Origin of the sequence: Streptacidiphilus monticola (assembly GCF_042658505.1) — a bacterium.
GTDB classification, from domain to species: Bacteria; Actinomycetota; Actinomycetes; order Streptomycetales; family Streptomycetaceae; genus Streptacidiphilus; species Streptacidiphilus monticola.
The window spans coordinates 1-56,029 of the sequence record NZ_JBHSQJ010000031.1 but is presented as its reverse complement, the minus strand read 5'-3'; the positions used below and the strand labels follow the sequence as shown (position 1 = coordinate 56,029).

Genomic DNA, 56,029 nt, shown 5'->3' with positions numbered 1-56,029 from the left:
TCGGCACGCGTCAGGTCAGCCATGGGGATCATTGTGCACGCCCCGCCGGGGGCGGGGCGTGCGGCCTGGCGGACCCGCGTCAGCGCAGCTCGGCGGGGAGCAGGTGCGGCGGGACGGTCTGGAAGGTGACCGGGCGGAGCCAGCGGTCGATCGCGGAGCCGCCGACCGACGTGGTCGCGGAGGTGGCGGAGGGGTAGGGGCCACCGTGGGTCATGGCGGGGGCGACGGCGACACCGGTGGACCAGCCGCCGAAGAGGACGCGGCCCGCGAAGCGGGCCAGGCGGGACAGCCAGGCGGCGGCCTCGGGCTCGTCGGGCTCGGCGTGCAGGGTGGCCGTGAGGTTGCCGCCGAGGCGCGCCAGGACCGCTTCGACGTCGCCCGTGTCGCGGTAGCGGATCAGGACGGAGACCGGGCCGAAGCACTCCTCGGGCAGCTCGCCGTCGAAGTCGGCGGCGTCCACCTCCAGCAGTCCGGGCCGGACGGCCTGCGGCGCGTCCTCGGTGGGCGCGGCAGCCGCCGGGACCAGGGTGCGCACCCCGCTCTGCGCGGCGCGGGCCGCGAAGCCGGACAGGAAGTGCTCGCGCATCCGGGCGTCGAGCAGCGTGCCGGGGGCGACGGCTGACGCTGCGTCGGCCGCCGCCTGCACCAGCTTGTCCCCGTCCGCCGTGGCCGGGACCAGGACCAGGCCGGGTTTGGTGCAGAACTGGCCCAGGCCCAGGGTGTAGGAGCCGACCAGCCCGGTCGCGATCTCCTCGGCCCGCTCGGTGGCCGCCCGCTCGGTGACCAGGACCGGGTTGAGGCTGCCCAGCTCGCCGTAGAAGGGGATCGGCACGGGACGCGAGACGGCCAGGTCGAACAGGAAGCGCCCGCCCGGGATCGAGCCGGTGAAGCCGACCGCCGAGATCAGCGGGTGCTGGACCAGGTCCACCCCGGCCTGGCGGCCGTGGACCAGGGTGAGCACGTCCGCGGGCAGGGCCAGCGAGGCGGCGGCGTCGCGGATCGCGGCGGCCGCCAGCTCGCTGGTCTCCGGGTGGTCGGGGTGGGCCTTGACGACGACCGGGCAGCCCGCGGCCAGCGCGCTGGCCGTGTCCCCGCCGGGGACGCTGAACGCGAAGGGGAAGTTGGAGGCCGCGAAGACGGCGACGGCGCCCAGCGGGACCTTCCAGCGGGCCAGCTCGGGCCGGGGCGGGACGGCGGACGGGTCGGCCGCGTCGCGGACCACACCGAGGTAGGAGCCGTCCTCGACGATGCCGGCGAAGAAGCGGAACTGATAGGCGACGCGGGCGAGTTCACCGGTCAGCCGGGGGACGCCCAGTGCGGTCTCCGCGTCGGCGGCGGCGATCAGCCGCTCCGCACGGGCCTCGACCGTCTCGGCGGCGGCGCGCAGCAGGGCCGCGCGGCGCGGGCGGTCCGCGAGCGCCTCCAGCGTGGAGTGCGCGGCGCGCACCGCCGCGTCCACGGCGGCGGCGTCCGCCTCGACGCCGACCTCCTTGCGCGGCTCGCCCGTGCGCGGGTCGTGGCTCAGCACCGGTTCCATGACTGCTCGGTCTCCTCGTCAGCGAGTTGGTGAGTCCCCGTCACGCCATGCCGTGACGGACGGGGGCGCCGCCTCCGGTTGGGCCGGCTCCCGGCCGGAGGCCTAGGGAGTGTCCTGCCGGGTCCGCGGGCCGGTGCACCCGGCCGGTCAGGGCACCAGCACCGTACCTCGCCCGGGCCAGGGCCGTCCGGGGCGTCAGCAGGTCCTGGTCCGCGGCCGGGTGGACGTGGACCTGACCGCGACGGCGGTCACCGGGCAGTGCGCGGACAGGCCCTGGGCCGGACGGACCCCGACGCGAGCGGCACCGGGGTTCACCGTCACGCGAAGCCCCGGCCGGGCCTCCCCCACACCGATCCACTGCGACTTCCCCCGTTCCCCGCGGACCAGGCCCTGACATCCGGATCCCCTGATTGGTCCCCTGACGAGCCGCCTCCCGGCGCTACGGTGGTGCCAGACCGACACTCGGCACCGGCCGAGTCCACCTGGCACCGGGAGGCCACCGTGTCCGCAGTCCTCACCTCCGGCGGCAACCTGCCGCTCGAGCGCGCGCAGCTGACCGTGGAGGTGGCCGCGCCGAAGGCGCTGGACGTGTCGGCGCTGCTGCTCGGCCCGGACGGCAAGGTCCGCTCGGACGCCGACCTCGTCTTCTACAACGCGCCCGAGGCGCCGGGGGTGCGCTACACCCCGTCAGGGATCCAGGTGGACACCGGACTTGTGCCGGCGGACGTGGAGAAGGTCGTGGTCACCGCCAGCCTGGACGACACCCAGGGCACCTTCGCCGGGACCGAGCCCACGGCCACCGTCCGGGACACCGGCTCGGGCGCGGTCGTCGCCACCTTCACGCCCGCCCGGCTGTCCACCGAGACCGCGCTGATCGTGGTCGAGCTGTACCGGCGCGGCGGCGCGTGGAAGCTGCGCGCGATCGGCCAGGGCTACGCGGACGGCCTGGCCGGGATCGCCACCGACTTCGGCGTCAGCGTGGACGAGGAGCCGGCGGCAGCCGCTCCCGCCGCCGTGCCCGACGACTTCCCACTGGCCCCGCCGACGCCCGCCCCCACGCAGGCCCCGGCTCCGTTCACCGCTCCCGCTCCGACTCCGGTCACCGCTCCGGCTCCGGCCGCCGCTCCGGCTCCCGGGCGGGTCACCCTCGACAAGGGCAAGGTCTCACTCACCAAGGGCGGTTCGGTGTCCCTGGTGAAGGACGGCAAGCCCTTCCTCTCCTCGGTGCGCATGGGCCTGGGCTGGGAACCCGCCTACGGCAAGCGGAACATCGACCTCGACGCCTCCGTCATCGCCTTCGACGCCCACCGCAAGGAGCTGGAGAAGGTCTGGTTCATGCACCTCCAGGGCTTCAACGGGGCCATCCAGCACGCCGGGGACAACCTCACCGGCGAGGGCAGCGGCGACGACGAGACCATCAACGTCCACCTGCAGGGCCTGCCGCCCCAGGTCAGCGGTCTCGTCTTCACCGTCAACTCCTTCTCCGGGCAGAAGTTCACGGACGTGGCCAAGGCCTACTGCCGCCTGGTGGACGCGGCCACCGGCGCCGAGCTGGTCCGCTTCGACCTCACCCACGCCGAACCGCGCACCGGGGTGATGATGTGCAAGCTGGTGCGCATGCTCAGCGGCGAGTGGGTGATGACGGCGCTGGGCGACTACGTCGACTCGCGCACGGTCAAGGGCATGGTCAAGTCGGCGGCCGCTGCGCTGTGACGCTGCGCAGCCGGACCCGGGTCACCCGTGCGCCCTCGACGTCGCCGGCCGGCGTCGTCAGCGTCAGCGGCGCCGCCAGCTCGACCGGCTCCCGCACCTCGCCGTCCACAACGCGCCACTCCCCCACGGGAGTCCGCTTCCACAGCAGCCGACGGGAGCGGTCCACCAGGTAGTCCACGCCGCTCGCCGTGGTGATCTGGGCGAACCGCTCCTCGCTCGACTCCGGCACCGGGGCCAGGCTGGTCCGCAGCAGCGGCGCGGCGTCGGGCAGTTCGCGCTCCTCGAGGACCGGACTGCCCAGCACCCACTCCTGGTCGTCCAGCAGCATCCGGCCCTCGTCCGCGCCGGGGCGGTAGCGCTGCCAGCCGTAGGGCGCCTCGCCCTGGGCGGTGACGAACAGCGCACGGGTCTCCTGCGGCCCCGTCCGCAGGAGGTAGCTGTGTCCCGCTGCGGTACGCAGCAGGCGGTAGGCGGGATCGGGCACCTGGTTCCCCGTCGGTCGGGCTCGCACTCTGTCTGACGATCTTGTTCTAGCGCGGCGGCCGCACGAGCGGAAGGGCTCCGTCCGCGGTTACCCGGCGCGGTTCAGTCCACCAGCAGGCCGACGACCCAGGACACCGCGACCGCCGCGCCGGCTATCACGCCGAACACCGCGGCGGGGTGTCCGGACCAGCGCAGCCGCAGCAGCCGCAGCCGCAGCCGCTGGAGCAGACGTTGACGACGCGTCAGCCAGGAGTGCACGTGCCGACTCTACTCAGCCCGAGCCGTCCGCGACGACACACGCCAGCAGGGCGCCGGTCGAGCGCACCCGGAGCTTGTCCACGGCGTCGGCCCCGGGCAGCGGATGCGTCCAGCCGGGACCGTCCACGAGCAGCGTCACCGTCACCGGCGTGCCCCACCCGTCCGGGCCGTGCCCGGTGACGGTCACCGTCGCGGTCGCCCCCTGCGGGGCGAGCGACAGCGACAGGCCCGAGCGTTCGGGCCCGAGGGGGATGTCGACCTCGCTGTTCGCGGCGATCGGCGGAAGGTAGGCATACATCGCGCGTCCTCCGTGCTTCGTCCTCGCCCTCCCTCCACGGTGGCACGCCCCGCTCCCGGCGCCACCCGGGCGGACCGGGCGCGGAGCGGGGCCTTTGGCGGGGCCTTAGCGGCGCGGGCCAGCCTGTCGCCGTCCTGTCCGGCCCCGCGACCACCGGAGCGCGCGCCATGAGCGGCGACCTGCCTGTCTTCCCCTTCGAGGACGTCTCGCCCGCGGACGACTTCGTGTCCGCCTACGCCGAGCTGCGCGCGAGCTGCCCGGTGCCGAAGGTGCGGCTGTCCACCGGCGGCGAGGCGTACTTGGTGACCCGCTACGAGGACACCAAGCGCGTGCTCAGCGACCCGGTGTTCAGCCGCGCCGCCTGCATGGACCCGGAGGTGCCGCTGCTGCTGGAGGGCGCCCGGGTGCCCGGCCTGATGACCAACCTGGACCGCCCCGAGCACACCCGGCTGCACCGGCTCACCGTCAAGGCCTTCACCACCGGCACCGTCGCCCGGTACCGGCCGCGGATCCGGGAGATCGCCCACGAGCTGGTGGACCGGATGACCGCGGACGGCGCCACCTCCGCGGACTTCGTGGCCGCCTTCGGCACGCCCTTCCCCACCCGGCTGATCTTCGAGAAGTTCGGCGTCCCCACCCACGACGTCGAGCGGATGATGCACTGGCTGACGGTGATCCTCTCCTTCGGCCGGTTCACGCCCGAGGAGCAGGCGACCGCCTTCGCCGAGGTGACCGCCTACATCGCGGAGCTGGTCGCCGCGAAGCGCGCCGAGCCCGGCGACGACTTCACCAGCGCGCTGATCCAGTCCCGCGACGAGGGCGACCAGTTGACCGAGGAGGAGCTGGTCGCGCAGATCTGGGTGCACCTGGGCGGCGGCTCGATTGCCTCCTCGAACATCATCCCGAACATGGCGGTCACCTTCGCCCGCCACCCGGACCAGTGGGAACTGCTTTGCCGGAAGCCGGAGTTGATCCCCAGCGCGGTCGAGGAGGTGCTCCGCTACGTCGCCGCGGCCACCACCAGCTTCGAGCGGATGGCCATGGCCGACGTCGAGCTCTCCGGCACCCGCGTGCCGGAGGGCTCGGTGCTGATCCCGCTGCTGGCCTCCGCCAACTTCGACGAGGACGCCTTCGAGGACGCGCGCCGCTTCGACATCACCCGGGTCCAGCGCAACGCCCACCTCGGCTTCGGCCACGGGCCGCACCGGTGCGTCGGCTGGGCACTCGGCGTGGCCGAACTGGAGATCGCCCTGGAGGTGCTGACGGAGCGTCTGCCCGGGCTGCGCCTGGCCGCCCCGGACCCGGGCCTGGACTGGGACCAGGGCGTCGCCATGCGCCGCCTGGTCTCCCTGCCCGTCAGCTGGTGACGATCCGGCTCGTGCCGGTCAGTCCCGGGTCGCCAGCGCCCGCAGGAAGAAGGCCAGGTTGGCGGGGCGCTCGGCGAGGCGGCGCATGAAGTACCCGTACCACTCGTTCCCGTAGGGCAGGTAGATGCGCATGGTGGCGCCCTCGTCCACGAGGCGCTGCTGCTCCTCGGGGCGGATGCCGTAGAGCATCTGGTACTCGAAGGAGTCGCTCTTGCGGCCGTTCCACTGCGCCAGCTGGCCGGCGATCCTGATGATGCGGGGGTCGTGGGAGGCCACCATCGGGTAGCCCTCCCCGGCCATCAGCACCTTGAGGCAGCGGATGTAGGCCTTGTCCACCTCGGACTTCTTCTGGAACGCCACCGACTCGGGCTCCTTGTAGGCGCCCTTGCACAGCCGGACCCGCGAGCCGGCGGCGGCGAACTCCGCGCAGTCGGCCTCGGTGCGGTGCAGGTAGGCCTGCAGCACGACGCCCAACCACGGGTAGTCGCGGCGCAGTTCGCGGGCGATGCCCAGGGTGGAGTCGGTGGTGGTGTGGTCCTCCATGTCCAGGGTCACCGTGGTGCCCGCGTCGGCCGCTGCGGCGCAGATGCGGCGCGCGTTCTCCAGGGCGATCCGCTCGCCGTCCCTGGGCAGGAACTGACCGACCGCGGACAGCTTCACCGACACCTCGGCGCGGTCCGCCAGGCCGGTCTCCTTCAGCGCCGCGAGCAGGTGCTCGTAGGCTTCGGCGGTGGCGGCCGCCTGGGCGGCGTCGCTGGTGTCCTCGCCCAGGTGGTCGAGGGTGATCCGGCGTCCGGCGCCGACCAGTTCGTCGGTGACGGTGACCGCCTCGTCGAGGCTGTCACCGGCGACGAACCGCTTGACGATGGCCCGGGTGGGGGGCAGCGCCTCGATCAGCTTGCGGGACTGCGGGGAGCGGGAGGCGGCCAGAAGCGTGGCGCGGAGCATGCGGGCACTCCAAGGACAGGGCGGGAAAGGGGGTTGCCGAGCGTGGGACTGAACTACGGAGATGAGGCCGCGCCCCCGCGGCAACGGGGGAGTAGGCGGGGGCGCGGTGACCGGGGCACGCTGCTGACGGGTTGTCAGCCCATGTGCGGGTAGCGGTAGTCCGTCGGCGGGACGAAGGTCTCCTTGATGGACCGCGTCGAGGTCCAGCGCAGCAGGTTCTGCGCGGCGCCCGCCTTGTCGTTGGTGCCGGAGGCGCGCGCGCCGCCGAAGGGCTGCTGGCCGACGACCGCGCCGGTCGGCTTGTCGTTGATGTAGAAGTTGCCGGCGGCGAAGCGCAGCTTCTCCATCGCGTGGGCCACGGCGGCCCGGTCGGTGGCGATGATCGAGCCGGTCAGACCGTACGTGGAGACCGACTCCATCTGCTCGAGCATCTGCTCGTACTGGTCGTCCTGGTAGACGTACACGGCCAGGATCGGACCGAAGTACTCGTCGCGGAAGTACTCGGCCTCCGGGTCGGAGCAGACCAGCACGGTCGGCCGGACGAAGTACCCCACCGAGTCGTCGTAGGCGCCGCCGGCCAGGATCTCGACGTTCGGGTCGGCCTTGGCGCGGTCGATGGCGGCCTTGTTCTTGGCGAAGGCCCGCTCGTCGATGACGGCGCCCATGAAGTTGGCCAGGTCGGTGACGTCGCCCATGGTCAGCCACTCGACCTCGTTGCGGAAGTCCTCACGCAGCTCGGACCAGAGCGAGGCGGGGACGTAGGCGCGGGACAGCGCCGAGCACTTCTGGCCCTGGTACTCGAACGCGCCGCGGGTCATCGCCGTCTTGAGCACCGCGGGGTCGGCGGACGGGTGGGCGACCAGGAAGTCCTTGCCGCCGGTCTCGCCGACGATCCGCGGGTAGGAGCGGTAGCCGGCGATGTTCTGGCCGACCTGCTGCCACAGGTGCTGGAAGGTGGCCGTGGAGCCGGTGAAGTGGATGCCCGCCAGGTCCGGGTGCTTGAGCGCCACCTCGGAGACGGCCAGGCCGTCGCCGGTGACCATGTTGATGACGCCCTTGGGGAGCCCGGCCTCCTCCAGCAGCTGCATCAGGTAGTGAGCGGCGAACTGCTGGGTGGGGGACGGCTTCCAGACCACCGTGTTGCCCATCAGCGCGGGCGCGGTGGGCAGGTTGCCGGCGATGGCGGTGAAGTTGAAGGGCGTGATCGCGTAGACGAAGCCCTCCAGCGGCCGGTGGTCGGTGCGGTTCCACACGCCGGGGCTGGAGATCGGCTGCTCGGCCAGGATCTGCCGGGCGAAGTGGACGTTGAAGCGCCAGAAGTCGACCAGCTCGCAGGGGGTGTCGATCTCGGCCTGCTGCGCGGTCTTGGACTGGCCGAGCATGGTGGCGGCGGCCAGGGTCTCGCGCCAGGGGCCGGACAGGAGGTCGGCGGCGCGCAGGAAGATCGCGGCGCGGTCGTCGAAGGAGAGGGCGCGCCAGGCGGGGGCGGCGGCGAGGGCCGCGTCCACGGCGTCCTTCGCGTCCTGGACCGTGGCGTTGCGCAGGGTGCCGAGCCGGGCGGCGTGGTTGTGGGGCTGGACCACGTCGATGGGCTCGCCGCCGCCGAGGCGGCGCACTCCGCCGATGGTCATGGTCAGCTCGACGGGCTCCTGCTCGCCGAGACGCTTCAGCTCCGCCTCCAGCCGCGCGCGCTCCGGGCTGCCGGGGGCGTAGCTGTGCACCGGCTCGTTGACCGGCGCGGGGATCTGGGTCACAGCGTCCATCACGCGCGCTCTCCTCGTTGAGGCCTGACGCGGGCGTGGTTGCCCGCAGTGCTCACGCTAGGCCCGCGGACCGGGACAGGTATTTGTCCAGCTGCATAGGATCGCCCCATGGACCCTGTTCGACCGGACAATCACCCGGACGCCGCAACTGCGCCGGACGAGGGGCCGGTCCTGGGTCTGAGCCTGCGTCAGCTGCTGATGTCCCTGGGCGAACCGGTGCTGGAACTGCAGGGCGCGCCGCGCGGACTGGACGTCGAGGTGTCGGACGTGGCACTGCTGGACCCGTCGGATCCGCCGAGCGCCCGTCCGGGTGAGCTGGTGCTGGCCATCGGGGTGCGCGGCCGGGCCGCGGCGCTGCCGGTGCTGCGGGCCGCGGCCCGCGGCGGCGCGGCGGCGGTGGCGCTGCGCATCGACTCCCCCGCCCAGGCCGAGGCGCTGCGGGAGGCCGCCGAGGACGCCGGAGTGGCCCTGCTGGCGGTGGGCGCGGACGTCCGCTGGGAGCGCGTGGACGCGCTGGTCCGGGCCGCGTTCGCGCGCGGCGTGGAGGAGGTCGAGCCCGGCGGCGAGGAGGGCGACCTGTTCGCGCTGGCGCAGACGACGGCCGTGCTGACCGGCGGCATCGTCTCGATCGAGGACACCGCCAACCGGATCCTGGCCTATTCCCGCTCCTCCGACTCGGACGAGATCGACGACCTGCGCCGGCTGACCATCCTGGGCTGGCAGGGCCCGGAGCCCTACCTGTCGAAGCTGCGCGAGTGGGGCGTCTTCCAGCAACTGCGCGCTGGGGAGCGGGTGGTGGCCATTGACGCGCATCCGGAGCTGGGCCTGCGGCGCCGGCTGGTCGTGGCGATCCGGTCCGGGGAGCGGCAGTTGGGCACCATCTGGGTGCAGGAGGGCGCCGCCCCGCTGGCCGAACGCGCGGATCAGGCGCTGCTGGGCGCGGCCCGGGTGGCCGCGCTGCATCTGGTGCGTCGGCGGCGGGAGTTGAGCTCGGAGCTGCGGCTGACCCAGAACCTGCTGTCCGGCCTGCTGCAGGGCACCACCTCCCCGCAGACCCTGGCCGCCCACGTCGGCCTGGACGCCAAGCGCCCGGCGGCCGTGCTGGGCTTCGCCCTGCCGGGCGCGGCGAGCGAGTTGAGCCGGGACGAGACGGTCAGCCTGGTCTCGGTGCACGCGGCGGCCCGCCACCGCAGCGCGCTGGTGGCCCCGGCGGACGACCGGGTCTACGTCCTGCTGCCCGAACTCCCGCGCGGCATCGCCCCCGCGACGCTGCGCGGCTGGGCCCAGGACGTCGCCGACGCGGCCACCCGGCACCTCCACCTCCCCCTTCGGGGCGCGGTCGGCGCCCTGGAGCCCGGCCTCTCCGGCGCGGCCTCCTCCCGGGCGGAGGCGGACCGCATCCTGGACGCCATGGCGAGCGGGCAGGTTCCGGTGCAGGTCGCGGCGTTGCCGGACGTCCAGGCGGAGGTGGCGCTGGCCGAGCTACTGGCCCTGCTGGAGGCCCACCCGACCGTCCGCGACCCCCGCCTCGACGCGCTGCGGGACCACGATGCCCGCGGCGGCGGCCAGTTGGCCGCCTCGGTGCTGGCCTGGCTCGACGCCTTCGGCGACGTCCGCGAGGCCGCGCAGGCCCTGCACGTCCACCCCAACACCCTCCGCTACCGGCTCCGCCGGGCCGAACACCTCACCGGCCTCGACTTCACCAGCCCGGAGCAGCGGGTCCTCGCCATGCTCCAACTCCGCCTCCGGCCCAGGTGACCCGCCCCGAGCACGCCGCGCACCGGCTCCGTACGCCCGCAAGCAGGCCCGCCTCCGGCGGCCTTGCTCCGATGACGGAGTCGCAGCCAGGACACCCACGCCCCGCCAGGGGCAACGCCCCGCCAAGGACAACGCCCCGCCAAGGACAACGCCCCGCCAAGGACAACGCCCCGCCAAGGACAACGCCCCGCCAAGGACAACGCCCCGCCAAGGACAACGCCCCGCCAAGGACAACGCCCCGCCAAGGACAACGCCCCGCCAAGGACAACGCCCCGCCAGGGGCAACGCCCCGCCAGGGGGTCCGGGGGCTAGCGCCCCCGCCAGCGGCGCCAGAGGGTGAGCCAGGCTTCGGGGTCGGCGTCGGTGCGCCACGCGCGCTGCGCGGGGGCGCTGGGGACCTCGCTCGCGAACGCGGTGAAGCGGATGCTCTCGTCGCGGGCCCGCTCCCCCTCCGGCCCCGCAGGGAACCACGTCTCGCTCAGCGCGAGCGCGATCATCTGGCTGACCAGCGAGGACACCGCCTCGTCCGCCGCCTCGCGGTCCTCCCCCGCCAGCCGCATCTGCTGGCGTACCGCGCGCTCCCACAGGTCCTCGCGCTCCTGATGCTCCGTCACCGCCTCGACCCGCAGGGCGTGCGCGACGCAGTAGTCCACCAGCCGCCGGTGCGCGTCCAAGCCCAGCGGTTCGTCGGGCGGCGGCTCGGCCGGCGCCCGACGCCGGCGCTCCCGCAGCCGGACCAGCAGCTCCTGCCGCCCCACCGCGAACGGCTCCAGATCCCCCACCTCGGCCAACTCGACGTCCCCGTACGCGACTCCACGGCCCGCCACCGTCAGCGACACCCCGCGCAGCCGCAGCCGCGCCGCCCACAACGGGCCCTCCCGGCGCAGCCGCACCGGGTAGGGGACGCCGTCCACCCGCAGCACCGCGCCCCGCGGCTCCTCGGCCGCGAAGCCCCGTTCGTCAGTGATCCCCGCGTGCTCGCGCAGCCGGTCCCGCTCGTCCTCGATCACGTCGGGCAGGGGGTGCTCCGGCAGCTCCGCCGCCTCGTCCGCCGTGCGGACCTCCAGCCACGGGCCGTCCCCGGCCAGCGCGTCCCCCGCCGCCAGCACCAGCCGCACCAGGGACGGGCCGTGGCGCTCCCAGGAGGACAGCACCGTCCCGGTCACCCCGGCGGCCGTCGCCGCGAAGACGGGGAAGCCGCGTTCACCGAGCGCGCCCAGGTCGGCGGCGGCCAGCTCGCGCATCAGGTCCTGCTCCACGCCCCAGCCCCTCCCTCGGTCGGACCCACCCTACGGAACCCTACGGAGTCCGGCCCCCGCCGCGCACCGGACTCCGGGAGGCGGGTACGCCGTACGGGCGACTGGGCGGCGGAACGGGCGTGCCGCGCCGCCCCGCGCAGACCGGCGCACGCACAGTGACGATGTGCTGCCGACCACACCGACCCCACCGTCCCGTCGCCTGATCCGCCGTCATCTCGCCGTCCTGGCAACCCTGCTGGGCCTGGCCCTGCCGCTGCCGGGGCAGGCCCGCGCCGCGGGCCCGGACCCCTACCACTGCTCACCACCGCCCGCAGCCCAGGACGGGGACCGGCTCGCCGTCCGGCTCAGCTGGGACGCGAGTCCCATGGCCCCGGGCGGCGCCCGCACCCTCGGGGTGCTGGTGCGCAACCACGGGAGCAGCCCGACCACCGAGCCGACGCAGGTCGTGGTGCACAACTTCGTCCCCACCGACATCCGTCCGGCCGGTCCGGGGGACGACACACTGACCCACTTCACCGGCGGCGTGTCCTGGACCGTCCCGGCCGGGCTGGAACCGGGGGCCTTCGTCCGCACCCAACTGCGGCTCAGGCTCGCCGCCACCGTCGCGCCGCACTCCGTCGAGCACTGCGACGTCACCGCGTACAGCGGCGACGACCAGGCCACGGCCCGCTACGACGTGGTGACCGGGGACCCGGAGGTCGACCTGCGGGCCACCCCGTACGGGCCGTTGAAGGCCAGGCCCGGGGAGGTGCTGGACTTCGGGCTGCTGTTCCACAACGCCGGGCCGTCCAACGAGTACACCGGGCCCGTCACGGTGACCGCCGTGGCCCCCGCGCTGACCTCCTGGGCCCGCCCGCTGCCGTACCGCTGCACGCTGACCGGCCGGGGGCAGTCCACGCTGTCGTGCACCTACCCGGGCGCACCGGTGGTGTGGCGGGACGAGTTCGAGTCCGCGCACCTCGCGGTCTCCCGCTCGGCCCGCCCGGGCATGTCGCTCGCCGGCGGCCTGCTCACCATCGAGGACCCGTTCCAGCGGAGCCGCCCCTCGGTCACCGATTTCCGGGTGAACGTGGTCGGTTGACGCCGCGTCAGCGCCGGGTGCCGCAGTCGGGGCAGAAGGCCGCCCCCTGCGGCAGCTGGGCGTTGCAGGACCGGCAGGTGTCCTCCTGTGCCAGCCGGTAGCCGCAGCCGGGGCAGAAGCGGGCCCCGTGCGTCTCCGTCCGGCACTGCGGACAGACCAGCTGGGTGGGCCGGTTGACGTCGTAGGCGGCGCCGCGCGAGCTGCCGGCCTCGTAGGCGCTCTGCGAGGCGGCGTCGTTGAGCCCGCGCTGCGCGGCGGCCGCGACCTCGGCGGCGGTGTCCGGCGCGCAGTTCAGGCACAGGCCCTGCCCGGCGTTCCAGCAGCGGCCGCAGACGTAGTGCGTGCAGCGGGGGCAGCGGTTGAAGTGCGCGGCCGCGTCGTGGACGGCGTCCTTGAACGCGTTGTCCTTCGCCGGGCCCCAGTTGGCGCCGACGATCCCGCCCAGCGCGCTGCTGGCCTCGCTCCCCGCCCGCCCGAACGCGCCCCAGGCGCTGGACACCGCGCGGTCCACCCAGCCGGTGACCCGGCCGGCGGTGTAGGGGCGGAAGGCGGAGCGCCAGGTGTCGTAGCAGCGCGCGCAGGAGAACTCGAACTGGAAGCCCGCGCCGGTGCCGTTCTGCTCGCACAGGTCGCGGTAGTTGTTGCTGAAGTAGATCTCGCCGTCGCTCATCGCGGCTGCACCCCCACGCGGTCCCCGGATATCCCCCGATTGCGGGACACAGCGTGGCACAGACCCCTGGCCCCGGGCCAGGCGGTCGGCCCCGCCGTACCGACTCGTGACCACCCTGCGACAGCGCCCCCCCGAGGCGGGGCCGCTGTCTTCGGCTGCTAGGAGCGGGCCCTGCCCGCGTTGGACTCGGAGCGGGCCTTGTACGCGGCCTTGCGGGCCTGCTTGGCCACGCCCTTGTCCGGGTGCGCGGCGCCGATCATGTTCAGCACGAGCGTCGTGTAGGGGTGGTCGACCCGCCACAGGTCCGCGACCCAGGCGGCGTCGGGGCCGTCGACCCACGCTTCCGCGATCATCTTCCGCGCCGCGTCGTTGTCCGGCGCCTCGGTGATCGCCCGGCCCGCGAGCACGTCGACGAAGGACCACAGGCGGATGTCCTGGCTCGGCTCGGGCAGGTCGTCGGCGCCGCGCGCGGTGAGCCACGCGGCTGCCACGCCGTTGAGGTGAGGGTCCGTCAGAACCGCGCGGGCCGCGGGCTCCGCGGGTTCGCCCAGGCGGTCCAGCGCCAGCACGGTGAAGCGCCGGCGGATCGGGGCGGTGATGTCGGCTCCCCGGGAGGCCTCCAGCAGGGCCGCCGCGGCCTCCTGCGGCTCGCGGCCGGAAAGCCATGCCTCGATCTCCGCCTCGGGCATCACGTTCGAGCTGCCGCACAGGTACTCCATCAGCTCCTGCGCGGTGCCCTCCGCGTGCTCGCCGATCAGCGGGGCGTCGTAGCCGTCCTCGAGCAGCCACTCCCGGACCGCGAACAGGCCCAGGTCGGTCAGCCGCACCTGGCCGAAGCGCGCCACGTCGGTGTCGTCGAGCTCGGCCTCCAGCTCGCCCTCGTCCGTCTCCTCGAAGAGGGCGGGGTCGATCGGCGAGTAGTCGAGCATGCCGACGGCGGCGAGGTCCTGGAGCATCGGGTCCAGGGTGATCATGACCTCGGTGATCTCGCCGAGCATCTCCTCGTCCGGCTCCTCGCCGTCCGGGACGACGAGGAGGGCGGCGAGCACCCCCAGCGGCAGCGTCTCGGCGGCGGTGTCCTCGGCGAAGGCCCGCGTCTCGTAGAGGGTCTGCAGGGCGTCGTCGAGCAGGGCCTGGGTCTCCTCGCGGCGCTCCTCGGCCCGGGCGTACTCCTCCTCGGACTCCTCGTCCTCCTCCGTCTCGCCGTTCTGGCCCGTCGCGGAGGCGATGGCGGCCTCGACGGCCTCCTCCTCCAGCTCCGCGTCCTCCACGGCGGCGTCCACGGTCGTCCCGGCGACGACGGTGGCGGCGGTGAACCAGAGGTCCAGCACGGTCTCCGGGTCGGCCTGTTCCAGCGCCTCCAGGGCAGGCCCGGGACGGGCCGCCTCGGGCTCGCCCTCGACGGCGACCAGGCCCAGGTCCACGGCCAGCGACCAGGGCTGCTCCAGCTCGCCCGCGTCGGTCAGGTGCAGGCCCAGCTCTCGGGCGGCCGTGGCCTCCTGCTCGGCGCCCAGCTCGCCCCACTCGTCCACCGGCTTCTCCGGCGCCACCCAGCGGGCCAGCCGGACCGCCAGCTCCAGCAGCGGCGCCGTCCGGGCCGCCGCGGCCAGCTCGGCCTCGGCGGGCAGTCGGACCGGGGGCACGACGACCAGGTCCTCCTCCTCGGTCTCCAGCTCCTCGGGCGTCCCGTACAGCTCCTCCAGACCGAGCTCGGCGGGGAGCGGGGTCCCCGCGTCCGTCCCGCTGCCCCTGCGCCTGCGATCCGCCATGACGACCCTGCCCTTGCCTCCGCGCCACGCTGTTGCGCAGCTCACACCCTGACTCAAGCCCGAGCGTAGCGCGGCGGGGCCGTTTTCCTCCGACGCAGCGGCAGGCCGTATCCTCCGCTGGGCGGCCCGTGCCACACCCCGGCGCGAACGCCCACGTCAACGACCGAACCACCGCTCCACCCGGACGTCCCCGGCACACCCCGCCGGGCCTGCCCGGAGCCCGTACGCCAGGAGACCCCTGCCATGGCGCTGTCCCCTGCCGGGACGCGGCTTTCCGAAGCCCTGCTCCCGCCCGAGCTCGCCCCGCGCGAGTTCCTCCGTACGCCGGCCCTGAGCCGCTGGAACGCCCTGCGCGGCGTCCGCGTGGGCCTGACCGTGGCCGTGCTGCTCCTGCTGCTGACGGGAGCCAACCTGGCCACGCCGCTCTACCCGGAGCTGCAGCGACGGATGGGCCTGACGCCCGTCGACACCACGCTGCTGTTCTCCGTCTACGTCTTCGCCCTGGTGCCGGTGCTGGCGGCGGTCGGCCACTGGTCGGACCAGCTGGGGCGCCGGGCCATGGTGCTGCCCGCCGTGGCGCTGGCCGCGCTGGGCGACACCGTGTTCGCGACCGCGGGCGGCCTGGGGCAGCTCGCGCTGGGCCGCGCGGTGCAGGGCATCGCCGTCGGCCTGGCCACTGGTGCGGCCGGCGCGGCGCTCAGCGATCTGCTGCCGGACCGTCAGGCCCTCGCCGCGAAGCTGACGTTGGCGGCCAGCGCGGGCGGCGTGGCCCTCGGCCCCCTGCTGGGCGCGGCGCTGGCCCGGGCGGCCTCCCCCGGCGAGGTCGTACTGCTGCCGTTCCTGCTGCACGCGGCGGCGCTGCTGGTGCTGTGCGTGCCGCTGGCGGTTCTCCACCCGCGCTTCCCCGGGCAGCCCGAGCGGCAGCCGGTGACACGCACTCAGATCTCGCTCCGGCCCCGGGCGTTGAGCCTGCCGCGGGCCGGACGGCGCGAGTTCCTGCTGGCGGCGGGGACGGGATTCACCAGCTACGCGGTCTTCGGCGTGTACCTGAGCCTGGCCCCGGGCTATGCGGCGAAGCTGCTGCACACCACCGCCCCGCTGGCGGGCGCGGCGGTGGCGGCGCTCCTGCTGGCGGCTTCCGCCGCGGCGCAGTTGCTGGCCCGGCCGACCCGGAGCAGGGCGGTGCCGGCGCTGGGGATGACCGGTCTGGCGGCGGGCCTGGTACTCGTGGTGGTCGCGGGCTGGGCGCATGCCCCGGCGCTGCTGTTCCTGGGGAGCGTGCTGGGCGGCGCCGCACAGGGTGTCGCGTTCCGGACCCTGTTCACCCGGGCGGTCACCGCGATGGACCCGGCACGGCGGGGCAGTGAGTTGAGCGCCCTGTGGGTGATCGTCTACCTCGGCAGCTCCCTGCCGATCGTCGGCGTCGGCCTCCTCGCCCAGCAGTTGGGCATCCTGCCCGCGGTCACCCTCTTCTCGGCCGTGGCCGCGACTGCCTGCACGGTGCTTGCCGCACTTTCCCTCAAGCGGTAACCCTCAGGGGCGCGAGGAACTTCGCGAGCAAGACACCACCCGGGGAGGTCCGTCCCGCACATGGGGTCGAACCTCCCCGGGTGGTGTCTTGCTCGCGCCCGCGCGGCCGAGCCGCGCATGTCTCCAGCCTCGCGCCCCTGCGGGGGTGCGGCCCCTCAGACGTTGAAGCCCAGGGCGCGGAGCTGTTCGCGGCCGTCGTCGGTGATCTTGTCCGGGCCCCACGGCGGCATCCAGACCCAGTTGATCCGCAGATCCTGCACCAGGCCGTCCGTCGCCGTACGGGCCTGGTCCTCGATGACGTCGGTCAGCGGGCAGGCCGCCGAGGTCAACGTCATGTCGACGGTCGCGACGTCCGACTCGTCGATGTGCACGCCGTAGATCAGGCCGAGGTTGACGACGTCGATGCCCAACTCCGGGTCCACGACGTCCATCAGAGCCTCCATCAGGTCGTCGACCTTGACGGAGCCCTTGCTCACCGTCTCGAAGCCGGAGGCCTCGGTTGCGGTCTCCTCGGGAACCGGGGTGCCCGTCGTCTCGCTCATGCGCTTTCCTTCTCGGGGTTCGCCGCCAGGGCCTGAGCCGTGGCGTCCTTCCAGGCCATCCAGCTCAGCAGGGCGCACTTCACCCGCGCCGGGTACTTGGACACGCCGGCGAACGCGATCGCGTCCTCCAGCACGTCCTCGTCGCCCTCCTCCTGGCCCTTGGACTGCATCAGCTCCAGGAACGCCTCCTGGATCTGCTGCGCCTCGCCCAGCGACTTCCCCACCAGCAGGTCGTTCAGCACCGAGGCGCTGGCCTGGCTGATGGAGCAGCCCTGGCCCTCGTAGGAGATGTCCTCGAGCACCGTGCCGTCGAGCTTCACGCGCAGGGTGATCTCGTCGCCGCACGTCGGGTTGACGTGGTGCACCTCGGCGTCGCCGGGGCGCAGGCCGCGCCCGTGCGGGTGCTTGTAGTGGTCCAGGATGATGTCCTGGTACATCGAGTCGAGCTTCATCCCGTCAGTCCTCGTTCCTGTCCGGCTCAGCCGAAGAAGGCGCGGACGTGGTGCAGCCCGGCGACGAGCGCGTCCACCTCCGCCTCGGTGGAGTACAGGTAGAACGACGCCCGCGTGGTCGCCGGAATTCCGTAGCGCAGGCAGACCGGGCGCGCGCAGTGGTGGCCGACGCGCACGGCGATGCCCTGCTCGTCCAGCACCTGCCCCACGTCGTGCGGGTGGATGTCGCCCAGGGTGAAGGAGATCGCCGCGCCGCGGTCCTCGGCCGTGGTCGGGCCGATGATCCGCAGGTCCGGGACCTGCTGCAGCTGCTCCAGCGCGTAGGCGGTGATCGCGTGCTCGTGGGCGGCGATGTTGTCCATCCCCACCGCGGAGAGGTAGTCGATCGCCGCACCCAGCCCGACCGCCTGCGCGATCGGCGGGGTGCCCGCCTCGAACTTGTGCGGGGCCGGGGCGTAGGTCGAGGACTGCATGGTGACGGTCTCGATCATCTCGCCGCCGCCGAGGAACGGAGGCAGGTCCTCCAGCAGCTCCTGACGGCCCCACAGCACGCCGATGCCGGTCGGGCCGAGCATCTTGTGGCCGGTGAAGGCCACGAAGTCGGCGCCCAGCTCCTGCACGTCCAGCGTCATGTGCGGGGCGGCCTGCGAGGCGTCGACGACGACGATCGCGCCGACCTCCTGGGCCCGGCGGACGATGGCCTCGACCGGGTTCTGGGTGCCCAGGATGTTGGAGACCAGCACGAAGGAGACGACCTTGGTCCTCTCGGTGATGACCTGGTCGATGTTGCTGATGTCCAGCCGGCCGTCGTCGGTCAGGCCGAACCACCGCAGCGTCGCGCCGGTGCGCTGCGCCAGCAGCTGCCACGGCACGATGTTGGAGTGGTGCTCCATCTCCGTGATGACGATCTCGGACCCGTCATCCACCCGGTACGGCTCGTCGGCCCAACCCAGCATGTTGGCAACCAGGTTGAGCGACTCCGAGGCGTTCTTGGTGAAGATGACCTCGTCCCGGCTGGGCGCGTTGACGAAGGCCGCGACCTTGTCGCGGGCGCTCTCGTACAGCGCCGTGGCCTCCTCCGCGAGCACGTGCACGCCGCGGTGGACGTTGGCGTTGTGCTGCGCGTAGTAGGCCTCGAGCGCGTCCAGCACCTGCTTGGGCTTCTGCGAGGTCGCCGCGTTGTCGAGGTAGACCAGGGGCTTCCCGTCGTGCACCAGCCGCTGCAGGATCGGGAAGTCCTTGCGGATCGCCTCTACGTCGAAGGTCCCGTCGGGACGAGGGGTGTGGATCACTCTGCTGCGCCGCCCTTCACGTACTGCTCGTAGCCGTTCTCCTCCAGCTCGTCGGCGAGCTCCGGGCCACCGGAGGTGACGATCCGGCCCGCGGCGAAGACGTGGACGAAGTCGGGCTTGATGTAGCGCAGGATGCGCGTGTAGTGGGTGATCAGCAGGGTGCCGACCTCCCCGGTCGCCCGCACCCGGTTGACGCCCTCGGAGACGACGCGCAGCGCGTCGACGTCGAGGCCGGAGTCGGTCTCGTCGAGGATGGCGACCTTGGGCTTGAGCAGCTCCATCTGCAGGATCTCGTGGCGCTTCTTCTCACCGCCGGAGAAGCCCTCGTTGACGTTGCGCTCGGCGAAGGCGGGGTCCATCTGGAGGTCGGCCATGGCCTCCTTGACCTCCTTCACCCAGGTGCGCAGCTTGGGGGCCTCGCCCCGGATGGCGGTCGCGGAGGTGCGCAGGAAGTTGGAGACGGAGACGCCGGGAACCTCGACCGGGTACTGCATGGCCAGGAACAGGCCGGCGCGGGCGCGCTCGTCCACGGACATGGCGAGCACGTCCTCGCCGTCGAGGAGGACCTCGCCGCCGGTGATCGTGTACTTGGGGTGGCCGGCCAGCGAGTAGGCCAGGGTGGACTTGCCGGAGCCGTTCGGGCCCATGATGGCGTGGGTCTCACCCTGCTTCACGGTGAGGTCGACACCCTTGAGGATCTCGCGGGGGCCGTTCTCCGCCTCGACGGAGACGTGCAGGTCACGGATTTCAAGCGTTGCCATGGGGGCTCAGGACTCCTGGGTGACGGAGACGAGCACGTCGTCCCCTTCGATCTTTACGGGGTACACGGGGACGGGCCGGGTGGCGGGCAGACCCGAGGGCTTGCCGGTGCGCAGGTCGAAGCGCGAGCCGTGCAGCCAGCACTCGATCGCGCAGTCCTCCACCTCGCCCTCGGAGAGGGAGACGTTGGCGTGCGAGCAGATGTCGTTGATCGCGAAGACCTCGTCGTCCGCCAGGACGACCGACACCGGGACGCCGTCGACCTCCACGCGCTTGGGCGTGTCGGGCTCCAGCTCGCTCAGCGCGGCGACGCGGACGAAGCTCATGCGACAGCCGCCTCGAGCTCGGCGTCGATCTTCTCGATCAGCCGCTCCTGCAGCTCCGGCAGACCGATCTGCTGGACCAGCTCGGCGAAGAAGCCGCGGACCACCAGACGGCGGGCCTCGTCGGCCGGGATGCCGCGCGACTGCAGGTAGAACAGCTGCTCGTCGTCGAAGCGGCCGGTCGCGGAGGCGTGCCCGGCGCCGACGATCTCACCGGTCTCGATCTCCAGGTTGGGGACCGAGTCCACCCGCGCCCCGTCGGTCAGCAGCAGGTTGCGGTTGAGCTCGTAGGTGTCGGTGCCCTCGGCCTCGGCGCGGATCAGCACGTCGCCGATCCAGACCGCGTGCGCCTCGTTGCCCTGCAGCGCGCCCTTGTAGGCGACGTTGGAGCGGCAGTGCGGGGTGTCGTGGTCGATGAAGAGGCGGTGCTCCAGGTGCTGGCCGGCGTCGGCGAAGTAGAGGCCGAACAGCTCGGCCTCGCCGCCGGTGCCGCCGTAGACCACCCGCGGGTGCAGCCGGACCAGGTCGCCGCCGAAGGTGACGACCACGGACTTGAAGGACGCGTCCCGGCCGACCAGCGCGGTGTGCTGCGCGGCGTGGACGGCGGTGTCCTCCCAGTCCTGCAGCGAGACCACGGTCAGCTTGGCCCCGTCGCCGATCAGGTACTCGACGTTGGCCGCGAGCACCGCGTCGCCGGTGTGCTCGATCACGACGACGGCCTCGGCGAAGGCGCCCAGCTCGATGATCTGGTGCCCGTAGGCGGTGCCGCCCTGGCCGTGGACGGTGATCCGGATCGGCTCGGTCAGCTGGGTGTCCTTGGGCACGGACACGACCCCGGCCCGCTCGAAGGAGGAGAACGCCTGGGCGGCGACCCGGTCCACCGGCTTGCCGGCCTTGCCGACGCGCGGGTCGGTGCGCTCGACCGCCTCGACGGTGACCTCGGCCGGGGCGGTGACCTCGACCTTGAGCGCGCCCTCGGTGGCCTCTGCGGTGCCGTCGTGCAGGCCCTTCAGGCGGTGCAGCGGCGTGAACCGCCAGTTCTCCTCCCGGCCGACGGGGACCGCGAAGTCCGCGACGTCGTAGGAGGCGACGGCCTCGACCCGGGCGTCGCCCGGCTGCGGGACGACGGTGGTCGAGCCCGAGGTGGTCGCGCCCGCGGGGGTGTTCGTGACGTCAGCCATGGCTGTCGTGCTACTCGCTTTCACAGTGGGGAAGTTGATGAGCGATCAGGTGGCGGGCCGTCAGCCGACGGCGCCTTCCATCTGCAGCTCGATCAGCCGGTTGAGCTCCAGCGCGTACTCCATGGGCAGCTCGCGGGCGATGGGCTCGACGAAGCCGCGCACGATCATGGCCATGGCCTCCTGCTCGGTCAGACCGCGGCTCATCAGGTAGAAGAGCTGGTCCTCGGAGACCTTGGAGACGGTGGCCTCGTGGCCCATGGACACGTCGTCCTCGCGGACGTCCACGTAGGGGTAGGTGTCCGAGCGGGAGATGGTGTCCACCAGCAGCGCGTCGCACAGCACGCTGGACTTGGCGCCGTGCGAGCCCTCGCCGATCTCGATCAGACCGCGGTAGGAGGTCCGGCCGCCGCCCCGCGCCACCGACTTGGAGACGATGTTGGAGGAGGTGTTCGGCGCCATGTGGACCATCTTCGCGCCGGCGTCCTGGTGCTGGCCCTCGCCCGCGAAGGCGATCGAGAGCGTCTCGCCCTTGGCGTGCTCGCCCATCAGGTAGACGGCCGGGTACTTCATGGTGACCTTGGAGCCGATGTTGCCGTCGATCCACTCCATGGTCGCGCCCTCGTACGCCACGGCGCGCTTGGTGACCAGGTTGTAGACGTTGTTCGACCAGTTCTGGATCGTCGTGTAGCGGCAGCGGCCGCCCTTCTTGACGATGATCTCGACCACGGCGGAGTGCAGCGAGTCCGACTTGTAGATCGGCGCGGTGCAGCCCTCGACGTAGTGGACGTAGGCGTCCTCGTCGACGATGATCAGCGTCCGCTCGAACTGGCCCATGTTCTCGGTGTTGATCCGGAAGTAGGCCTGCAACGGGATCTCCACGTGCACGCCCTTCGGCACGTAGATGAAGGAACCGCCGGACCACACGGCCGTGTTCAGCGCGGCGAACTTGTTGTCACCCGCCGGGATGACGGTGCCGAAGTACTCCTCGAACAGCTCCGGGTGCTCCTTGAGCGCGGTGTCCGTGTCGAGGAAGATCACGCCCTGGCGCTCGAGGTCCTGGTTGATCTGGTGGTAGACCACCTCGGACTCGTACTGGGCGGCGACACCGGCGACCAGGCGCTGCTTCTCCGCCTCCGGGATGCCCAGCTTGTCGTAGGTGTTCTTGATGTCCTCGGGCAGGTCCTCCCAGGACTCCGCCTGCTTCTCCGTGGAGCGCACGAAGTACTTGATGTTGTCGAAGTCGATCTCGGAGAGGTCGGAGCCCCAGGTCGGCATCGGCTTCTTGCCGAAGAGCTTCAGACCCTTGAGACGGCGCTGCAGCATCCACTCCGGCTCGGACTTCTTCTCCGAGATGTCGCGGACGACGTCCTCGCTCAGACCGCGCTTGGCGGAGGCGCCGGCCGTGTCGGGGTCGGCCCAGCCGTACTCGTACTTGCCCAGGCCCTCGAGCTCCGGGTGAGCGGTGGTGGTCATGCGGGGTTCCTCCCGGAGACGTCTTCTTCTGACTTCTTCGTGGCAGTCGTGGGGTTGGTCGCCGGAACGGCGGCCTTGGGGACGAAGGTCGTGCAGACCCCGTCTCCGTGGGCGATGGTCGCGAGCCGCTGCACGTGGGTGCCCAGCAGCTGCGAGAAGACCTCGGTCTCGGCCTCGCAGAACTGCGGGAACTGCTCGGCCACGTGGACGACCGGGCAGTGGTGCTGGCAGATCTGCTCCCCGGTGGGAGCGGACTTCACCGTGGCAGCGTAGCCGTCGCCGGACAGCGCCTCGGCCAGGGCCTGCGCCTTCTCGCCGGTGTCCGCGCACTCGCCGAGCGCCTGCTGGTAGCGCTCCTTGTCCTTGGCGAGCCGGGACCGGGCGAAGGCGGCGAGGGCCTCCTTGCCCCGCTCGCCGCCCCCGGCACTCTCGGAGATGAACCGCAGGGCGTCGGCGGCGAGCTGGTCGTAGGCCTGGTAGAAGGCGTCCCGCCCGGAGTCGGTCAGCAGGAACACCTTGGCCGGGCGCCCGCGGCCCCGGTGGCCGTAGACCTTCTGCTCGCGCGAGGTGACCAGACCCGCGGCCTGCAGCGCGTCCAGGTGGCGGCGGACGGCGACGGGGGTGATCCCGAGGCGTTCCGCCAGGTCGGCGGCGCTGGAGGGCCCGTGGTCGAGAATGGACCGGGCGACCCGGTCACGCGGGGACAGCACGGAACGGGCGGTCGCGTTCTCGACCGCCTCGTGCGCGTGTGCTGAGTCACCCACGTTTTTCACAACCCCATTGTTGCGTAATTCCTTCCGCGCGAACAAGCCGCGCTGACCACGCCCCGAAGTGCCCTCCATCACTAAGGGTCACCTAATCTCCCAAGGACCCCCGCAGGGCCCCTCAGGGGCGCGGGGAACCGCGCGAGCAGCCCACCCCCCGGGGAGGTCCGGCCCAGGATGCGGGACGGACCTCCGTGAGTGGTGGGCTGCTCGCGCAGTTCCCCCGCGCCCCTGAGGGGTTGCCGGGTGCAGACTCTGCACATGGTCGAGGTCGTCCAGGGCCCGCTGTGCACACGGGCGTCGCTGGCGGAGGATCTTCGCGCGCTCGGCGTCCAGGAGGGCGACGTCCTCCTCCTGCACGCGTCCCCCTCCAGCCTCGGCTGGGTCTGCGGGGGTGCCGTCGCCGTCGTCGAAGCGCTGCTGGACGCCCTCGGCGGGGCCGGGACCCTCGTCGTCCCCGCCTTCTCCGGGGACAACACCGATCCGGCCGGGTGGCACGACCCGCCCGTCCCGGAGGAGTGGTGGGCCGAGATCCGGGCGCACCTTCCCGCCTACGACCCCCACGTCACCCCCACCCGCGGCGTGGGACGGATCCCCGAGACGGTCCGCACCTGGCCGGGTGCCATCCGCTCCGCCCACCCGTGCACCTCCTTCGCCGCCATCGGCCCCGCCGCCGCCGAGCTGACGGCCCATCACGCGCTCGACTGCCGGCTCGGCGAGCGCAGCCCCCTCGCCCGCCTCGAAGCCGCCGGAGCCCGCGTGCTGCAGCTCGGGACGGGCTTCGACACCTGCTCCTGCTTCCACCTCGCCGAGTACCGGATCCCCGGCGCGGTCCGGGCCGAGTTCGGCCACGCCGTCGCCGGTCCCCGGGGCCGGGCCTGGGTGACGGTCACCGACCTCGACCTCGACTGCGACGACTTCGCCGCTCTGGGCGCCGACTACGCCGCCGCGCACCCGCCGGTCACCGGGAGCGTCGGCGCGGCCGAGTGCCGGCTCTTCCCGCTGGCCGAGGCCGTGGCCTTCGCCACTGCCTGGCTCCCCGCGCACCGGGGGCGTCCGGGCGGTTCGTAGACTCGTCGCCATGCAGAGCAGTGACGCCGCCGTCGAGATCAGCGGCCTGGTCAAGCGCTACGGCGAGAAGACCGCCGTGTCCGGGCTCGACCTCACCGTCCGGCGCGGCACGCTGACGGCCGTGCTCGGCCCCAACGGCGCGGGCAAGACGACGACCATCGAGACCTGCGAGGGCTACCGCCGCCCGGACGCCGGCACCGTCCGCGTCCTCGGCCTGGACCCCGTGGCGGACGCCGCGCGGCTCAAGCCGCGCATCGGCGTCATGCTCCAGTCCGGCGGCGTCTACCCGGGCGGGCGGGCGCTGGAGATGCTGCGGCACATGGCCGCCCTGCACGCGAACCCGCTCGACGTGCCGGCGCTGGCCGAGCGGCTCGGTCTGGACTCCTGTGGCCGCACCCCGTACCGACGTCTCTCCGGAGGCCAGCAGCAGCGGCTCGCGCTGGCGATGGCCGTGGTCGGCCGCCCCGAACTGGTCTTCCTGGACGAGCCGACGGCCGGACTCGACCCGCACGCCCGCCGCGCCACCTGGGACCTGGTGCGGGACCTGCGGCGGGACGGCGTGTCCATCGTCCTGACGACCCATCACATGGACGAGGCCGAGCAGCTCGCCGACGACGTGGCCATCGTCGAGGGCGGGCGGGTGATCGCCCAGGGCAGCCCGGAGGAGCTGTGCCGGGGCGAGGCCAAGGGCACGCTGCGCTTCCAGGGCCGCCCCGGGCTGGACCTGGGCACGCTGATCAAGGCCCTGCCCGACGGGACCTCCGCCGCCGAACTCACCCCCGGCAGCTACCTGGTCGAGGGCGAGGTCGATCCGCAGCTGCTGGCCACGGTCACCTCCTGGTGCGCGCAGAACGGCGTCATGCCGGAGCGGCTCGCGGTGGAGCGGCGCACCCTCGAAGACGTCTTCCTCGAACTCACCGGACGGGACCTGCGCGCGTGACCACCTCCACCTACTCCCCCGCCCCCGGTGCCGCCCCGCTCGGCCGGATGCTGCGCGCGCAGACCGCGCTGGAGACCAAGCTGCTGCTGCGCAACGGGGAGCAGCTGCTGCTGACGATCGTCATTCCGAGCGTGCTGCTGGTGCTGTTCAGCGCGGTGGACATCGTGTCGACGACCGGGCCCGGCAAGCGCGTCGACTTCCTGGCCCCCGGGCTGCTCGCGCTCGCCGTGATGTCCACGGCCTTCACCGGCCAGGCCATCGCGACCGGCTTCGAGCGCCGGTACGGCGTGCTCAAGCGCCTGGGCGCGAGCCCGCTGCCGCGCTGGGCGCTGATGACCGCGAAGACGGGCAGCGTTCTGGTGACGGAGGTGCTCCAGGTCGCCCTGCTGTCGGTGATCGCCCTCGCCCTGGGCTGGCACCCGCACGGCAACCCGCTCGCGGTGCTGCTCCTGCTGGTCCTGGGCACGGCCGCGTTCTCCGGCCTGGGGCTGCTGATGGCCGGAACCCTCAAGGCGGAAGCGACACTTGCCGCCGCGAACCTGGTCTTCATCCTGCTGCTGCTGGCCGGCGGCGTGGTCGTCCCGCTGTCGAAGTTCCCCGGCGCCGTCCGGCCGCTGCTGGACGCGCTGCCCATCTCGGCCCTGTCGAACGGCCTGCGCGACGTGCTCCAGCACGGCGCCGGGATGCCCTGGGGCGCCCTGGGCATCCTGGCGGCGTGGACGGTGGTGGGCCTGGCGCTGGCGGGGCGTTTCTTCCGCTGGGAGTAGCCCCGGCGGCCCACCCGCAGGCGGCCGCAGGGCCGAGACGCGGCGGCGTCAGCTGCCGGGCTGCGGAGGCTGCAGGACGGCCAGGGCCGCGCCCGCCGCGGACCGTACGGTCCGCCACTCGGGAGCGGCCAGGTACTCGGCGTCCGACACGCCCAGGCCGAGGGCCGCGAACAGGGCCTCCAGGCTCGCGCCGACGGCCGCCATCGCCGCCACCTCCCGCGGGGAGCGAAGCGTGGTCCCGAGCGACCGGCCCGGGTCGGGGAGCACGAGCGTGTCGTCGTGGAGCACGTGCACGTTGAGGGTGAAGTCGTCGTAGAAGCCGACCTCGGGATACTCGCCCGCCAGCCAGACGCGGTGCTGGTACTCCTGGTCCGCCAGGGCGCGGAGGGCTTCCACGATCTGGGCACGCTGGTAGGGCGGTGACACGCCGTCAGTCATGGCCCGCTCCGCTCCCGATCCCGGCTCGTCCGGGCCGCTCGCCCAGGCGGGCCACCGCCGCCGCGAGGGGGTCCTCGCCGCGCTGGAGGACGGTCAGGGCGCGCACCAGGAGGCCGGCGGCCTCGCGGGCGAGGAGCGGGGAGCTCTCCCCCATGTGTCCGGCCCGGTCGATGACGAGGGTGCCGCCGACGGGCTGTCCGGCCGACAGCTCCTCGGCGCAGCCGTCCTGCACGGCACAGCTGTACTCGGAGGGAAGGCCCGGCTGGTAGCGGACCCCGGACGGTCCCTCGAAGGGCGTCCCGGCCCAGTCATCGCCCGACTCGCGGACGTCGAGGTCGAGATGCCGGCCTCGACGCGTCGCCAGCATGCCGCCCAGGACGAACCGCGGGGCCGTGCCGCCGTGGTTCCGGTGGAGCTCGACCAGTGCGCGGAAGCCGAGGCTTCCGGTGCCGGCCCCCGCCGGGAAGCCGGTGCGGAGCCGGCGCTGCCGCGGGTAGGCGGCCGCCGGCGCGTCGTCGGTGATCCAGAGGCTCCAACGGACCCCGTCCGCTGCGTACATGACGCCCTCTCAGTTCTGCCGCCTCGGATCGACGGCGCGCCCCTCGGCGCCGCAGGGGGCGACGGCGCGCTCCGGTACCTCCGTCAACTGTGCCAGGTCCCCTGCCGCGGACGGTTCCAGACAGACCGGCACCACGTCCCTGGCCATGCCGGCCTTCCCCCACCCCGCCTGCGGACTGCTCAGGACCTCGGAACTCAGGGCTGCTTCAGCGAGTAGCCGAAGTCCGCGCGGGCCGCCTCGATGCGGACGGCGGTGCGGGACTCGGCGGACGTGGCGATGCGCCAGTCCATCAGCTGCTTGCTGCCCGGCCAGGTCTTCTTCTGGTCGTACCAGAGCAGGCCTATCACATCGGCCTCGGCGGCGCCCGTGAACAGATCGTGGATCTGACGCTGCTTCAGAGGGCCTGCGGCGACGCCCGTCTCGGCGATGAGCACCGGCTTGGCGCTGAGCTTGCGGACCCGCTTCAAGGTCGGAGTGAACAGGGTCGAGAACGCGGTGCCGTCGATGGGGCCGTAGTAGCCGATCAGGCCGATCCAGTCCACGTAGGCGTCGCCGGGGAAGTACGGCTCGATCGCGGCACGGGTGCCGGTGTCGACGACGTGCGGGGTCCAGGTCCAGATCACGTTGGCGGCGCCCGCCTTCCGGAAGGCGGAGTGGACGCGGCGCCACGCGCGGACGAAGTGGGCGGGCTTGGCGTGGCCGGGGCCCCACGGGTTCCACGGCCCGTTGAACTCACCGGCGAAGCTGAGCACGAGCGGGCCGCGGTAGTCGGCGACCTGCCGGGCGAAGGCGGCGATGTAGGCGTCCTCCTTGCCGGAGGCGATGTCCGCGAGCGGGGTGGTGCCGGGAACCCAGGCGAGCATGGGGAGTTGGCCGTGCTGCCAGAGGAAGGCGTTGCCCTCCGCGTCGAACTCGTCGCCCCAGGACTGGTAGTACTCGCGCACGTCCGGGGCGCGGCCGATCTCGTCGGCGAATGCCTGCACCGTCTGGTACTTCCACGGCCCGCCGTCGGCGACCACGCCGAGCAGGCGACCGCCCGGGTGCAGGTAGGGGGCCAGGTCGAAGGCCGCCGCCTGCGTTTGCTGCCGTGCCTGCTTCGCGCCGCCGCAGGCGCTGAGCAGCGCGGCGGACCCGCCCACCGCCCACGCGAGGACGGCGCGGCGGGACGGCAGAGCGGAGCGGGGCATCGCAGGTCCGTTCGACGGTGTGGATCGCGGCAGCACCCTAGCCTGCCGAGAAGTCCATCCGATTCCGGTCCGACTTGCATATCAATCGGATCACGCCCGGCGGACATCTCCCCCTAATTCGAACTTTCGGTCAGTTGGCTTTCAGGCGGCTGCACTAGCTTGCGAACACCACGGTTCCCAGTTCGGGAACTCCCGGGAAGCCAGAGGCTCCGTGACCACCACACCCACGTGGGACCCCTTCGACCGGGTCCACCCCGTGAACCCGCCCGGCGGGACCTCGTCCGCCGCGGCGGAGCAGGCGGCCGCGGCGGTGCCGACTCCGGTCTTCGTCGACCACAGCGGCCGCCGGGGCCGCCGCCTGCGCGGACTCGGCTGGCTAGTGGGCTCGGTCAGCGTCGGCTTCGCCGTCGCGATGACCGCCGGGCTGATCGGCACGCAGTCCCAGGCACCGCCGATGCAGGTTCCCGCCAACGTGGACACCACCCCGCCCGGCCAGTTCCTCGACGCACCGGTGCCGACGAGCCCCCCGTCGTCGAAGGCCAGACGGACCCACTCCGGCAAGGGAACCGGCACCAAGTCCCGCGCCACCGCCACCTCGAGCGCCACCGGCGCCGCCCGCGCCACCGCACACCACTGAGCACCAGAGCACTGGAAGCCCATGTCCCGCCACCGCAGCAACCGGCAGTCCGTCCTGCGTCCGCGCCGCCTCGCCGCGCCGCCGCTGCGCTTCTTCCTGCCGGTCACCCTTCTGATCACGCTGCTGGTGCTGCTCGTCCTGCGGGGCATGGCCAACAACGAGGTCTTCCACGACGAGCGCATCGCCATCTCCGTCGACAAGACCACCGTCCCGCGCAGCGTGCTGGACGGCGGACCGGTGGTGGACGCCCGCGGCGCGCACAACGACAAGCCCGTCAGCTACACCATCCCGGAGAAGACCGTCGTCCTGAGCTTCGACGACGGACCCTCCCCGCAATGGACACCGAAGATCCTCAAGGTGCTCCAGGACCACCACATCCACGCGGACTTCTTCGTCACCGGCGCCATGACGATCCGCAACCCCAAGCTGATCCGCCAGGTCATCGCGGACGGCAACGAGATCGGCGTGCACACCTTCACGCACGCCGACATGGCCCTGCACTCCACCACCCGGCTCACCTGGGAGCTGGGCGAGACCCAGCTCGCGCTGGCCGGTGTCGCCGGGGTGCACTCGAGCCTGTTCCGGCCGCCGTACTCCTCCACCGCGGACGCCCTCGACGACTGGTCCTGGCCGGTCACCCAGGACGCGGGCAAGGACGGCTACCTGGTCTCCTTCATCGACAAGGACACCGACGACTGGAAGCGCCCCGGCGTGGACGCCATCGTGGGCGCCGCCATGCCGAAGTGGGCCGGCCAGGGCGAGATGATCCTGCTGCACGACGCGGGCGGCAACCGCTCGCAGACGCTGGCCGCGCTGCCGATCATCATCGAGAAGCTGCAGGCCGAGGGGTACCAGTTCAAGACCATCGGCGAAGCCCTGGGCATCAGGGCCACCACGCCCGTCTCCGGCTACGACCTCTGGGCGGGCAAGGTCTTCCTCTGGTGCACCACCTTCTCGGTCCGGGCGCTGCCCTACCTCGTGGTGCTGCTGGCCGTCGTCGGCGTGCTGGTCTTCTCCCGCTTCGGGCTGATGCTGCTGCTGTCGATCATGCACGTCGTCAGGACCCGCCGCCGCAGCTTCCGTTGGGGCGACGGCACGCCGGTGACCGAGCCGGCGACGGTGATCGTCCCCGCCTACAACGAGCAGGAGTGCATCACCAACACCCTGCTCTCGCTCGCCCAGAGCCGGCATCCCATCGAAGTGATCGTGGTGGACGACGGCTCCACCGACGACACGGCCGCCATCGTCGAACAACTCGCGCTGCCGATGGTCAGGTTGGTGCGGCAGCCGAACAGCGGCAAGCCCGCCGCGCTCAACACCGGTATCGCGCACGCCTCGCACGACATCATCGTGATGATGGACGGGGACACCGTCTTCGAGCCCTCCACCGTCGAGGAACTCGTGCAGCCCTTCGCCGATCCCGAGGTGGGCGCCGTCGCCGGCAACGCGAAGGTGGGCAACCGGGACACGCTGATCGGCGCCTGGCAGCACATCGAGTACGTGATGGGCTTCAACCTCGACCGCCGGATGTACGACGTGCTGCGCTGCATGCCGACCATCCCCGGCGCGGTCGGCGCCTTCCGCCGCGAGGCGCTGGAGCAGGCCGGCGGCATGAGCGACGACACCCTGGCCGAGGACACCGACATCACCATGGCGATGCACCGCGGCGGCTGGCGGGTGGTCTACGCCGAGAAGGCCCGCGCCTGGACCGAGGCCCCGGGCAGCATGAGCCAGCTCTGGTCGCAGCGCTACCGCTGGAGCTACGGCACCATGCAGGCGATGTGGAAGCACCGGCACGCGGTCCTGGAGCGCGGTCCGGCCGGGCGCTTCGGCCGCGTCGGGCTGCCCTTCGTGGCCCTGTTCATGGTGGTGACGCCGCTGCTGGCCCCCATGATCGACATCTCGATGCTCTACGGCGTGATCTTCGTCGACGCCGGCAAGACCCTGGCCGCCTGGTTCGCGGTGATGGCACTGCAGGGCTTCTGCGCCTGGTGGTCGTTCCGGCTGGACCGCGAGAAGCCCTGGCACCTGATCAGCCTGCCGCTGCAGCAGGTGGTCTACCGCCAGCTGATGTACATGGTGCTGCTCCAGTCCTGGATCACCGCGCTCACCGGTGGCCGGCTGCGTTGGCAGAAGCTGCGGCGCACCGGCGAAGTCGGCCTGCCCATCCAGGAAAGCTGAGGCGAGCCCGTGACGTATCTCGCTCCCAACCCCGACGGCAGGCACGTGGACACCGTGCCGCTGCGCATCCCCGACCTGGGCGCGGTGCCGCAGCAGCGCGACGCCGACACCGCGGAGGCACCGGCCGAGCCGCCCGCGCCGAAGAAGAAGGGCGGCGGCCGCGACCGCTACCTCGACCTGCTGCGCGCGCTCGCCCTGGTCCGCGTCGTGGTCTACCACAACTTCAGCTGGACCTGGCTGCCGCTGGTCTTCCCCTCCATGGGCGTGATGTTCGCGCTGGCCGGCTCGCTGATGGCCCGTTCGCTCAGCAGGCCCGCGCTCAGCGTCATCCGCGGCCGGCTGCGGCGACTGCTGCCGCCCATGTGGCTGTTCGGCTCGATCCTGGTGACGGCCATGATCCTGGACGGGTGGGGGCCGAACTTCAAGCACCACCCGAACTGGTGGTGGGGCGAACTCACCTTCTGGATCCTGCCGTTGAGCGAGCCGCCGTTCGGCACCCCGCTGCACGGCTTCGGCGGCCTGCTGGACCACACCTGGGCCGAGCAGATGGCGGTCCCGCTCTGGTACCTGCGCGCCTACCTCTGGTACGTGCTGCTGTCCCCGCTGATGCTCAAGGCGATGCGGAAGCTGCCGTGGGTGACCCTGTTCGTCCCGCTGGCGCTATCCTTCGTCGTCAACTCCGGTCTCGTGGACCAGTCCGGACGCGCGATGGAGGCGTTCACCGACTTCACCACCTTCGGGTCCTGCTGGCTGCTGGGCATCGCGCACCACGAGGGCCTGCTCAAGAAGCTGCCGCAGTACCTGATCCCCTCGGTGACGCCGATCATCATGGGCTTCGGCTACTGGTGGCTGATGCGGGCGCCGGTGGACAACCCGCGCATCGGCCACGACCTCGAGGCGGTCCCCTTCGCCCAGGCGGTGTGGTCCTTCGGCTTCGTGCTGCTGCTGCTCCACCTGAGCCCCTCCTGGGAGCAGTGGCCCCGGCCGCTGGAACGCTTCAACGGCCTGGTGAGCCTGCTGAACTCACGGGCCGTCAGCGTCTACCTGTGGCACAACGTGGCGCTGGTGCTCACCCTGCTGATCACCGATCCGCTGTGGAGCGTCCCCTTCGTCTACGCGCACTTCCAGTGGGTGCTGGTCAGCCAGTGGTTCCCGCTGGTGGTGGCGGTACCGCTGATCGCCCTGTTCATCGTCCTGTTCGGGTGGATGGAGGACGTGGCCGCCAAACGCAGGCCGCGGCTCTTCCCGTACCCGCGCCGGCCCAAGGGGCGCAGGCGTTACGCCGACGCGGCGGGCTGACCCGCACCCGCTCACGGGCCGCTCATCGGGGCAATTTAGGATGAGCCCGTGCGTACCCCCTTCTCCCTGCTCGCCGAGCACGTGACCGTCCCGGACCGCTGGGTCCGCCGGGCGGCGCTCGCCACGCTCGTGTGCAGCGTGCTCATCGTGGTCACCGGAGGCGCGGTCCGGCTGACCGGCTCCGGTCTGGGCTGCCCCACCTGGCCCACCTGCACCTCGGACACGCTCGCGCCCACCGGCGCGATGGGCATCCACGGTGCGATCGAGTTCGGCAACCGGATGCTGACCGACGCGATCTGCGTCGTCGTCGGCATCGCCATCCTCGCGGCGCGCTGCGCCGAGCCGTGGCGCAGGAGCGTGACCCGGTACGGCTGGGCGCAGTTCTGGATCATCGTGCTGGAGGCGGTGGTCGGCGGCATCACCGTGCTGACCCACCTCAACCCGTGGATCGTCGCGGTGCACTTCCTCTGCTCCGCGCTGCTGATCCTGGCGTCGCTCGGCATGTGGCAGCGCACCCGTGAGGGGGACGGGGCGCCGGTGCGCACGGTCGGCCGCCCGATCATCCAGCTGTCCCGGCTGACCATCGGCGTGACCGCCGCGCTGATCGTGGCCGGCACCCTGGTCACCGGCACCGGTCCGCACCCGGGCGACAGCAGCGACGTGAAGCGGATGCCCTTCGCCTGGGAGAAGATCACCCAGTTCCACGCGGACTTCGCCATGGTGACGGTCGGTCTGGCGCTGGCCCTGGTGTTCGTGCTGATGGCCGTGGACGCACCCGCGGTGCCGCGCCGCCGGGCCAAGGAGTTCCTGGGCGTGCTGCTGGCGCAGGGCGTGATCGGCTTCGTCCAGTACTTCACCGACGTCCCCGAACTGCTGGTGGGCATCCACCTGCTGGGCGCGGCGCTGGTGTGGGTAGCGGTGCTCCGGCTGCACCTGGCGCTGCGCGTCCGCCCGGCGGACGGCGAACTGGACCGGCCCGCCGACATCGAGGCGCTGGCCGTCCCCGCCCAGGCGGTCTGACCGGCTCCGTCGAGCCGGGGCCCCGGGCCCGACCCGGAATGTCCTGTCCATGGCGGTATTGCTATGCTCACGATCCTCATGTGACGTGTGCAGACTACTGGGGCAGGGGACGTCTGTTGGGGAACGCGGGAAACAAGGATCTCGAGCGCACGCTCAATCCCTGGATGTACGACACGTCGGGCCAGTTGACGGACCAGTCGCGGAAGCAGTTCCCCGACCTGGACGGCACGCCTGACGCCATCACCACCACCTCCGGCGGCGGGCCGACCTCCACGGTGCACCCGGACGCCCTGCGCTCCGCCGGCGCCAACGCCGACGCGCTCGGCTCGCGGGTGCTCGCCGAACTCGGCGCGCCCGGGCCGGACGTGACGGCAGCCGCGGGCGACCTGTCCGGCTGGCGCACCGGCGGCGCGCTCGGCACCGCCTGGGAGGTCTGGCAGCAGCAGTACCAGGTACTGGCGAACACCCTCACCGAGATCGGCCGCAACCTCACCGTGCACGCCGACGACAGCACGCAGACCGACCACCAGATCGCCGCCCGGATGCGGGCCCTCTGACCGGGGAGAGGACGGGACCGCCATGGTGACCTACGACGAACTCGCCAACGCCAGGCTCGACTCGCTGAGCGCCGCCGCCGACTCCTTCGACCGGCTGGTCCGCCAGTGGGACGTGGACCAGGCCTACGAGGGCCAGGTGATCAACCCCCTGGCCTCCAGCAACTGGACCGGCCCGGCCGCCGACAACGCCATCGCCAGCCTGACCCGTACCCGCAGCCAGATCCTCGCCGCCTTCGACGAGGCCAGCTCGCTCGCGGCGACCCTGCGCGACGCGTACGACCAGTTCAGCCAGGCCCAGAAGAACCTGCACGCCGCCGTGGCCGACGCCCAGGGCAAGGGCATGACGGTGGACGACCAGGGCCAGGTCCACTGGCCCCCGGCGACCAACCCGGCGGACCGGCACGACCCCGACTACGCCAGGAGCTACCAGGAGCTGGCCGACCAGGTCTCCCAGCGGATATCCGCGGCCCTGGAGCAGGCCACGCAGGCCGACGACGCGGCCGCCGGAGCCCTGTCCGCCGACACCGGCGACTCCGCCTCGTTCAACGACCGGCCGGTCGGCGGCATCCCGGAGGAGGAGGCCCAGCAGGCGGCCGCACTCGCCCGCCAGGGCGGCAAGCTGACGGACGCTCAGCTCAGGCAGCTGGACCAGTTGCTCGCGGCCCACTCCGGCGACAGCCGCTTCACCACCGCCTTCTTCCAGTCGCTCGGCCCGAAGGAGTCGCTGCTCTTCTACGGCCAGCTGTCCTGGACGGCCTCCGGCAACGGCGCGAACGACGCCACCCGGACCGCGCTGCTCAAGGACCTGCAGACGCGCCTCGGCTCCTCCCTCGCCACGGCCACCGACACGCACCGTTGGCCGCACCTCTCCGACGAGTGGGAGGCGGGCCTGCGCAAGGCGGGCGCCGAGAAGATGCAGACGGACCCGAACAATCCGGACGACCCGCAGGGCCAGGTGTACGGGTACCAGATCCTCGGCAGCTACCTGCGCACCGGGACCTACGACGAGCACTTCCTGCTGCCGGTCACCGAGCACATCACCCAGCTGTCCGAGAAGAACCCGATGATGTGGACGGACGGCTCCCGGGAGAACAGCAACCTCCGCCTCAACTTCCAGGACGCGAGCGCCGGTTACAACCCGCTGTCCGGCGCCATGGAGGCGCTCGGGCACAACCCGAGGGCGTCGCTGGACTTCTTCCACAACCCGGAGACCCTGTACGGCGCCGACGGCACGCCCACCGGGAAGACCGCGCCCAACGGCTACCTCGACTACCTCACCAGCGACAGCGACAAGAACGCGCTGATCATCGCGGACACCACGGGCGGCGGCCCCAAGGAGTACGCGGCCGCCTACAAGGCGCAGGTGGCCACCCTGGGCCACGCCCTGCAGTCGGCCACCACCGGCGTGCCCTACGACGCGGGCGACGGCACGCCGCTGCCCCAGCACTCGCCGGAGATGGCGGCGCTCGCCAACCAGGTCGTGCACCGCTTCGGCAGCCACCCCGAGCTGCTCAGCGGCGAGCACAACGGCAACCCGCTGTTCTCCCCGCTCAACGAGAGCGTCGCGCACATCACCGGCTCGTACATCGGGGACGTGGACCGCTCGCTCAACAACACCACCACCCGCCTCCCGGTCTTCGGCAGCGACGCGCACTTCAACACCACGGACACCCGGCAGCTGCTGCATGCCCTCGGCCGCGACCCGGACTCCTACGGCGTGGTGCTGCAGGCCCAGAACGGCTACACCGCGGCCCAGTTGCAGAACGTCGCGCACGCGAGCGACCCGCACGACCCGCAGCTCGGCGACGTGTTCAGCAACATCTCGCACGACGGCGGCGTCGCCACCGGCATCCTCGGCCAGGCCCGGGTGCAGGAGCTGCAGCAGAACAACGCCGCCTCCGACGCCCAGTACAACGCGGCCATCGACCGCAACACGGAGGTCGCCAAGACCGTGTGGTCGATGACGCTGGGCTCGAAGGTCGACGCGGTCCCGGTCGTCGGCGGCGCGTTGAACGAAGGGGTGTCGAGCTACATCGACCACCTGGCCGACGGCTTCCACCAGGACAGCACGCTGAAGAGCATCCACGACGGCAACGACCTCGACGTCCAGGCGCAGAACGCCACCATGGACGCCGCCCGGAACGCGGTGCACCACGCCATGCAGGGCTCCGGGCTCGACTCCCAGAAGATCGACGACTACGCGGACACCGCCGCCAAGGGAGCCCAGAACGGCTACGGTCTGGGCGCCGGCGACGACGCGCGCACCCAAGGGCCCTACAGCTGATGGCAAGCACCCGGACCCGACCGGTCCTCGCGGCGGCGACGGCGGCCCTGGCGGGCGTCGCCGACGCCGTGGGGCTGTGGTGGAAGCCGTGGCAGTCGGCGGACCTCCCGGGGAGCGCCTGCTGGGGCCTGCTGACCGCCGCCGACCTGAAGCCGCTCGCGGGAGCGGACGGGAAGGCGTCCACCTCCACCCTCCACACCGCGACGTCCGGACTGGAGCGGGGCGGCACGGCCGGCCAGTGCCTCGTCTGGTGGAACCGGGACCGGACCCTGCTGAACGTCAGCACCCGCGCGGTGCCGAAGAGTTCGGTGGGCGGGGCTTCCCCGGTGGCCCCGGTGACCCTGGGCCCGGGCATCGTCCTGTACCCGGAGCGCGACGCCGTCGAGGTGTACTTCCGCTGCGACGGCACGACGGTTCCGGGCGCGTCGTACGCCGAGGTCGGCGTGGACCACGGCCCCTACCCACTGATCGGGAACGGGGACGCGCCGGAGAAGGTGCGCCAGGCCTACGCGGCCGTCGCGCTCAAGGTCTCCAGGGCGGTGGCCCGGCAGCTGCCCTGCGGGAATCCGCTCGCCTTCCCCGACGCCGCCCCCGCGCTCCCGCCGCTGACCGGCGGGGAGTGACGGAGCGTCAGCCGACGCCCCGTCAGAGCTGGATGCCGGCCATCCGCTTCCACTCGTAGGAGCCGGTCCGCACCTTGAGGCCCAGCTCGCCCTCGAAGGACTCGTGCCGGGTCGCCCCGGCCAGCTCCACGGCCCGCTCGGCGACCGGGTAGCTCCGCGCGACCTGGTCGCCCCAGGCACCGTCGGCGCCCACCAGCGCGATGCGGGTGGCGATCCCGCCCACGTACTCCACGACGGCGTCCGCGGAGCCGCCGTGGGAGGCGGCGAAGCCGCGGATGTTCTTCGCGATACGCGCGGCCCGACGCTCGTCGCGGCTGCTGAGGGTCTCTTCGCTCATGCCCAGCACCCTACCCGCGGGTATCCGCGGGATCGACAGGCGGACGTGTGCGATGTTGCACACGAGTTCGCCCCTCGGGCGGCGCAGCCGCCGGGGGCGCGAGGAACTGCGCGACCGGCCCACCACCCGGGGAGGTCCGATCCTGATCAACGGGTCGAACCTCCGCGAGTGGTGGGCCGGTCGCGGTGGGGGCACCTCCCGCCCGAAGGGTGGGGGATCCTCGCGCTCCCTGGGCGGGGTGCAACTACCTCACTTGAGGAAGGGGTCGATGGCGATCTCGACGAACAGCAGGGTGAGGTAGGTGATGGACCAGTGGAACAGCCGCATCTCCTTGAGCTTCGCGCCGACCACCCCCGCCTTCGCGCGGGCCAGCAGGCCGTGGGCCTCCTTCAGCCAGAACGCTCCCAGCAGCACCGCCGACACCGGGTACAGCCAGCTCGTGTGCCCCAGCGGCCACAGCGCCAGCGACACCGCCACCATCACCCAGCTGTAGCCGACGATCTGCTTGGCCACCGCCTCATTGCTCGCCAGCACCGGCAGCATGGGCACGCCGGCGTTCGCGTAGTCGTCCTTGACCTTCATCGACAGCGGCCAGTAGTGGGGCGGCGTCCAGAAGAAGATCACCAGGAACAGCACCACCGGCGACCACGCCAGCGAGTTCGTCACCGCCGCCCAGCCGATGAACACCGGCATGCAGCCGGCGATCCCGCCCCAGACGATGTTCTGGGAGGTCCGCCGCTTCAGCCCCAGCGTGTAGACGAAGACGTAGAACAGCAGCGCCGCCAGCGACAGCCCCGCGCTCAGCACGTTCACGAAGGCCGCGAACCACAGGGTGGAACCGACGGCCAGCGCGATGCCGAACCACAGGGCCTCCCGCGGCGACACCATCCCGGTCACCAGGGGCCGCCGCTCCGTGCGGTGCATCAGCGCGTCGATGTCGCGGTCGATGTACATGTTCAGCGCGTTGGCGCCGCCCGCGGAAAGGTAGCCGCCGACGACCACGGTCAGCACGAGCAGCAGGTCCGGAACGCCGCGCTGGGCCAGGAACATCACCGGGACGGTGGTGATCAGCAGCAGCTCGATGATCCGAGGCTTGGTCAGTGCGACGAAGGCCCCGACACGGGCCGCCAGCGGCCGGTGCCCGGGGGTCGCCGGGACGACCCCTGCCGGGCGCGATTCGACGGCGGTCACGAACACCCCTGGTTGATGAAGCTTCAGCAGATCCCCGTAGCCCCTTGGTCCCACGGCTCCTGCGCGTACCACGCCACCTTAGACGTTGCATATGTCCGCCTCTGCGCCGGGTCCCCGTGTCGGGCGAGTCCGCCTCCTCTGGGCGGGCGGCCGACGGCCGCGCCGTGCAGGCTGAGCTCTGGGAATGCCACCGACACCCACACCGTTCTGGACGGGCGGCAAAGGGCACACGCCTGAGCGGTAGGCTCGTTTCGTAAAGCGGGTCAACGCTCTGTGACCAGGGTCCGCCGCCGCCGTCGGGCTCTGGTTCGGGTCGAACACGTATATACGGAAGGGAGCCCTGATTCAGGGTGAGCACGACGCCGAGCAGCACCTTCGAATGGACCGAGCTTGACCAGCGGGCGGTGGACACAGTACGCGTTCTCGCCGCGGACGCCGTGCAGAAGGTGGGCAACGGGCACCCCGGCACCGCGATGAGCCTGGCCCCCGCGGCCTACCTGATCTACCAGCGCTTCCTGCGCCACGACCCGGCGGACGCCCAGTGGGTGGGCCGTGACCGGTTCGTCCTCTCCCCCGGGCACACCAGCCTGACCCTCTACATCCAGCTGTACCTGTCCGGCTACGGGCTGACCCTGGAGGACCTGGAGTCCTTCCGGACCTGGGGCTCGCTGACCCCCGGCCACCCCGAGCACGGGCACACGGTCGGCGTGGAGACCACCACCGGTCCGCTGGGCCAGGGCGTGGGCAACGCGGTGGGCATGGCGATGGCGGCCCGGTACGAGCGCGGCCTCTTCGACCCGGAGGCGGCCCCGGGCACCTCCCCCTTCGACCACACCATCTGGGCCATCGTCAGCGACGGCGACCTGGAGGAGGGCATCGCCTCCGAGGCGTCCTCGCTGGCCGGTCACCAGAAGCTGGGGAACCTGGTCTTCCTCTACGACGACAACCACATCTCGATCGAGGGCGACACCGAGACCGCCTTCTCCGAGGACGTGCTGAAGCGCTACGAGGCCTACGGCTGGCACGTGCAGCGCATCGAGCCCGCCGAGTCCGGCGACATCGACGTGCACGCGCTCAACGACGCGCTGACCGCCGCCAAGAACGAGACCGGCCGCCCGTCCATCATCGCGATGCGCACGATCATCGCCTGGCCGGCCCCGAACGCGCAGAACACCGAGGCCGCCCACGGCTCCGCGCTGGGCGCGGACGAGGTCGCCGCCACCAAGCGGGTGCTCGGCTTCGACCCGGAGAAGTCCTTCGACGTCGCCCCCGAGGTGCTGGCGCACGCCCGCAAGGTCGGCGACCGCGGCGCGGACGCGCACGCCGAGTGGGACAAGCAGCTGTCCGAGTGGCGCGCCGCCAACCCGGAGCGCGCCGCGCTGTTCGACCGCATCCAGGCCGGCGAGCTCCCCGAGGGCTGGGAGCAGGCGCTGCCCGTCTTCGAGACCGGCTCCTCGGTGGCCACCCGCGCCGCCTCCGGCAAGGTGCTGCAGGCGCTCGGCAAGGTGATCCCGGAGCTGTGGGGCGGCTCGGCCGACCTGGCCGGCTCCAACAACACCACCATCGACGCCAGTTCGTCGTTCCTGCCCGAGGGCAACCCGCTGCCCGAGGCGAACCCCTACGGCCGCACGGTGCACTTCGGCATCCGCGAGCACGCCATGGGCTCGGTCATGAACGGCATCGCCCTGCACGGCAACACCCGCATCTACGGCGGCACCTTCCTGGTGTTCTCCGACTACATGCGCCCGGCCGTGCGCCTGGCCGCGCTGATGAAGCAGCCGGTCACCTACGTGTGGACGCACGACTCCATCGGCCTGGGCGAGGACGGCCCGACCCACCAGCCGGTCGAGCACCTGGCCGCGCTGCGCGCCATCCCGGGGCTGAACGTCGTCCGCCCGGCGGACGCCAACGAGACGGCGATCGCCTGGCGCGAGATCACCCGCCGCCACACCGCCAAGCCGGCCCCGCACGGCCTCGCGCTGACCCGTCAGGGAGTGCCCACCTACCCGGCCAACGCCGATGCGGCGAAGGGCGGTTACGTGCACACCGAGGCCGAGGGCGGCGCCCCGAAGGTGATCCTCATCGGCACCGGCTCCGAGCTGCAGCTGGCCGTCGCGGCCCGCGAGCAGCTGCAGGCCGAGGGCATCCCGACCCGGGTGGTCTCGATGCCGTCGATCGAGTGGTTCGAGGAGCAGGACGCGGCCTACCGGGAGAGCGTCCTGCCCAAGTCGGTCAAGGCCCGCGTGGCGGTCGAGGCAGGCATCGGCCTGTCCTGGTACCGGTTCGTCGGCGAGGCCGGCCGCATCGTCTCCCTGGAGCACTTCGGCGCCTCCGCCGACGCCAAGGTGCTCTTCCGCGAGTTCGGATTCACGCCTGAGGCCGTGGCCAACGCTGCCCGCGAGTCCCTTGCCGCAGTTGAGAGTTGAGAGGTAGCAGAACAATGTCTGACGCTCTGAAGCAGCTGAGCGACGCGGGTGTGGCGATCTGGCTGGACGACCTGTCGCGCAAGCGCCTGACCACCGGCAACCTGGCCGAGCTGGTACGCGACAAGCACGTCGTCGGCGTCACCACCAACCCGTCGATCTTCCAGAAGGCCATCGGCTCCGGCGACGGCTACGAGGACCAGGTCAAGGACCTCGCCGTGCGCGAGGTGACGGTGGAGGAGGCGGTGCGCATGATCACCACCGCCGACGTGCGCGAGGCCGCGGACGTGCTGCGTCCGGTCTACGACTCCTCCAACGGCCGTGACGGCCGGGTCTCCATCGAGGTCGACCCGCGCCTGGCCCACAGCACCGAGGCGACCATCGCCGAGGCCAAGCAGCTGGCCTGGCTGGTGGACCGGCCGAACACCCTGATCAAGATCCCGGCCACCCGGGCCGGCCTGCCCGCGATCACGGCGGTGCTCGCCGAGGGCATCAGCGTCAACGTGACCCTGATCTTCTCCCTTGAGCGCTACAAGGCCGTCATGGACGCCTTCCTGACGGGTCTGGAGCAGGCCAAGGCCAAGGGCATCGACCTGTCCGGCATCGAGTCGGTGGCCTCCTTCTTCGTCTCCCGCGTCGACACCGAGATCGACAAGCGGCTGACGAAGATCGGCACCCCCGAGGCCGAGGCGCTCAAGGGCAAGTCCGCGATCGCCAACGCCCGCCTGGCCTACCAGGCCTACGAGGAGGTCTTCTCCTCGGACCGCTGGAAGGCCCTGGAGGCCGCCGGCGCCAAGCCGCAGCGTCCGCTGTGGGCCTCCACCGGCGTCAAGGACCCGGCCTACGACGACACCATGTACGTCGTCGACCTGGTCGCGCCCGGCACGGTCAACACCATGCCGGAGGCCACCCTGGACGCCGTCGCCGACCACGGCGTCGTCCGCGGCGACACCATCTCCGGGACCTACGCCGAGGCCCAGGCCGTGCTCGACGCGGTCGAGAAGCTGGGCATCTCCTACGACGACGTCGTCCAGCTGCTGGAGGACGAGGGTGTGGAGAAGTTCGAGGTCTCCTGGAAGGAACTCCTGGGCACCGTCCAGGCCACGCTCGAATCCTTCGTGAAGGGCGGTTCATCGAAGTGACCGACACGGCAGCGGTATCCGAGGACGCCCCCACGAAGGGCCAGACCTGGACCAACCCGCTGCGTGACCCGGCGGACCGGCGGCTCCCGCGTATCGCGGGGCCGTCCGGCCTGGTCATCTTCGGGGTCACCGGCGACCTGTCGCGCAAGAAGCTGATGCCCGCGGTGTACGACCTGGCCAACCGCGGCCTGCTGCCCCCGGGCTTCTCCCTGGTCGGGTTCGCCCGCCGGGACTGGGAGGACGAGGACTTCGCCCAGGTGGTGCACGACTCCGTCAAGGAGCACTCGCGCACCCCCTTCCGCGAGGAGGTCTGGCAGCAGCTCGCCAAGGGCATGCGGTTCATCCAGGGCGAGTTCCACGACGACGAGGCCTTCGACAAGCTCCGGGAGACCATCGAGGAGCTGGACAAGGCCCAGGGCACCAGCGGCAACTTCGCCTTCTACCTGTCGGTGCCGCCGAAGTTCTTCCCCACGGTCGTCCAGCAGCTCAAGAAGCACGGCCTGGCCGACCCGCCGCCGGGTTCCTGGCGCCGCGCGGTCATCGAGAAGCCGTTCGGCCACGACCTCAGCTCCGCACAGGAGTTGAACCGGGTCGTGCACGAGGTCTTCCCGCGGGACGAGGTCTTCCGGATCGACCACTACCTGGGCAAGGAGACGGTCCAGAACATCCTGGCACTGCGCTTCGCCAACCAGATGTTCGAGCCGATCTGGAACCGGTCCTTCGTCGACCACGTGCAGATCACCATGGCCGAGGACATCGGCATCGGCGGCCGCGCCGGCTACTACGACGGCATCGGCGCCGCCCGCGACGTCATCCAGAACCACCTGCTGCAGCTGCTCGCGCTGACGGCGATGGAGGAGCCCGCCTCCTTCCACCCCAAGGCGCTGGTGGCCGAGAAGCTCAAGGTGCTGTCCGCGGTCCGCATCCCCAAGGACCTCGGCCGGCACACCGTGCGCGGGCAGTACGCGCACGGCTGGCAGGGCGGCGAGGAGGTGCTCGGCTACCTGGAGGAGGAGGGGATCGACCCCAAGTCCAAGACCGACACCTTCGCGGCCATCAAGCTGGAGATCAACAACCGCCGCTGGGCCGGCGTCCCGTTCTACCTGCGCACCGGCAAGCGCCTGGGCCGCCGCGTCACCGAGATCGCGGTCGTCTTCCAGCGCGCCCCCTACCTGCCCTTCGACGCCGCGGCGACGGAGGAGCTGGGCCAGAACGCACTGGTGATCCGGGTGCAGCCGGACGAGGGCGTCACCGTCCGCTTCGGCTCCAAGGTGCCCGGCACCTCCATGGAGGTCCGGGACGTGACGATGGACTTCGCCTACGGCGAGTCCTTCACCGAGTCCAGCCCCGAGGCGTACGAGCGCCTGATCCTCGACGTCCTGCTCGGCGACGCCAACCTGTTCCCGCGCCACCAGGAGGTGGAGGAGTCCTGGCGGATCCTCGACCCGATCGAGGAGTACTGGGACAAGCACGGCCGGCCCGCCCAGTACCCGGCCGGCACCTGGGGCCCGGCCGAGGCCGACGAGATGCTCGCACGAGACGGAAGGACGTGGCGTCGGCCATGAAGATCGACCTGACCGACACCACCTCCAGCAAGATCAACGGCGCGCTGATCGAGGCGCGCCGTGCCTCCGGCACCGCGACCGTCGGCATGGTGCTGACCCTCGTCATCGTCACCGACGAGGGCAGCGCCTACGACGCGCTCAAGGCCGCCGAGGACGCGTCGCGCGAACACCCCTCGCGCATCCTCGCGGTGGTCAAGCGCCCGGGCCGCTCCCCGCGAGCCCGGGCCGAGGCCCGGCTGGACGCCGAGGTCCGGGTCGGCTCCGACTCGGGCACCGGCGAGACCGTGGTGCTCCGCCTGCACGGCGAACTGGCCAACCACCCGCAGTCGGTCGTGCTGCCGCTGCTGCTGCCGGACGCCCCGGTGGTCGTCTGGTGGCCGGAGAACGCGCCGGAGGTCCCGTCCCAGGACCCCCTGGGCTCGCTGGCCGCCCGCCGCATCACCGACGCGGTCACCGCGGCCGACCCGGTCAAGCAGCTGGACGCGCGGGCCCGTTCCTACGCCCCCGGCGACACCGACCTGGCCTGGACCCGGATCACCCCGTGGCGCTCCATGCTGGCGGCGGCGCTGGACCAGCGTCCGCTCAAGGTCGAGCACGCGGTGGTCGAGGGCGAGTCCTACAACCCCAGCACCGAACTGCTGGCGCTGTGGCTCGCCGAGCGCCTGGACGTCACGGTGGACCGCGTCGTCTCCGAGGGGCCCGGCATCACCGCCGTCCGGCTCAAGACGGCCGAGGGCGACGTGAAGCTGGACCGCCCGGACGGCGCGCTGGCCACCCTGACGATGCCTCAGCAGCCGGACCGCATGGTGGCGTTGAAGCGGCGGGAGACCAGCGAGCTGATCGCCGAGGAGCTGCGCCGGCTCGACCCGGACGACATCTACGCCGCGGCCGTCCGCTACGGCGTGGACGCGCTGCACCAGGACGGCTCCCGGCACGAGGTCGTCGACGCCCCCTCGGACGTCGCCCAGGACGCGGGGGCTTCGGACGCTGCTGAGGCCGCCGTTCCGGCCCCGGCGAAGAAGGCCCCGGCGAAGAAGGCCACCGCTTCCCCTTCCAGGACGAAGAAGTGACGACACCTCAACTGGTGGTCCACCGCGACAAGGAGCTGATGGCCCTTGCCGCGGCGGCCCGCCTGATCACGAAGATCGTCGACGCCCAGTCCGCCCGCGGCACCGCCTCGGTGGTGCTGACGGGCGGGCGCAACGGCAACGCGCTGCTCGCCGCCCTGGCCTCCTCCCCCGCGCGCGACGCGGTGGACTGGGGACGCCTCGACCTGTGGTGGGGCGACGAGCGGTTCCTCCCCGAGGGGGACCCGGAGCGCAACCACACCCAGGCCCGCGACGAACTGCTGGACCGGGTCCCGCTCGACCCGGCCCGGGTCCACCCGATGCCGGCCTCCGACGGCCCCGACGGCGACAACCCGGAAGCGGCGGCGGAGCGTTACGCCGAGGAGCTGGCCAAGGCGGCCCGGCCGGAGGACCGTCTCGGCGTGCCCGCCTTCGACGTGCTGCTGCTCGGCGTGGGCCCGGACACCCACGTGGCCTCGCTGTTCCCGGAGCACCCGGGGGTCCGCGAGACCGAACTGACCGTGGTGGGCGTGCGCGGCGCGCCGAAGCCGCCGCCGACCCGGATCTCGCTGACCCTCCCCGCCATCCGGGCGGCCCGCGAGGTCTGGTTGCTGGCCGCGGGCGAGGACAAGGCCGACGCCGTCGCCCTCGCCCTCTCCGGCCCCGGCGAGATCCAGGCCCCGGCGTCGGGTGCCCGCGGCACCCAGCGCACCCTCTGGCTCCTCGACAGGGCTGCCGCCGGCAGGATCCCCGCCCAGCTGTACCCGCCTGCAAGCGCGTAAGTTGCAGCCCCTTGGGGGCGCGAGGAACTGCGCGACCCGCCCACCACTCGGGGAGGTCCGACTCCATCTGCGGGACGGACCTCCCCGGGTGGTGGGTTGCTCGCGCAGTTCCTCGCGCCCCTGCGGGGCCTCCCCGTGCCCCGGGCGGGTTGCGTGGCTGGGGCTGTGCCGGGGGGTGGAGGTCAACTAGCCTTCTGCCATGGGGGAATTCACCGTTCGGGCGGCCGGGAAGGCCGACATCCGGCCGCTCGCGGCCGCGCTCGCCGCGGCCTTCGAGGAGGACCCGCAATTCCTCTGGGCCCTGAAGGGGCTCTCCCGCCGCCGTGCGCGGCTCGAGCGCATCTTCACGACCCTGCTCCGCTGGGAGTGCCTGCCCCACCGCGCCGTCGATCTGATCGCCCAGGGCGCGGACGTGCTCGGCGGTGCCCTCTGGCTGCCCCCGGGCAAGGCGCACCCGCCGCTCCCGCGGCAACTCGCCGCCGCCACGGGCTTCCTGCGCGGCTACGGGCGGGGCATCCTGCGGGGCAACGCGTTCCAGTCGGCGTCCTTCCGCGCCCATCCGCGCGAGCCGCACTGGTACCTCTACGTGATCGGCGTCCGGCCCGAGCACCAGGGCGCGGGGCTCTCCTCACGCCTGCTCCGACCGCGGCTCGACGCCGCGGACGCGGCCGGGCTGCCCGCGTACCTGGAGTCCAGCAACCTGCGCAACGTGCCGCTCTACGAGCACTTCGGCTTCGAAGTCACCGGTCGGCTGCAACTACCGGCGGGGGCACCGGAGATACCCACCATGTGGCGCAGCGGCGCGGCCCGTGGTGAGGGGTCGGGCCGCGCTGCGCCGGGAGGATGAGGGAGCGTCAGATCTCGCCGCGGAGCTTGGCGAGGGCCTCCGCGAGGATCGCCTCGCCGTCGGCGTCGGAGCGGCGCTCGCGGACGTAGGCGAGGTGGGTCTTGTAGGGCTCGGTGCGCGGCGGGGCGGGCGGGTTGTTCTCGTCCTGGCCGGCCGGGAAGCCGCAGCGGGGGCAGTCCCAGGTGTCCGGGATCTGCGCGTCGGAGGCGAAACTCGGGCGCGTCTCATGCCCGTTGGCACACCAGAAGGAGATTCGGAGCCGCGGTGCGGACTCGCCCCGCTCCGCCTCCCCCATCGGGCCGGCCCCGACCCTGCTGCCACGGATGGCGTTGCCACTTGCCACGGTCTGCTCCCTGCGTGATTACCTGCTCGGCGCTGCCCCCCTGGGCGGTCCGTCACCCCCCGCCGGATGTCCGGCTCGACGGAAGTCGTCCCAGTGTACGGAACGCATAAGCGTCGCCCCACATCGCCTGAAGTGACGACGGTCACCATGATAGGCGGCGGGGCGACGCTCCGTCAGATGCCTGCTGCAGCCTGTGGAAAAGGGCCGTTCGCGGGCGGTCAGCCGTTCTTGGCCTTGAGCAGCAGCGAGAGGATGACGATGCAGGCGAACCAGGCCACACCCATGAAGATGGTGATGCGGTCCAGGTTCCGCTCGGCCACCGCCGAACCGCCGCCGGTGGCGGACATGCCGCCGCCGAACATGTCGGACAGGCCGCCGCCCTTGCCCTTGTGCAGCAGGACCAGAATGATCATCATCACGCTGAAGAAGATCAGCGCGATGGAGAAGCCGAGGATCACAGCCGGACCAATCCTTCGAGTGAGTGCGGAACCCGCGTGGTGCGGCCCGCCCCGGAGAGGGAGCGGGCCGTACCACTCTAGGCGTGCGACAGCCTACGCGGAAACAGCCGAGTCCCGGTAGCGCACGATCTTGACGAACTCGTCGGCGTCCAGCGAGGCGCCGCCGATCAGCGCGCCGTCCACGTCCGGCTGCGCCATGATGCCGGCCGCGTTCGACGCCTTCACCGAACCGCCGTAGAGGACGCGGACCTTGTCCGCGACGTCCTGGCTGTAGAGCTCGGCCAGCCGGACCCGGATCGCGCCGCAGACCTCCTGCGCGTCCTCGGGGGTGGCCACCTCGCCGGTCCCGATGGCCCAGACGGGCTCGTAGGCGACGACGATCTTCTCGACGTCCGCCGCGGGGACGCCCTCGAGCGCGCCGTCGAGCTGCGCCAGGGTGTAGGAGACCTGGTCCCCGGCCTTGCGGACGTCCAGGCCCTCGCCGACGCACAGGATCGGCACGACGCCGTTCCGGAACGCGGCCTTGACCTTGGCGTTGACGATCTCCTCGTTCTCGCCGTGGTACTGGCGGCGCTCCGAGTGGCCGATGACCGCGTAGCTGCACTTGAGCTTGGCCAGCATCGGGCCGGAGATCTCGCCGGTGTAGGCCCCGGAGTCGTGCGCCGAGATGTCCTGCGAGCCGTACTTGATGCGGAGCTTGTCGCCGTCCACCAGCGTCTGCACGGAGCGCAGGTCGGTGAACGGGGTCAGCACCGCGACCTCGACGGCGTCGTAGTCCTTGTCGGTGAGGGCGAAGGCGAGCTTCTGGGTGTGGGCGATGGCCTCGAGGTGGTTGAGGTTCATCTTCCAGTTGCCCGCCATCAGCGGGGTGCGTGCGTCTGACATGTACTCAGTTCTCCAGTGCGGCAAGGCCCGGCAGGCTCTTGCCCTCGAGGTACTCGAGGCTGGCGCCGCCACCCGTCGAGATGTGACCGAACTGCTTCTCGTCGAAGCCGAGGATACGCACCGCCGCGGCCGAGTCGCCGCCGCCGACCACGCTGAAGGCGTCGGCCTCGGCCAGCGCCTGGGCGACGGCCTTGGTGCCCTCGGCGAAGGCCGGGTGCTCGAACACGCCCATCGGGCCGTTCCAGAACGCGGTGGCCGCGTCCGCGATCTTCGACGCGAAGAGCGCCTGCGTCTTCGGGCCGATGTCCAGGCCCTCCTTGTCCGCCGGGATGGCGGAGGCGTCCACGACCGCGAAGTCCTCGACCGGAGCCTGCGTCTTCAGGTCCGGGAAGTCGGAGGAGATCGCCACGTCCACCGGGAGCACGAACTCGACGCCGGACTCCTCGGCGCGCTTCAGGTACTCCTTGACCGTGGGGATCTGCTCCTCCTGCAGGATCGACTTGCCGACCTCGTGGCCCTGCGCGGCGAGGAAGGTGTAGGCCATGCCGCCGCCGATGAGGATGCGGTCGGCCTTGCCCAGCAGGTTGTCGATCACAGCGAGCTTGTCCGAGACCTTGGCGCCGCCGAGGATCACCACGTACGGGCGGGAGACCTCGTCCGTCAGCTTCTTCAGGACCGAGACCTCCTTCTCGATCAGCAGGCCGGCGGCGTGCGGAAGCCGGGCCGGGAGGTCGTAGACGGAGGCGTGCTTGCGGTGCACCGCGCCGAAGCCGTCACCGACGTAGAGGTCGGCCAGGGCGGCCAGCCGGTCGGCGAACTCGCCGCGCTCGACGTCGTCCTTGCTGGTCTCGCCGGGGTTGAAGCGCAGGTTCTCGATCACGGCCACCTGGCCGGGCTCGAGCCCGTTCACCGCGTCGTGCGCGGCGGGGCCGACGGTGTCCTGGGCGAAGGCGACCGGGAAACCGAGCAGCTCGCCCAGCCGCTCGGCGGCGGGCAGCAGCGAGAACTTCGGGTCGGGCTCGCCCTTCGGGCGGCCCAGGTGCGAGGCGACGACCACCTTGGCGCCGGCCTCGGCCAGCTTGGCGATCGTCGGCAGGACGGCGCGGATCCGGCCGTCGTCGGTGATGACGCCGTCGTTCAGCGGGACGTTGAGGTCCGCGCGGACGAAGACGCGCTTCCCTGCGACGTCGAGGTCGTCAAGGGTCTTCACGGCTACTCCTGGTGACGTGGGGTCAGGCAGGTCGGTCAAGGGTCGGGCCACACGGACAGGGTCCGGACGCTGTCGTCCGGACCCTGTCGTGACGCATTACCAGCTCGTCAGAGCTTCTCACCGACCAGCGAGGTGAGGTTCACCAGGCGGTTGGAGTAGCCCCACTCGTTGTCGTACCAGCCGAAGACCTTGACCTCGTTGCCCTGGACCATGGTCAGCGGGGCGTCGAAGATGCAGGAGAACGGCGAGTTGACGATGTCGCGGGAGACGATCGGGTCCTCGTTGTAGGCCAGGATGCCCTTGAGCGCGCCCTCGGCGGCCTTCTGGAACGCGGCGTTGACCTCGTCCTTGGTGACCTCGCGCTCCAGGGTGACCACCAGGTCGGTGATGGAGCCGGTGGGGACCGGGACGCGCAGGGAGGTGCCGTCGAGCTTGCCCTTGAGCTCCGGCAGCACCAGTGCGGTGGCCTTGGCGGCACCGGTGGAGGTCGGGATGATGCTCAGGGCGGCGGCCCGGGCGCGGCGCAGGTCCTTGTGCGGGAAGTCCAGCGTGACCTGGTCGTTGGTGTAGGCGTGAACGGTCGTCATGAAGCCCTTGACGATGCCGAAGGCCTCGTTGAGGACCTTCGCCATCGGGGCCACACAGTTGGTGGTGCAGGAGGCGTTCGAGATGATGCTCTGCTCGGCCGTCAGCTTGTCGTCGTTGACGCCCATGACGATCGTGATGTCCTCGTCCGTCGCGGGGGCGGAGATGAGGACCTTCTTGGCACCGGCCTGGAGGTGCTTCTTCGCGGCCTCGGCCTTGGTGAAGATGCCGGTGGACTCGACGACGATGTCGGCGCCCAGCTCGGCCCAGGGCAGGTTGGCGGGGTCACGCTCGGCGGTGACCTTGAAGGTCTTGCCGTCGACCGTGATGCTGTCGTCGGTGTGCGTCACCTCGGCGTGGAAGGTGCCCAGGGTCGAGTCGTACTTCAGCAGGTGCGCCAGGGTCTTGGTGTCGGTCAGGTCGTTGACACCGACAACCTCGATGTCGGCGCCCTGGGACGCGATCGCACGGAAGTAGTTGCGGCCGATGCGGCCGAATCCGTTGATGCCTACGCGGATCGTCACGAACCGATCTCCTCGCTTTTAGTCGGCCCAAGCCGACGAGCTGGATTTGGGATGTCCCCGACCGCTGAAAACCCTACCTCCCCGACGTGTCCCAAAGCACATCTGTCCAGCCTTGCGCTCCGCCTTTTCCCCCTGCAGCAGGTTGCACTCCCTCAGGGGCGCGAGGTGCCCCACCGCGAGCAGGACACCACTGAGGGAGGTCCGACCCGTGATCGGGGACGGACCTCCCTGGTGGTGTCCTGCTCGCGGTGGGGGCACCTCCCGCCGTGGGGGCACCCCCGGCCGAAGGCTGGGGGAGGGTGGGGGATCCTCGCGCCCCTATCGGCCTCCGGCCCCGGCGCTGACGGGGGCTCAGCCGGCGACCATTTCCTCCGTCAGGCTCTGCTCGGTGTTCGGCAGCCCCAACTCGTTCGCGCGCTTGTCCGCCATCGCCAGCAGGCGGCGGATCCGGCCGGCCACCGCGTCCTTGGTCAGCGGGGGGTCCGCCAGAGAGCCCAGCTCCTCCAGCGACGCCTGCTTGTGCTCCATCCGCAGCCGCCCCGCGGCTGCGAGGTGCTCGGGCACGTCGTCCCCGAGGATCTCCAACGCGCGCGCGACCCGCGCGCCCGCCGCGACCGCGGCACGCGCGCTGCGGCGCAGGTTGGCGTCGTCGAAGTTGGCGAGGCGGTTCGCCGTGGCGCGGACCTCACGCCGCATCCGGCGCTCCTCCCAGGCGAGCACCGACTCGTGCGCGCCCAGGCGCGTCAGCAGCGCCCCGATCGCGTCACCGTCGCGGATGACGACCCGGTCCACGCCGCGCACCTCGCGCGCCTTGGCCGGGATGCCCAGCCGCCGTGCCGCGCCGACCAAGGCCAGCGCGGCCTCGGAGCCGGGGCAGGTGATCTCCAGCGACGACGAGCGGCCCGGCTCGGTCAGCGAGCCGTGCGCCAGGAAGGCGCCGCGCCAGGCGGCCTCCGCGTCACAGGTGGCGCCGGAGACGACCGCCGGGGGCAGCCCCCGGATCGGGCGCCCGCGCCCGTCCACCAGCCCCGTCTGCCGGGCCAGCAGGTCGCCGTCCTTCACCACGCGCACCACGTACCGGCTGCCGCGGCGCAGCCCGCCGGGGGCCATCACCACCAGGTCCGAGGAGTGTCCGAAGATCTCCAGCAGGTCCTTGCGCAGCCGCCGCGCCGCCGCGCCGGTGTCGAGCTCCGCCTCGATCACGATGCGTCCGCTCACAATGTGCAGTCCGCCCGCGAAGCGCAGGATCGCCGACACCTCCGCCTTGCGGCAGCAGGCCCGGGTGACGGGGAGTCGGCTGATTTCGTCCTTCACCGCTGCCGTCATCGCCATGGCGCGATCCTTCCATGCGTTCTGAAGATCCGGTCGTACGCTGCGGCCAGAAGCTCCGGGTCGTGTCGCGGGGTCCCGTCGGGGGCCGCGACCCGGTCGAGCACGAGTTCCGCACCCAGCCGTTTGGCCGCGTGGCGGAGCTCGTCCACGTCCGGGACGGCGTCCTCGTCCGCCAGGACGAAGTCGATCTCCAACTCCCCGCAGTACTCCCGGAACACCTCCAGGTGGCGCTGCGGCGAGAAGCCCTCGGTCTCCCCCGGCTGGGCGACCAGGTTCAGGGTCAGTATCGTCCGCGCGGGCGTCTCGACGAGGGCCGTGCGCAGTTGAGGGACCATCAGGTGCGGCAGCACGCTGGTGAACCAGGAGCCCGGACCGAGCACCACCCAGTCCGCGGCGCGGACCGCGTCAAGTGCCTCGGGCACCGCAGGCGGGTCCTGCGGCAGCAGCCGGAAGTCCACGATCGTACCCGGCGTGACGGCCACCTCGGCCTGGCCGAAGACCCGTTCGACCCGTTCCGGGTCCGCCGGGTCAAGCCCGCGTACGTCCGCCTCGATGTGCAGCGGGACCGCGGACATCGGCAGTACCCGGCCCTGGGCGCCGAGCAGCCGGCCCACGTACTCCAGGGCCCGGACCGGATCGCCCAGCTTCTCCCACAGGGCGACGATCAGCAGGTTGCCCACGGCGTGCCCGTGCAGGTCGCCGTTGCTCTGGAAGCGGTGCTGGATGACGTCGGACCAGGTGCGGCCCCAGTCGTCGTCGCCGCAGAGCGCGGCCAGCGCCTTGCGCAGGTCGCCCGGGGGCAGCACGCCCAGTTCGTCGCGGAGGCGGCCGCTGGAGCCGCCGTCGTCCGCGACGGTGACGACGGCGGTCAGCTCACCGGTCAGCCGACGGAGCGCGGAGAGCGAGGCCGACAGGCCGCGGCCGCCGCCCAGGGACACGATCCGGGGGCCGACGGCTCTGCCCGAGCCGGACCTCGACGCGCCGCGCCGCCCTGCCGCCCCGCCCCTGTGTACCGTCACCCGCGCCCCTCGGCTGTCGCTACTCGCGCCCCATGTCCCGGTGCACCAGCACCGTTTCGAGTCCGTCTGCGGTGAGACGCTTGGCCAGGCGCTCGGACATCGCCACGCTGCGGTGTTTACCTCCGGTGCAGCCTACGGCAATCGTCATGTACCGCTTGCCCTCGCGACGGTACCCCTCGGTGACGATGCGGAGCAGTTCGGCGTAGCCGTTGAGGAACTCCTTGGCGCCCGGTTGGTCGAACACGTACCGGGCCACCTCCTCGTCCGTGCCGGTGCGGGCGCGCAGCTCCGGAACCCAGTGCGGGTTGGGCAGGAACCGGCAGTCCACGACCAGGTCGGCGTCCACCGGCAGGCCGTACTTGAACCCGAAGGACATGACGGTGGCGCGCAGTTCGGGCTCGGTGTCGTCCGCGAAGTGCGCGTCCATCTTGGCGCGCAGCTCGTGCACGTTGAGGTTGGAGGTGTCGATGACCAGGTCGGCCTCGCCGCGCAGCTCGCGCAACAGCTCCCGCTCGCGCTCGATGCCGTCCACGATCCGGCCCTCGCCCTGAAGCGGGTGCGGGCGGCGGACGTTCTCGAAGCGGCGCACCAGCGCCTCGTCCGAGGCCTCCAGGAAGACGACGCGCAGCCGGACGCCCTGGCGTTCCAGCTCGTCCAGCGAGGCCCGCAGGTCGTCGAAGAAGCTGCGGCCGCGGACGTCGACGACCGCCCCTATCCTGGCGACCGCGCCCTGGGAGCGGGCCCCGAGATCCACCATCGTCGGTATCAGCGCGGGCGGCAGGTTGTCCACGACGAACCAGCCGAGATCCTCCAGACACTTGGCCGCGGTGCTGCGGCCGGCCCCGGACATCCCAGAGATGATCACCAGCTCCGGAACATTCTCCGCGGGCTTGCCATTCCCGGGCGTACTCACGTCAACTCCCCGCTTTCGGTCACATCAGTACGAACAACGCTAGCGTCCGCGTCCGGCTTCCCAGGTGAACTCGAGGTCACCGGTTCGAGGATCTCGCCTGTCGTCATGTTGACGGCGGGGGTGGCCGGGGTGCGGGACGCGAGGGCGGCGGCGATGGCCTCGGCGGTCCGCCGGCCGATACCGGGCACCTCGCACAGTTCGTCGATCGTGGCCGCGCGCAGCTTCCTCACGGAGCCGAAGTGCTTGAGCAGCGCCTGCCGCCGGGCCTCGCCCAGACCCGGGAGGTCGTCCAGGGCACTGGCGGTGGCCCGCTTGCCGCGCTTCTGCCGCTGGTAGCTGATGGCGAAGCGGTGCGCCTCGTCGCGGACCCGCTGCAGCAGGTAGAGGCCCTCACTGGAGCGCGGCAGCACCACCGGGTCGTCCTCGCCCGGCAGCCAGACCTCCTCCAGCCGCTTGGCCAGGCCGCACAGCGCCACGTCGTTGACGCCCAGCTCCATCAGCGCCCGCTGGGCGGCGTTCACCTGCGGCTCGCCGCCGTCCACGACGATCAGCTGCGGCGGGTAGGCGAACCGGCGCGGCCGGCCGGTCTCCTCATCCCGCTCCGGGGCCTGTTCCTGGTGCCGGAAGCGGCGGGTGATCACCTCGTGCATGGAGCGGACGTCGTCCTGGCCCTCGAAGCCCTTGATGGCGAAGCGCCGGTACTCGCTCTTGCGGGCCAGGCCGTCCTCGAAGACGACCATCGAGGCGACCACGTCCTGCCCCTGCAGGTGGGAGATGTCGTAGCACTCGATCCGCAGCGGGGCGGTATCCAGGTCGAGCGCGTCGGCGATCTCCTGCAGCGCCTTGCTGCGGGTGGTCAGGTCGGAGGCGCGCTTGGTCTTGTGCAGGGCGAGCGCCTGGGCCGCGTTCCGCTCGACCGTCACCATCAGCTCGCGCTTGTCGCCGCGCTGAGGGACCCTCAGATCGACCTTGGCGCCCCGGTGCTGGGACAGCCACTCCTGCACCGGCTCCACCGGATCGGGCAGCGCGGGCACGAGCACCTCGCGCGGCACGGCCTCGCCGCGCTCCTCGCCGTACAGCTGCAGCAGCGCCTGCTCGACCAGGGCCGCCGTGTCCACCTGCTCGACCTTGTCGGTCACCCAGCCGCGCTGGCCGCGCACCCGGCCGCCGCGGACGTGGAAGATCTGCACGGCGGCTTCCAGCTCGTCCTCGGCCACCGCGAGCAGGTCCGCGTCCGTGCCGTCGGCGAGGACGACGGCGTTCTTCTCCATCGCGCGGCGCAGCGCCTCCATGTCGTCGCGCAGCCGGGCCGCCTTCTCGTACTCCATCTCCGCGGCCGCCTCGCGCATCTGGGACTCCAGCCGCTTGAGGTAGGTGCCGGCGTGCCCGGCCATGAAGTCGCAGAACTCCTCTGCGAGTTCACGATGGTCCTCGGGCGAGATGCGTCCGACGCAGGGCGCGGAGCACTTGCCGATGTAGCCGAGCAGGCAGGGCCGGTCGATCTGCTGAGCCCGCTTGAAGACTCCGGCGGAGCAGGTGCGCACGGGGAAGACGCGCAGCATCAGGTCGACCGTCTCGCGGATGGCCCAGGCGTGGCCGTAGGGGCCGAAGTAGCGCACGCCCTTCTTCTTGGGCCCGCGCATCACCTGGACCCGGGGGAACTCCTCGTTGAGGGTGACCGCCAGCGAGGGGTAGCTCTTGTCGTCCCGGTACTTGACGTTGAACCGGGGGTCGAACTCCTTGATCCAGCTGTACTCCAGCTGGAGCGCCTCCACCTCGGTGCCGACGACGGTCCACTCGACGCTCGCCGCCGTGGTGACCATGGTGCGGGTGCGCGGGTGCAGCCCCGCCAAGTCCTGGAAGTAGTTGGCGAGTCGGGACCGCAGGCTCTTGGCCTTGCCGACGTAGATGACCCGCCCGTTGGCGTCGCGGAACTTGTAGACCCCCGGGGTGTCCGGGATCTGCCCGGGGGCTGGGCGGTAGGTGGAGGGGTCGGCCATGGCCCCAACGGTACCGAGTCGCGGTGACAGCTCAGGTCGCGTTCGCGATCAGCTTCCCGTTCTGGACGGTCACCGTGACGGAGGGCAGCCCGGAGGGGGCCGGACCGCCAGTGACGGCGCCCGTGCTGGCGTTGAACGTGGACCCGTGGCACGGGCAGGAGATGGCGCCGTCCTTGACGCCGTCCACGACGCAGCCGGCGTGCGTGCAGATCGCGCTGAAGCCCTTGAACTGCCCGGCGGTGGGCTGGGTGACGACGATCTGCGCGGAGCGGTAGACCTTGCCACCGCCCACGGGCACGTCGGAGGTGGGGCCCAACTCGACCGGCCCGCTGGCCTTCTTGGCACCGCCCGAGCTGCCGCAGGCGGCGAGGGCGACGCCCGCCGTCCCCACGACGCCGACAGCCGCGGCCCCGCGGAGGACGCTGCGACGACTGGCGCAGCAGGCGCCTTCGGCGGGAACGGAAACAGACTCGGACATGCGCGGCGCTCCTCCGGCAACAGGGGACATTCCGGATCACGACGATAGACGCTGCCGCTGTGCACCCCCGACCAGCCCCCGCCAGGGGCCGCGAGGATCCGCCACGCTTCGGGCGGGAGGTGCCCCCACCGCGAGCAGCCCACCA

The 56,029-nt window shown here is 72.0% G+C and carries 55 protein-coding genes (1 of these 55 cut by a window edge); 21 read left to right on the top strand and 34 right to left on the bottom strand.

Annotated elements, in window-relative coordinates:
* Positions 1-23, bottom strand: partial view of an aminopeptidase N gene (gene pepN, locus ACFP3V_RS08600; protein WP_380581530.1) — the start only. Its footprint begins 2,479 nt before the window's first position; the window shows 23 of its 2,502 coding nt (coding positions 1-23); its start codon is at positions 21-23; its stop codon lies beyond the left edge, outside the window.
* Between the two features lie 56 nt (positions 24-79).
* Positions 80-1,537, bottom strand: a complete 1,458-nt coding sequence (locus ACFP3V_RS08595; RefSeq protein ID WP_380581528.1) for an aldehyde dehydrogenase (NADP(+)) — start codon at positions 1,535-1,537, stop codon at positions 80-82.
* 501 nt (positions 1,538-2,038) lie between these two features.
* On the opposite strand from ACFP3V_RS08595, the gene ACFP3V_RS08590 reads away from it, so the two are divergent.
* Positions 2,039-3,250, top strand: a complete 1,212-nt coding sequence (locus ACFP3V_RS08590) for a TerD family protein (RefSeq protein WP_380581525.1) — start codon at positions 2,039-2,041, stop codon at positions 3,248-3,250.
* On the opposite strand, the gene ACFP3V_RS08585 is transcribed toward ACFP3V_RS08590, so the two are convergent.
* From ACFP3V_RS08585 to ACFP3V_RS08575, 3 genes are all read right to left on the bottom strand, one after another.
* Complete coding sequence (locus ACFP3V_RS08585; RefSeq protein WP_380581522.1) at positions 3,225-3,734, bottom strand: hypothetical protein; 510 nt, start codon at positions 3,732-3,734, stop codon at positions 3,225-3,227. The two genes, ACFP3V_RS08590 and ACFP3V_RS08585, sit on opposite strands and share 26 nt — an antisense overlap.
* 101 nt (positions 3,735-3,835) lie before the next feature.
* The gene (locus ACFP3V_RS08580) at positions 3,836-3,991 is read right to left on the bottom strand and encodes a hypothetical protein (protein ID WP_380581519.1); all 156 of its coding nucleotides are present in this window, start codon (positions 3,989-3,991) and stop codon (positions 3,836-3,838) included.
* Between the two features lie 13 nt (positions 3,992-4,004).
* Positions 4,005-4,289, bottom strand: a complete 285-nt coding sequence (locus ACFP3V_RS08575) for a hypothetical protein (protein ID WP_380581516.1) — start codon at positions 4,287-4,289, stop codon at positions 4,005-4,007.
* A 167-nt stretch (positions 4,290-4,456) separates the two neighbouring features.
* Between ACFP3V_RS08575 and ACFP3V_RS08570 the strand changes: the two genes are divergently transcribed.
* On the top strand, positions 4,457-5,656 hold the full coding sequence (locus tag ACFP3V_RS08570) for a cytochrome P450 (RefSeq protein ID WP_380581514.1): 1,200 nt from the start codon (positions 4,457-4,459) through the stop codon (positions 5,654-5,656).
* Between the two features lie 18 nt (positions 5,657-5,674).
* On the opposite strand, the gene ACFP3V_RS08565 is transcribed toward ACFP3V_RS08570, so the two are convergent.
* On the bottom strand, positions 5,675-6,604 hold the full coding sequence (locus ACFP3V_RS08565) for a proline dehydrogenase family protein (protein WP_380581512.1): 930 nt from the start codon (positions 6,602-6,604) through the stop codon (positions 5,675-5,677).
* Positions 6,605-6,738: 134 nt separating this feature from the next.
* Positions 6,739-8,367, bottom strand: a complete 1,629-nt coding sequence (pruA, locus tag ACFP3V_RS08560; RefSeq protein ID WP_380581510.1) for an L-glutamate gamma-semialdehyde dehydrogenase — start codon at positions 8,365-8,367, stop codon at positions 6,739-6,741.
* 108 nt (positions 8,368-8,475) lie between these two features.
* Between pruA and ACFP3V_RS08555 the strand changes: the two genes are divergently transcribed.
* Positions 8,476-10,125 (top strand): PucR family transcriptional regulator, encoded by a 1,650-nt coding sequence (locus tag ACFP3V_RS08555; RefSeq protein ID WP_380581508.1) that lies wholly within the window; start codon positions 8,476-8,478, stop codon positions 10,123-10,125.
* Positions 10,126-10,433: 308 nt separating this feature from the next.
* Here the strand turns inward: ACFP3V_RS08555 and ACFP3V_RS08550 are convergent, their stop codons facing one another.
* On the bottom strand, positions 10,434-11,384 hold the full coding sequence (locus ACFP3V_RS08550) for a hypothetical protein (RefSeq protein WP_380581506.1): 951 nt from the start codon (positions 11,382-11,384) through the stop codon (positions 10,434-10,436).
* A gap of 163 nt (positions 11,385-11,547) precedes the next feature.
* Between ACFP3V_RS08550 and ACFP3V_RS08545 the strand changes: the two genes are divergently transcribed.
* Positions 11,548-12,465: a hypothetical protein gene (locus ACFP3V_RS08545; protein WP_380581504.1), complete on the top strand. Its 918-nt coding sequence runs from the start codon at positions 11,548-11,550 to the stop codon at positions 12,463-12,465.
* A 7-nt stretch (positions 12,466-12,472) separates the two neighbouring features.
* Here ACFP3V_RS08545 and ACFP3V_RS08540 read toward each other — a convergent pair whose 3' ends face one another.
* Positions 12,473-13,135: a double zinc ribbon domain-containing protein gene (locus ACFP3V_RS08540; RefSeq protein WP_380581502.1), complete on the bottom strand. Its 663-nt coding sequence runs from the start codon at positions 13,133-13,135 to the stop codon at positions 12,473-12,475.
* A gap of 158 nt (positions 13,136-13,293) precedes the next feature.
* Positions 13,294-14,904: a hypothetical protein gene (locus ACFP3V_RS08535; protein ID WP_380581500.1), complete on the bottom strand. Its 1,611-nt coding sequence runs from the start codon at positions 14,902-14,904 to the stop codon at positions 13,294-13,296.
* 243 nt (positions 14,905-15,147) lie between these two features.
* Between ACFP3V_RS08535 and ACFP3V_RS08530 the strand changes: the two genes are divergently transcribed.
* On the top strand, positions 15,148-16,434 hold the full coding sequence (locus tag ACFP3V_RS08530) for an MFS transporter (RefSeq protein ID WP_380581498.1): 1,287 nt from the start codon (positions 15,148-15,150) through the stop codon (positions 16,432-16,434).
* A 155-nt stretch (positions 16,435-16,589) separates the two neighbouring features.
* Here the strand turns inward: ACFP3V_RS08530 and ACFP3V_RS08525 are convergent, their stop codons facing one another.
* The 8 genes from ACFP3V_RS08525 to ACFP3V_RS08490 form a co-directional block, all read right to left on the bottom strand.
* Complete coding sequence (locus ACFP3V_RS08525) at positions 16,590-16,877, bottom strand: metal-sulfur cluster assembly factor (protein WP_380581726.1); 288 nt, start codon at positions 16,875-16,877, stop codon at positions 16,590-16,592.
* Positions 16,878-16,972: 95 nt separating this feature from the next.
* Entirely contained in the window at positions 16,973-17,428 is a 456-nt protein-coding gene (gene sufU / locus ACFP3V_RS08520; protein ID WP_380581496.1) for a Fe-S cluster assembly sulfur transfer protein SufU, read from the bottom strand.
* A gap of 26 nt (positions 17,429-17,454) precedes the next feature.
* Positions 17,455-18,717, bottom strand: a complete 1,263-nt coding sequence (locus tag ACFP3V_RS08515; RefSeq protein ID WP_380581724.1) for a cysteine desulfurase — start codon at positions 18,715-18,717, stop codon at positions 17,455-17,457.
* On the bottom strand, positions 18,717-19,481 hold the full coding sequence (gene sufC / locus ACFP3V_RS08510; RefSeq protein ID WP_380581494.1) for a Fe-S cluster assembly ATPase SufC: 765 nt from the start codon (positions 19,479-19,481) through the stop codon (positions 18,717-18,719). Before sufC ends, ACFP3V_RS08515 begins: the two co-directional genes overlap by 1 nt.
* A 6-nt stretch (positions 19,482-19,487) precedes the next feature.
* Positions 19,488-19,805 (bottom strand): non-heme iron oxygenase ferredoxin subunit, encoded by a 318-nt coding sequence (locus ACFP3V_RS08505; RefSeq protein ID WP_380581492.1) that lies wholly within the window; start codon positions 19,803-19,805, stop codon positions 19,488-19,490.
* The gene (sufD, locus tag ACFP3V_RS08500) at positions 19,802-20,983 is read right to left on the bottom strand and encodes a Fe-S cluster assembly protein SufD (protein ID WP_380581490.1); all 1,182 of its coding nucleotides are present in this window, start codon (positions 20,981-20,983) and stop codon (positions 19,802-19,804) included. The genes ACFP3V_RS08505 and sufD overlap by 4 nt, the downstream gene beginning before the upstream one ends.
* A gap of 60 nt (positions 20,984-21,043) precedes the next feature.
* Entirely contained in the window at positions 21,044-22,456 is a 1,413-nt protein-coding gene (sufB, locus tag ACFP3V_RS08495) for a Fe-S cluster assembly protein SufB (RefSeq protein ID WP_380581488.1), read from the bottom strand.
* On the bottom strand, positions 22,453-23,298 hold the full coding sequence (locus ACFP3V_RS08490; RefSeq protein ID WP_380581486.1) for a helix-turn-helix transcriptional regulator: 846 nt from the start codon (positions 23,296-23,298) through the stop codon (positions 22,453-22,455). Before ACFP3V_RS08490 ends, sufB begins: the two co-directional genes overlap by 4 nt.
* A 183-nt stretch (positions 23,299-23,481) precedes the next feature.
* Between ACFP3V_RS08490 and ACFP3V_RS08485 the strand changes: the two genes are divergently transcribed.
* Genes ACFP3V_RS08485 through ACFP3V_RS08475 form a run of 3 tightly spaced genes read left to right on the top strand, consistent with a single transcriptional unit; the run spans position 23,482 to position 25,998 of the window.
* A complete protein-coding gene (locus ACFP3V_RS08485) occupies positions 23,482-24,291 on the top strand; it encodes an AAC(3) family N-acetyltransferase (RefSeq protein ID WP_380581722.1) in 810 nt (269 codons plus the stop codon).
* Positions 24,292-24,301: 10 nt separating this feature from the next.
* Positions 24,302-25,231, top strand: coding sequence for an ABC transporter ATP-binding protein (locus ACFP3V_RS08480; protein ID WP_380581484.1), 930 nt, complete (start codon positions 24,302-24,304; stop codon positions 25,229-25,231).
* A 47-nt stretch (positions 25,232-25,278) separates the two neighbouring features.
* A complete protein-coding gene (locus ACFP3V_RS08475; RefSeq protein WP_380581720.1) occupies positions 25,279-25,998 on the top strand; it encodes an ABC transporter permease in 720 nt (239 codons plus the stop codon).
* Positions 25,999-26,046: 48 nt separating this feature from the next.
* On the opposite strand, the gene ACFP3V_RS08470 is transcribed toward ACFP3V_RS08475, so the two are convergent.
* From ACFP3V_RS08470 to ACFP3V_RS08455, 4 genes are read right to left on the bottom strand one after another with little or no spacing between them, the layout of a single operon-like run.
* Positions 26,047-26,436, bottom strand: coding sequence for an SCO4402 family protein (locus ACFP3V_RS08470; RefSeq protein WP_380581482.1), 390 nt, complete (start codon positions 26,434-26,436; stop codon positions 26,047-26,049).
* A complete protein-coding gene (locus ACFP3V_RS08465) occupies positions 26,429-26,995 on the bottom strand; it encodes a hypothetical protein (protein ID WP_380581481.1) in 567 nt (188 codons plus the stop codon). The genes ACFP3V_RS08470 and ACFP3V_RS08465 overlap by 8 nt, the downstream gene beginning before the upstream one ends.
* A 9-nt stretch (positions 26,996-27,004) precedes the next feature.
* Entirely contained in the window at positions 27,005-27,142 is a 138-nt protein-coding gene (locus ACFP3V_RS08460; protein ID WP_380581479.1) for a hypothetical protein, read from the bottom strand.
* Between the two features lie 47 nt (positions 27,143-27,189).
* Positions 27,190-28,182 carry a glycoside hydrolase family 26 protein gene (locus ACFP3V_RS08455; protein ID WP_380581477.1) on the bottom strand — a complete coding sequence of 331 codons (993 nt, stop codon included), beginning with the start codon at positions 28,180-28,182 and terminating at the stop codon, positions 27,190-27,192.
* A gap of 211 nt (positions 28,183-28,393) precedes the next feature.
* Here ACFP3V_RS08455 and ACFP3V_RS08450 point away from each other — a divergent pair, with 211 nt between their 5' ends.
* The 7 genes from ACFP3V_RS08450 (at position 28,394) to ACFP3V_RS08420 (ending at position 36,783) form a co-directional block, all read left to right on the top strand.
* Positions 28,394-28,819: a hypothetical protein gene (locus tag ACFP3V_RS08450; RefSeq protein WP_380581474.1), complete on the top strand. Its 426-nt coding sequence runs from the start codon at positions 28,394-28,396 to the stop codon at positions 28,817-28,819.
* Positions 28,820-28,840: 21 nt separating this feature from the next.
* Positions 28,841-31,000: a bifunctional polysaccharide deacetylase/glycosyltransferase family 2 protein gene (locus ACFP3V_RS08445; protein WP_380581472.1), complete on the top strand. Its 2,160-nt coding sequence runs from the start codon at positions 28,841-28,843 to the stop codon at positions 30,998-31,000.
* A gap of 9 nt (positions 31,001-31,009) precedes the next feature.
* Positions 31,010-32,299: an acyltransferase family protein gene (locus ACFP3V_RS08440; RefSeq protein WP_380581470.1), complete on the top strand. Its 1,290-nt coding sequence runs from the start codon at positions 31,010-31,012 to the stop codon at positions 32,297-32,299.
* Between the two features lie 48 nt (positions 32,300-32,347).
* Complete coding sequence (locus ACFP3V_RS08435) at positions 32,348-33,319, top strand: COX15/CtaA family protein (RefSeq protein ID WP_380581468.1); 972 nt, start codon at positions 32,348-32,350, stop codon at positions 33,317-33,319.
* A 164-nt stretch (positions 33,320-33,483) separates the two neighbouring features.
* The gene (locus tag ACFP3V_RS08430) at positions 33,484-33,876 is read left to right on the top strand and encodes a hypothetical protein (RefSeq protein WP_380581466.1); all 393 of its coding nucleotides are present in this window, start codon (positions 33,484-33,486) and stop codon (positions 33,874-33,876) included.
* A gap of 22 nt (positions 33,877-33,898) precedes the next feature.
* Positions 33,899-36,160: a hypothetical protein gene (locus ACFP3V_RS08425; protein ID WP_380581464.1), complete on the top strand. Its 2,262-nt coding sequence runs from the start codon at positions 33,899-33,901 to the stop codon at positions 36,158-36,160.
* Positions 36,160-36,783, top strand: a complete 624-nt coding sequence (locus ACFP3V_RS08420; RefSeq protein ID WP_380581462.1) for a hypothetical protein — start codon at positions 36,160-36,162, stop codon at positions 36,781-36,783. Before ACFP3V_RS08425 ends, ACFP3V_RS08420 begins: the two co-directional genes overlap by 1 nt.
* A gap of 22 nt (positions 36,784-36,805) precedes the next feature.
* On the opposite strand, the gene ACFP3V_RS08415 is transcribed toward ACFP3V_RS08420, so the two are convergent.
* Complete coding sequence (locus ACFP3V_RS08415) at positions 36,806-37,120, bottom strand: hypothetical protein (protein WP_380581460.1); 315 nt, start codon at positions 37,118-37,120, stop codon at positions 36,806-36,808.
* A 249-nt stretch (positions 37,121-37,369) separates the two neighbouring features.
* The gene (locus ACFP3V_RS08410) at positions 37,370-38,311 is read right to left on the bottom strand and encodes a heme o synthase (protein ID WP_380581458.1); all 942 of its coding nucleotides are present in this window, start codon (positions 38,309-38,311) and stop codon (positions 37,370-37,372) included.
* A 350-nt stretch (positions 38,312-38,661) separates the two neighbouring features.
* Between ACFP3V_RS08410 and tkt the strand changes: the two genes are divergently transcribed.
* From tkt to ACFP3V_RS08380, 6 genes are all read left to right on the top strand, one after another.
* Entirely contained in the window at positions 38,662-40,737 is a 2,076-nt protein-coding gene (gene tkt / locus ACFP3V_RS08405) for a transketolase (RefSeq protein ID WP_380581456.1), read from the top strand.
* Between the two features lie 14 nt (positions 40,738-40,751).
* Positions 40,752-41,876, top strand: a complete 1,125-nt coding sequence (gene tal, locus ACFP3V_RS08400) for a transaldolase (protein ID WP_380581454.1) — start codon at positions 40,752-40,754, stop codon at positions 41,874-41,876.
* Positions 41,873-43,441, top strand: a complete 1,569-nt coding sequence (gene zwf, locus ACFP3V_RS08395; protein WP_380581452.1) for a glucose-6-phosphate dehydrogenase — start codon at positions 41,873-41,875, stop codon at positions 43,439-43,441. The genes tal and zwf overlap by 4 nt, the downstream gene beginning before the upstream one ends.
* Positions 43,438-44,511 carry a glucose-6-phosphate dehydrogenase assembly protein OpcA gene (opcA, locus tag ACFP3V_RS08390; protein WP_380581450.1) on the top strand — a complete coding sequence of 358 codons (1,074 nt, stop codon included), beginning with the start codon at positions 43,438-43,440 and terminating at the stop codon, positions 44,509-44,511. The genes zwf and opcA overlap by 4 nt, the downstream gene beginning before the upstream one ends.
* Entirely contained in the window at positions 44,508-45,290 is a 783-nt protein-coding gene (gene pgl, locus ACFP3V_RS08385; protein WP_380581448.1) for a 6-phosphogluconolactonase, read from the top strand. Before opcA ends, pgl begins: the two co-directional genes overlap by 4 nt.
* A 199-nt stretch (positions 45,291-45,489) precedes the next feature.
* Positions 45,490-46,137 (top strand): GNAT family N-acetyltransferase, encoded by a 648-nt coding sequence (locus tag ACFP3V_RS08380; protein ID WP_380581446.1) that lies wholly within the window; start codon positions 45,490-45,492, stop codon positions 46,135-46,137.
* 7 nt (positions 46,138-46,144) lie between these two features.
* On the opposite strand, the gene ACFP3V_RS08375 is transcribed toward ACFP3V_RS08380, so the two are convergent.
* The 10 genes from ACFP3V_RS08375 to ACFP3V_RS08330 form a co-directional block, all read right to left on the bottom strand.
* Entirely contained in the window at positions 46,145-46,480 is a 336-nt protein-coding gene (locus ACFP3V_RS08375) for an RNA polymerase-binding protein RbpA (protein WP_380581444.1), read from the bottom strand.
* 218 nt (positions 46,481-46,698) lie between these two features.
* A complete protein-coding gene (gene secG, locus ACFP3V_RS08370; protein WP_380581442.1) occupies positions 46,699-46,938 on the bottom strand; it encodes a preprotein translocase subunit SecG in 240 nt (79 codons plus the stop codon).
* Positions 46,939-47,031: 93 nt separating this feature from the next.
* The gene (tpiA, locus tag ACFP3V_RS08365) at positions 47,032-47,823 is read right to left on the bottom strand and encodes a triose-phosphate isomerase (RefSeq protein ID WP_380581440.1); all 792 of its coding nucleotides are present in this window, start codon (positions 47,821-47,823) and stop codon (positions 47,032-47,034) included.
* A 4-nt stretch (positions 47,824-47,827) separates the two neighbouring features.
* Entirely contained in the window at positions 47,828-49,033 is a 1,206-nt protein-coding gene (locus ACFP3V_RS08360; RefSeq protein WP_380581438.1) for a phosphoglycerate kinase, read from the bottom strand.
* 107 nt (positions 49,034-49,140) lie between these two features.
* Entirely contained in the window at positions 49,141-50,142 is a 1,002-nt protein-coding gene (gene gap, locus ACFP3V_RS08355) for a type I glyceraldehyde-3-phosphate dehydrogenase (protein ID WP_380581436.1), read from the bottom strand.
* Between the two features lie 351 nt (positions 50,143-50,493).
* On the bottom strand, positions 50,494-51,474 hold the full coding sequence (gene whiA / locus ACFP3V_RS08350) for a DNA-binding protein WhiA (RefSeq protein WP_380581434.1): 981 nt from the start codon (positions 51,472-51,474) through the stop codon (positions 50,494-50,496).
* Positions 51,465-52,493 (bottom strand): gluconeogenesis factor YvcK family protein, encoded by a 1,029-nt coding sequence (locus ACFP3V_RS08345; protein ID WP_380581432.1) that lies wholly within the window; start codon positions 52,491-52,493, stop codon positions 51,465-51,467. Before ACFP3V_RS08345 ends, whiA begins: the two co-directional genes overlap by 10 nt.
* A 19-nt stretch (positions 52,494-52,512) precedes the next feature.
* Positions 52,513-53,406, bottom strand: coding sequence for an RNase adapter RapZ (gene rapZ, locus ACFP3V_RS08340; RefSeq protein ID WP_380581430.1), 894 nt, complete (start codon positions 53,404-53,406; stop codon positions 52,513-52,515).
* Positions 53,403-55,406, bottom strand: a complete 2,004-nt coding sequence (gene uvrC, locus ACFP3V_RS08335; protein WP_380581428.1) for an excinuclease ABC subunit UvrC — start codon at positions 55,404-55,406, stop codon at positions 53,403-53,405. Before uvrC ends, rapZ begins: the two co-directional genes overlap by 4 nt.
* 31 nt (positions 55,407-55,437) lie before the next feature.
* Positions 55,438-55,884 carry a Rieske (2Fe-2S) protein gene (locus tag ACFP3V_RS08330; RefSeq protein WP_380581426.1) on the bottom strand — a complete coding sequence of 149 codons (447 nt, stop codon included), beginning with the start codon at positions 55,882-55,884 and terminating at the stop codon, positions 55,438-55,440.
* Between the last annotated feature and the right edge of the window lie 145 nt (positions 55,885-56,029).

Bases quoted from the DNA above. Each gene is read 5' to 3' on its own strand.
- sufU (WP_380581496.1), bottom strand. From the start codon at position 17,428: ATGAAGCTCGACTCGATGTACCAGGACATCATCCTGGACCACTACAAG.
- ACFP3V_RS08555 (WP_380581508.1), top strand. From the start codon at position 8,476: ATGGACCCTGTTCGACCGGACAATCACCCGGACGCCGCAACTGCGCCG.
- ACFP3V_RS08530 (WP_380581498.1), top strand. From the start codon at position 15,148: ATGGCGCTGTCCCCTGCCGGGACGCGGCTTTCCGAAGCCCTGCTCCCG.
- sufB (WP_380581488.1), bottom strand. From the start codon at position 22,456: ATGACCACCACCGCTCACCCGGAGCTCGAGGGCCTGGGCAAGTACGAG.
- ACFP3V_RS08380 (WP_380581446.1), top strand. From the start codon at position 45,490: ATGGGGGAATTCACCGTTCGGGCGGCCGGGAAGGCCGACATCCGGCCG.
- sufC (WP_380581494.1), bottom strand. From the start codon at position 19,481: ATGGCAACGCTTGAAATCCGTGACCTGCACGTCTCCGTCGAGGCGGAG.
- ACFP3V_RS08445 (WP_380581472.1), top strand. From the start codon at position 28,841: ATGTCCCGCCACCGCAGCAACCGGCAGTCCGTCCTGCGTCCGCGCCGC.
- ACFP3V_RS08420 (WP_380581462.1), top strand. From the start codon at position 36,160: ATGGCAAGCACCCGGACCCGACCGGTCCTCGCGGCGGCGACGGCGGCC.
- ACFP3V_RS08595 (WP_380581528.1), bottom strand. From the start codon at position 1,537: ATGGAACCGGTGCTGAGCCACGACCCGCGCACGGGCGAGCCGCGCAAG.
- tal (WP_380581454.1), top strand. From the start codon at position 40,752: ATGTCTGACGCTCTGAAGCAGCTGAGCGACGCGGGTGTGGCGATCTGG.
- ACFP3V_RS08460 (WP_380581479.1), bottom strand. From the start codon at position 27,142: ATGGCCAGGGACGTGGTGCCGGTCTGTCTGGAACCGTCCGCGGCAGGG.
- ACFP3V_RS08425 (WP_380581464.1), top strand. From the start codon at position 33,899: ATGGTGACCTACGACGAACTCGCCAACGCCAGGCTCGACTCGCTGAGC.
- ACFP3V_RS08575 (WP_380581516.1), bottom strand. From the start codon at position 4,289: ATGTATGCCTACCTTCCGCCGATCGCCGCGAACAGCGAGGTCGACATC.
- ACFP3V_RS08480 (WP_380581484.1), top strand. From the start codon at position 24,302: ATGCAGAGCAGTGACGCCGCCGTCGAGATCAGCGGCCTGGTCAAGCGC.
- ACFP3V_RS08475 (WP_380581720.1), top strand. From the start codon at position 25,279: ATGCTGCGCGCGCAGACCGCGCTGGAGACCAAGCTGCTGCTGCGCAAC.
- ACFP3V_RS08505 (WP_380581492.1), bottom strand. From the start codon at position 19,805: ATGAGCTTCGTCCGCGTCGCCGCGCTGAGCGAGCTGGAGCCCGACACG.
- whiA (WP_380581434.1), bottom strand. From the start codon at position 51,474: ATGGCGATGACGGCAGCGGTGAAGGACGAAATCAGCCGACTCCCCGTC.
- ACFP3V_RS08330 (WP_380581426.1), bottom strand. From the start codon at position 55,884: ATGTCCGAGTCTGTTTCCGTTCCCGCCGAAGGCGCCTGCTGCGCCAGT.
- uvrC (WP_380581428.1), bottom strand. From the start codon at position 55,406: ATGGCCGACCCCTCCACCTACCGCCCAGCCCCCGGGCAGATCCCGGAC.
- pruA (WP_380581510.1), bottom strand. From the start codon at position 8,367: ATGGACGCTGTGACCCAGATCCCCGCGCCGGTCAACGAGCCGGTGCAC.
- sufD (WP_380581490.1), bottom strand. From the start codon at position 20,983: ATGGCTGACGTCACGAACACCCCCGCGGGCGCGACCACCTCGGGCTCG.
- ACFP3V_RS08525 (WP_380581726.1), bottom strand. From the start codon at position 16,877: ATGGAGGCTCTGATGGACGTCGTGGACCCGGAGTTGGGCATCGACGTC.
- ACFP3V_RS08455 (WP_380581477.1), bottom strand. From the start codon at position 28,182: ATGCCCCGCTCCGCTCTGCCGTCCCGCCGCGCCGTCCTCGCGTGGGCG.
- tpiA (WP_380581440.1), bottom strand. From the start codon at position 47,823: ATGTCAGACGCACGCACCCCGCTGATGGCGGGCAACTGGAAGATGAAC.
- ACFP3V_RS08470 (WP_380581482.1), bottom strand. From the start codon at position 26,436: ATGACTGACGGCGTGTCACCGCCCTACCAGCGTGCCCAGATCGTGGAA.
- ACFP3V_RS08570 (WP_380581514.1), top strand. From the start codon at position 4,457: ATGAGCGGCGACCTGCCTGTCTTCCCCTTCGAGGACGTCTCGCCCGCG.
- opcA (WP_380581450.1), top strand. From the start codon at position 43,438: ATGAAGATCGACCTGACCGACACCACCTCCAGCAAGATCAACGGCGCG.
- ACFP3V_RS08485 (WP_380581722.1), top strand. From the start codon at position 23,482: ATGGTCGAGGTCGTCCAGGGCCCGCTGTGCACACGGGCGTCGCTGGCG.
- ACFP3V_RS08415 (WP_380581460.1), bottom strand. From the start codon at position 37,120: ATGAGCGAAGAGACCCTCAGCAGCCGCGACGAGCGTCGGGCCGCGCGT.
- ACFP3V_RS08565 (WP_380581512.1), bottom strand. From the start codon at position 6,604: ATGCTCCGCGCCACGCTTCTGGCCGCCTCCCGCTCCCCGCAGTCCCGC.
- ACFP3V_RS08540 (WP_380581502.1), bottom strand. From the start codon at position 13,135: ATGAGCGACGGCGAGATCTACTTCAGCAACAACTACCGCGACCTGTGC.
- ACFP3V_RS08430 (WP_380581466.1), top strand. From the start codon at position 33,484: ATGTACGACACGTCGGGCCAGTTGACGGACCAGTCGCGGAAGCAGTTC.
- ACFP3V_RS08465 (WP_380581481.1), bottom strand. From the start codon at position 26,995: ATGTACGCAGCGGACGGGGTCCGTTGGAGCCTCTGGATCACCGACGAC.
- ACFP3V_RS08535 (WP_380581500.1), bottom strand. From the start codon at position 14,904: ATGGCGGATCGCAGGCGCAGGGGCAGCGGGACGGACGCGGGGACCCCG.
- ACFP3V_RS08490 (WP_380581486.1), bottom strand. From the start codon at position 23,298: ATGGAGGGCACTTCGGGGCGTGGTCAGCGCGGCTTGTTCGCGCGGAAG.